Genomic DNA, 57,671 nt, shown 5'->3' on the forward strand with positions numbered 1-57,671 from the left:
CCGGCGGTTCATCGAAGGTGGAGCTGACCACCTCGGCCGCCACCGAACGCTGCATGTCGGTCACTTCTTCCGGGCGCTCGTCGATCAGCAGGATGATCAGTTTGACTTCCGGGTTGTTTTTGGAAATGCTGTTGGCCATCTTCTGCAGCAGCACCGTTTTGCCGGTGCGCGGCGGCGCGACGATCAGACCGCGCTGGCCTTTGCCGATCGGCGTGACCAGATCGACCACCCGGGTGGACAGGTCGGTGGAATCGTGTTCCAGCACCAGCCGCTGGGTCGGAAAGTACGGCGTCAGGTTGTTGAACGGGATGATCTCCTTCTTGCGCTCCGGCGCGTCGTCGTTGATCGTCTCCACTTTGAGCATGGCGAAGAAGCGCTCCTTCTCCCGCGGCGTCCGGATCTGGCCGCCGATGAAATCGCCGGTTTTCAGCGCGAAACGCTTGATCTGGGAGGGACTCAAATAAATATCTTCCGAGCAGGGCAGGTAGCTGTAGTTGGCCGACCGCAGGAAACCGAAGCCGTCCGGCAGAATTTCCAGATAGCCGCTGCCGTACATCTGGCCGCTTTTTTCGGCGTTGGCTTTGAGAATTTCGAAAACCAGTCGCGGCTTTTCCAGCGCGCCGATGCCTTCGATGCCCAGTTCTTCGGCCATCTTCGACAGCTCGACCATCGATTTTTCGTGCAGTTCGGCGATGTTCAGGCTCGGCGCAATCCGGTCGCGCTGCTGCTCCTTGTGGCGGTTGTGGCGGTTGTTGTCGCGCCGGTTGTTGATGTATTCTTCGTCGGGATCCGCCGGCAATCCTTCGATTTGCGGCGTTTCCCGCGGCCGCGCTTCCGGCGGGTAGCCGTACTCCTCCTGATAGGCCGGGCCGGGCTGGACGGAGTCTTCCCGGTAGCCGTCGGCGTCATAATAGCGGTTTTCTTCGTTGTAGCTGTTGTTGTAGCGGTATTCGTCCGGCTGGTTGCCGCCGTTATTGTTGCGGGACGGTTCGTCGCCGTTGCCGTTGCCGTTGTAACGGTTGCGCTGCTTGTTGAAGCGGTTCTTGTTGTTATTGTTGTTGTTGCGACGGTCTTTGTTGTTATTGTTGTTGCGGAAGCCGCCTTCCTGTTGGCGTTTGGCCGGCCGCTCGGCGGCGGGAAGATTTTCTCCGGTCGGCGGCGGTTGAACGGCGGCTTCCGCTTTGGCCGGCGGCGTTTCCGGCCTGGCCGGCTGCTGCGGCGGTTGAACCAGTAAGTCCGGTGCGGCCATCTGCGTTGCGGCGGGCGCCGCCGCTTCCGTTTCCTCGACTTTTTTCTTCGGCGGCCGGCCGCGACGTTTCTTTGGCGCTTCGGCGGCCGGTGAACTTTCCAGATTGAATTCTTTTTGTTCGTCCATGATTTTTCCTTACAGGTAGTTTTGATCAAAAATGATTATGAATCAATAATAAGCGGTTGTGATAAATTCAGGCCGTCAGCCGATCAGCAGACGGCATTGGCGGAGCAGTTCGTCGCGGGTTCCGTTGTTGATGATGCCGATGTCGGCCTTTTCCAGTTTGTCGTCCGCGGACAGTTGCGCCTGTTCCCGGCGGGCGGTTTCGTCCGGCGACCAGCCGCGTTCCGCCAGTCGCGCGTAACGGACCGCCGGCGTGCTCCACACTGCGACCGTGCAGTCGAACATCGCCTCCCAGCCGACCTCGAACAGCAAGGGAACTTCGAAAATCGCCGGGTAACCGCCCTGTTGCTCCGCGGCCAGCAGTTCCGCCAGCCGCTGTTTCAAATAAGGGTGCAGCAGACCGGTCAGAAATTCCAATTCCACGCTTTCCTCGAAGACGATACCGGCGATTCTCCGGCGTTCCGGCCGGCCGTCCTCACCCAAAATGCGCTTTCCCCAGCGTTCCAGCAGCGCATCGACGATGGCCGTTTCCAGATATGCCTCGTGGCAGATGCTGTCCGCGCTGTAAGCATGGTAGCCGTGCTCGGCAAAAATCTGCAATACCGTGCTTTTGCCGCAGCCGATGCCGCCGGTCAGGCCTATTCTCATTTTTTTGTCCTCATTGAAATCATATCGCTGAAAAAACTTGCCGGAATCGGCCGGATGGCCGCCCGGATGAAAAAAAGAAAACTCAACTGTGTTGATCGCACCCGTCCGGAATTTTTCTTTTTACATTTGGAAGTATTTTCAGCAAAATCATCGGTTTTCGGGATTGTTTTCCTGCCGATTGAGGTTATTTTTTCTCAAGCGACGAAATACAATCCATAATTTTTTACAAAAGTCAAAACAACAAACTGGAATTTAAAAGATCGGATATTCTTGAAAATCAATTGTCACTAACAGAATCATCAGGAAGCCGCTGTGGGTAAAATAGACCATGCGGTACTTTTTTGCAAATATAAATTCAAGAAAAAAATAACTTTTTTAAAAATCATGAGCCATAGTCTTCCCCGCATTGTTCGAACCGACACGGTTGCCGAAGGGCGTTTTCTGGCGCTCAAAAATATTCTGTTTCAGGACGAACGCGGCCGGGAGCGGCACTGGGAAGGGGTTGACCGGGTCAATTCCGCCGGCGCCGTGCTGATCGTCGCGGTTCTGAAGCCTTCCGAACGGCTGATTCTGGTCCGGCAGTTCCGGCCTCCGGCCGGCAGATACCTGATCGAGTTTCCGGCCGGTTTGATCGACCCGGGGGAAACTCCGGCCCGGACGGCGGAGCGGGAACTGTATGAGGAAACCGGTTATTGCGGCAAATTGCTTGCCGTCCTGCCGCCCGGCTACAATTCGCCGGGCATGTCCGGCGAAACGATCGTGACCGCGGTGATCGAGGTGGCCGACGCCGATTATCCCGAGCCGCCGGTGCCGCATCAGGAGGATTCGGAACAGATTGAAGTCATCCTGCCGCCGAAGGCCGGTCTGGCCGCTTTTCTCGAGCAGGCGGTGAAAGATGGTTGCGGCATCGATGCCAAATTGACGGCTTATGCGTTGAATTGCTGAACGGAGAACGAAAAATGTCTGCTGCTCTGGAAGAATTGAAGAAAATGTTGAATGAACAGGACCGCTTTTGCCGGTCGAACCGGATTCAGGTGGAATGTATTGAGCCGGGGTATGCCGAAGCGGTGCTGACGGTGACCGAGGCGAGCCTGAACGGGCTCGGCCATGTCCAGGGCGGCGCAATTTTTACGCTGGCCGATCTGGCGTTGGCCGCCGCCGCCAATTCGCACGGTTTCAAGGCGGTCACCCAGCATTCCGGCATCACCTACCTGCGGCCCGGGGCCGGGCCGCAACTGCGGGCGGTGGCGACCGAGGTGAACCGCGGCAGACGCACCGGGCTGTACAACATCGACGTGCTGAATCAACAGGGCAAACTGGTGGCCAGGGCGACCGCCAACGCGTTCATTTCCGAGGAGCGTTTCGCGTTCTTCTCCGATTGACCGGCCGGAGTCAGGCTTCCGGCCGGGCCGCCTTGTTCCGATTGACGATCAGTTCGACGGTTCTGGTCCGGCAGTTCCGCATCGCGGTGCGCAGGTAATTTTCGTCCGGATTTTCCGGCTGAAGCTGGCTGTTGCCGCGTTCCATGCGCCGCAGCACCCAGAACGCTAGGTAGGTGCAGATCCCGCCGATGGCCGTTCCCAGGTAATAGATCCAGACCAGTTGATCGTCATAGACCCGGAACACCAGCGCCCAGATCCAGACGAAGCCGATCAGCGTGCTGCCGATATTCTGCAACGCGAAAATCAACGGAATGCCGTGATGCGGGATGCCGAGCTTGAGCTCACCGCCGCGCTGGGCGATTTTCAGGTCGCGCCGGATGCCCCTGACAATCGCCAGCCACCAGAACATGCCCAGCGCCGCGACCGGCAGCACGGTGAACACGAATTTCCAGCCCAGCGACACCCGGCCGGCCGCAAAGAAATAAACCGTCAACCCGGCGTACTGGATGACGCCCCAGATGACCAGGACATTCCAGATTTTCAGCGCGAACCGCAGCCAGTACGGCGAAATGTAGGTCACTTGGGGATTGGGCATCGTTTCATATCGGTCCTTGCTCCACGGCGCCGGCGCCCGGTAGTGTTCCAGTCCGCCGAGCCGGAGCCATTCCCGGTAGATGTAAAAACCGATGACGCCGGAAAGAGCGGTGAAGACGCCGGCCCAGATGAAGATATAGCGGTAGGCGAAATCGGGATTGTCCGGATAGAAGCCTTTGATTTGGGTGATGAACAGCCCGGCCAGCACGCCGGTGACGGTGGCGCCGATGCTGCGCAGCATCGCCTGCGCCGAGCAGATCTGTCCGAAGCGGGAACCGGCGAACACCCGCATCTCTTTCGGGAAGCCGCTGCAATTGAAGAGGATGGTGCCGAAGCAGCCGATTTGCCCTGCCAGGTTCATCCAGAAGAAATAATTGTCCGGCGGGGTGACGAACAACCAGGTCCAGGCGCCGAACGCGCCGACGGCGTTGAAGATGACGAAATAGGCGTTGACCCGCATCGGATGCCAGCGGTCGGCCAGGTAGGCGGCGAAATAAGTCAGCAGCACCACCAGAATTTGCGCCACCGCATTGATGACGCCGAGTTCCGCCAGCGAAATGTTGAGCTCCCGGTTGAAGAAGATGGCGAAAGTCCAGATGGTGCCGCCGATCGCGCCGAGCGTGGTCTGCAGGTAGATCAGCCAGTAGAGTTTGACCGAGAAACTCTCCAGAAAAAATTCGATGACCAGTTTGGTCTGCTTGCCCAGGCTGCGGATTTCCTGGTTTGACAGCTCGCTCTCTTCGACCGGCGGATAATGGCCTTCTTTGACCCGCCAGCAGAGTAAGCCAAATCCGGTCAGGAAGGCGACGGCGGCCAGCAGGAAGATTTCCCGGGCGTGTGTTTCGGCGTATTCGAATAGAAAGTAATTGAATACGGTGGCGCCGGCCGCCTGGCTGATGGTGAACAAACCGGCGAAGCGGGTCAGAAACTGCGCCGGAATCACATCGTTGAAAAGATACCAGAAGACGGAACCGGTGAACATGTAGAAAAATTGGTAAAAAACCACCGTGCAGCCCAGTACCGCGATGGTCAGCGTCGTCGCCGAATAGTTCGAAAAAGCGGCGATGCCGTGCAGGAAGCTGCCGATTTCCGGGCCGAAGGCGAACAGCACCAGCCCGCCGACCATACACGGCAGCGTGTAGAGAATGTAGGGAATCCGGCGGCCGAACCGGCCGCGGTGACGGTCGCTGGAAGCGCTGACCCAGGGGCAGACCGTCATGTTCCAGATGCCGGGCAGCGTGGTGAGAATCAAGCCGATCAGCCAGTCCGGCGTTTCATACAGCTTCAATTGGATCGGCAGGACGTTGCTGGTGATATTGTTGACCAGGCTGTAACAGAAGCCGGCCAACAGCAGCCAGCCGGAGACGACGATCAGACTGAACAGCGTGTAGGTAAGCGTGCCGCAGCGGTAGACGGCCGCTTTCGGAGTGGGAGCAAGGGTATCTGCCATCATTCTTGACACCATTGGTTGATTGTTCCGAAAACAATGAAACGTCTAATTCCGATAAGTCGAAACACTCCTGCACGGGTGTGGGCATGGGGATTTCAACTTTATTAAGTTGAAAGTTTAGCATAATTGAGCGGGAAAGTCAACCATCAAGCCCGGTGCAAATCGAATTTTTCAACTAAAAAATCGGACGCGGTCGTTTTGGCGGTTTGCGGACACAATTGCGGCTCGATTCAGGTAAAAAAATAAACACCGCATTCAGTTTTACTCGAATGCGGTGTCCGGGGCTGAAAACCGGTTTCGGAAAAGCTTATCGTGACGGAATGAATTCCGCCGGACCGTTTTTTTCGAAAATCCGGCCGATTTCGAACAGCCGTCCTTCCGCCAGCGCCGGCGCGATGAACTGCATGCCGATCGGCAGGCCGGTTCCCGGCTCCAGGGCGCTCGGAATGCTGATGCCGCAATTGCCGGACAGATTCAGCGCAATCGTGAAAATATCCGACAGGTACATCTGCAACGGGTCCGATTTCTCGCCGAAACGGAACGCGGTCGTCGGCGTTACCGGCGTCAGCAGGATATCGCAACGCCGGAACGCTGCTTCAAAGTCGCGCCGGATCAGCGTGCGGACTTTCTGGGCCCGCAGATAATAGGCGTCGTAATAACCGCTGCTCAGCACGTAAGTGCCCAGCAGGATTCGCCGCTTGACCTCTTCGCCGAACCCCTGGCCGCGGCTCTTGAAATAGCTGTCGACCAGATCCTTCGATTCGACCCGCGCTCCGTAGCGGATGCCGTCGAAACGGGCCAGGTTGGCGCTGGCTTCCGCCGTGGCGATGATGTAATAAACCGCCACCGCGTATTTGGTATGCGGCAGGGAAACTTCAACCGGTTCCGCGCCGAGCTGTTTCAGACGCTCAATCGCTTCGTCGAGCGCCTGTTTGACGCTGCCGCTCAAACCGGCGGCTTGGCAGTATTCCCGGGGCAGACCGACTTTGACGCCGCGCAGATCCTTGGTTTCCGCCGCTTGCACCGCCGCCAGGAAGCCGCCGCAGTCGAGCGGCAGCGACGTGGAGTCCTTGGGATCGTGGCCGCCGATGACATCGAGCAGCCGCGCGGCGTCCTCCACCGACAGCGTCATCGGCCCGATCTGATCCAGCGACGAAGCGAACGCCACCAAACCGTAGCGGGAAACCCGGCCGTAAGTCGGTTTGACGCCGACGACGCCGCAAAAGGCCGCCGGCTGGCGGATCGAACCGCCGGTGTCGGAACCCAGCGCCGCCGGCACCAGCCGGGCGCCGACCGCGGCGGCGCTGCCGCCGCTGGAACCGCCCGGCACCCGGTCCAAAGCCCACGGATTGCAGGTCTTTTGAAAGGCGCTGTTCTCGCAGGAGGAGCCCATCGCGAATTCGTCCATATTCAACCGGCCGGCCGGAATGAAGCCTCGGGCTTTCAACCGGGCGACGACGGTGGAATCGTAAGGGGAAACGACCGGCTCCAGCAGTTTCGACGCGCAACTGCAGCTTTCGCCGGCGGTGACGATGCAGTCTTTGATGCCGATCGGAATGCCGTCGTATTCGCTCAGCGCCCGGCCGTCGGCCCGGCGCTGATCCGCCGCCTGTGCGGCGTCGAGAATCCGGTCGGCGTCGATTTTCAGGAACGCTTTGACCTGGCCGTCCTGGGCCTGAATGCGGTCCAGGTATCCCCGGCACAGCTCAACGGCGGAACAATGCTTCTCCGCCAGCAGCTTGGCGGCCCGACCGACGGTCAGACGGGTGAAATCGATGCTCATATATCAATTCATCCCTTCTCCGGGCAGCACCTGGGGTACCCGGATCAATTCATCGTTCAGCAGCGCCGGAGCATTTTTGAGCATGGCCTCGCGGTCGAACGGCTGTCCGGCGACATCTTCGCGCCCCACATTGGTCAATTCGACCGCATGGGCGGTCGGTTCGATGCCGTCGACGTCCAGCTCGCTCAACAGTTCGATATAATCGACGATCGCTTCCATGTCGTGCTGGAGACGTTCGCGCGCCTCCGGGGCGATTTCAAGCCGGGCCAGCGCTGCGACATAGCCGACGTCAATGGATTTGCCGGTATTGGTCATTTTGCCGTCCGGATTATTTGGATTGTTCCAACAGTAACGTCTTGGTCACCAGGTCGCAGACTTCGCTCGGTCCGAAATACTGGATCGGCCCCGGATAAACATAGCCGGTCTCCACCGCCCAGGCGTCGCGGTTGGCGGCGAAGAACTGGAACGGCTTGCCGTCGAGTTCGACCAGCGCCTTGCGAATTACCGGTTTGTCTTCACCGTGGCGGCGTTCGATGTTCATCATCATCGTGATCGGAATGCCGCCGGCGACCCATTCCGAAGCCGGGCGGGTCGTGTTGCGGACCGAGGACATATAACCGGTTTTGCCGGCGCCGATCAGGGCGGCGGCCGTGTAACCGAGGCTGTAGCAGTAGTCGGCATCGTAGTTGGACGGCGCCGCGCAGCGGCCTTCATAGCCGAAGAAATGAACCTGCGGGCTGAATTTGCCGTTGTATTTGCCGGCGGCGGCCAGTTCCTGCAACCGGGTGCGGACCATTTCGGCCAGCATCTTTTCGGTTTCGATCAGCGACACCTGGACGTTGCCGTGCGGGTCGCGGTCGAGGCAGAGCTGCAGCTGAATGCCGCGCGGCAGCGTATTGAACACCGCCGCTTCGGCAGCATTGAGCTTGCCCTGGACGAAGGCGATTTTGCTGTCGGCGTCATTGAGTTTGCCGAACGCTTCCGCTTCGCGGGCCAGCAGGTCGTTGAGTTCGGCGATCAGCGCTTTCACTTCCGGTACGAATTCGATCAATCCTTCCGGGATCAGGGCGACGCCGAAATTGTCGCCGTTGGCGGCGCGTTTGGCGATGACTGCCGCCATCTGGTCGACGATGGCGCCGAGCGTCATCTTTTTGGCGGCGACCTCTTCGGAGATGATCGCGATGTTCGGTTGGGTCTGCAGCGCGCACTCCAGCGCGATGTGGGAGGCGGAACGGCCCATCAATTTGATGAAATGCCAGTATTTCTTGGCGGAATTGGCGTCACGGCCGATGTTGCCGATCAGTTCACTGTAAACCCGGCAGGCGGTATCGAAGCCGAAAGAGGTTTCGATCTGGTCGTTCTTGAGGTCGCCGTCGATGGTTTTCGGGCAGCCGATGACATTGATCGGCAGGTGGTTCTTTTTGAAATATTCCGCCAGCAGACAGGCGTTGGTATTGGAATCGTCGCCGCCGATGATGACCAGCGCCTGGATGCCGAGCGCCTGGCAGTTGGCAAAACCCTGCTTGAACTGTTCTTCCTTTTCCAGCTTGGTCCGGCCGGAACCGATCATGTCGAAGCCGCCGGTATTGCGGTAATCGGCGATCAATTCCGAAGTCAGCTCCATATATTTGTTCTTGACCAGGCCGTCCGGACCGTTGAGGAAGCCGTACAGCTTGTTGGCCGGATTGAGCGATTTCAACCCATCGAACAAACCGGCGATGACGTTGTGTCCGCCGGGTGCCTGGCCGCCGGAAAGAATGACGCCGACATTCATCGCCGGATATGCCTGGCTGTCGCCGCTGCCGGCCTCGAAAGTCAGGACCGGGCTGCCGAAGGTGGCGCTGAACAGCTTCTGAATTTTTTCCGCGTCGGCTACCGCCGTGGTCGGAGCGCCTTCCGCAACTTTCACTTTGGCGCCGTTGACCAGCGCCGGCGGCAGCTTCGGCGCGTAAGCGGCACGGGCTTTCTGCAGCGGGGAAATTTTGCTCATCATCAAATCCTTTCCTGAATTTACCATACAATTGCTGTCTGAATGAAGTTGTCTTTTCAAATCAATAAAATAGTTGTTTTGCGGAGTTTTATCAAGTTTAAAACTGTTTTTTCCCGGAAAACGCCGAAAAAAAAGGGCGCCCGCGGCTTTGAAATTTGCAATTCGGCCGAAAAGCAAGTAAATTCTGTTATTTCACTATTCAAGTAGTTTGAATTGAGTCTTTCATAACCCAAACTTTTTCAAAGGAGTCGAAAAATGGCTGTGAGCTATAAAGATCTCGGTTTGGTCAACACGCGCGAGCTGTTCGCCAAAGCCGTGAAGGGCGGGTACGCGATCCCGGCCTACAACTTCAACAATATGGAGCAGCTCCAGGCGATTATCCAGGCCTGTACCGAAACCCAGTCGCCGCTGATTCTGCAGGTTTCCAAGGGCGCCCGCGAATACGCCAACCAGACGCTGCTGCGTTACATGGCGCAGGGGGCGGTCGCTTATGCCAAGGAATTGGCCGACGCCGCCGGCCAGAAGCCGATTCCGATCGTGCTGCATCTCGACCACGGCCCGGACTTCGAAACCTGCAAGAGCTGTATTGATTTCGGTTTCTCCTCGGTGATGATCGACGGTTCCCATCTGCCGTACGAAGAGAACGTCAAGTTGACCAGGCGCGTCGTCGAGTATGCTCATCAGCATGACGTCACCGTTGAAGGCGAACTCGGCGTGCTCGCCGGCGTCGAAGACGACGTCAAGGCGGAAAAACATACCTATACCCAGCCGGAAGAGGTCGAAGACTTCGTCAAGCGCACCGGCGTGGACAGTCTGGCGATCGCCATCGGCACCTCCCACGGCGCTTACAAATTCAAGCCGGGCGACGATCCGAAAATCCGTCTCGACATCCTCCATGAAATTGAAAAGCGCATTCCGGGTTTCCCGATCGTGCTGCATGGTTCTTCTTCGGTTCCGCAGGAGCTGGTCAAGATCATCAATGAAAACGGCGGCAAGCTGAAAGATGCGATCGGCATCGGCGAAGATCAGTTGCGCGAAGCGGCCAAATCGGCGGTCTGCAAGATCAACATCGATTCCGACGGCCGTCTGGCGATGACGGCGGCGATCCGCAAAGTCTTCAACGAGAAGCCGGAAGAGTTCGACCCCCGCAAATATCTCGGCCCGGCCCGTACGGCGCTGAAGGAACTTTACAAGCACAAAAACATTGCGGTGCTCGGTTCGGCCGGCCACGCGCAGGATTGATGATTCTGTAAAGTGAAGCGCCCGTCATTGGCGGGCGCTTTTTTTTTATTTACAGGTAAAATTCGGCCTGGCTGGAACTCTTGCCGAGTTTCCGCAACCGTTCCAGTTCCGGGCGCTTTTTATGCCGCTTCAAGTAAAAATAGAGTTTTTCCAGAATCCGGCCGGGATTGCCCGGCAGAACCGACATCAGCAGGCCGGCGGAAATCATCTGCCATCGTTTCTCCATCCCGCTTCTTGAGTTTGGGGCGTTCGGAAAGATTGCCCCGGTCCCGGACTGAGCTGGGGGCGGGGCATTTTCAACCGTTGTAATTATTTAGCGGCTTCGGTCGTTTCGATTTCCTTGATGATCAGCCAATGTTCGTCCGGGGCGGTCACCCGGATGCGGATGGCTTTGACCGGTTGGTCGATCCGGTTTGCCGCCGCTTCGCCGTCGACGAAGTCGGCGGCTTTGGTGAACGTCCTGCCGTCGGCGGACACTTCCAGCACCCCTTGGTGAAGGATGTCCCGGCCGTGGTCGCCGGTCGCGACCCGGATGTTGTCCAGTTTTTTGGGCGTGTGCAGGACCGCCGTCAAATATTGACCGTCCTGCTGCGGTTCGCCGCTCCAGAAATAGGTGGCTTCATCGTAATCCCAGGCCGCTTCCGGTCCGTGATCCATGCCGTAAGGCTGAGTCATATTGGTCTCGAAATGGATTTGCGGCCGGTAAAGTTTTTTGCTGCTGACCGGAAACAGCGCGCCGTGGTTGCCGGTCAGACGGGCCTGCAGCGTTTTGCCGTCCTGCCAGGGAATCAGTTGGCCGTCCCGGGCCTGCAGCGAGGTCCAGCCCGGTTCTTCATCGTTCAGCGTATAACGGATGGAGGCGCCGGGCAGTTCGGAGTGCAGGCGCACGCCCTCTTCGGCCGCTTCGAAAAAGACACGCGGCTGACGGGCCGGGAATTTCATCGCGCTGTAGCGTTCCAGCTGCGTGAGCATCCGGCGGGCGAAATCCGGCCAGTCGCGCACTTCCGCCGGACTCCAGACCGCTTCCGCCACTGCGGCGATCCGCGGGGCCAGCATATAGGCGGCATGGGCCGGCGTCGGCAGATTTTCCGCCCACAGGTTGCCTTGGCCGCCGAGCACGTAGTGCTGCTGTTCCGGCGTCAATTCCGGCGGCGTCGGCTGGAACTGATAAGTCTTCGACATCGGCAGCAGCGCGCCGCCGAACGGTTCGTTGCCGCTCTGGCGGTAGTCCAGGTAGACGTAACCGGTCGGCGACATCACCGTGTAGTGCCCGAGTTTGGCCGCTTCCACGCCGCCGTCCTGGCTGCGCCAGCTCATCACCACCGCTTTCGGCGGCAGGCCGCCTTCGAGAATTTCGTCCCAGCCGATCAGGGTGCGGCCTTTGGACTGCAGATAGTCGTTCATATGACGCGTCACGTAACTCTGCAGCGCTTCCCCGCTGGCCAGATTTTCCTGTTTCATCAGAGCCTGGCACTTCGGACAGTTCAGCCAGGCATCTTTCGGGCACTCGTCCCCGCCGATATGGACGTATCGGGAGGGAAAAATCTCCAGGACTTCATCGAAAACCTTTTCGAGAAACGGGAAGGTTTCCGGATTGCCGATGCAGTAGACGCCGCTCGACGGATTGCAGTTCAAATGCATCACCCGGGTCACCGCCGTCGAATGGCCGGGCAGGTCGATTTCCGGGACGATGGTGATATGGCGTTCCGCCGCATAAGCGACCAGCTCCCGGAGCTCCTGCTGGCTGTAGAAGCCGCCCGGCGCGCCGGAATAGGAGCCGCTGCTGCCTTCCTTGACCAGTTGCGGGAATGCCTTGATTTCCAGCCGCCAGGCCTGGTCATCGACCAGATGCAGTTGCAGAGTGTTGAGCTTGTGCGCCGCCATGAGGTCGATGAGCTGATAGAGATATTCCATCGGCATATAGTGACGGGCGACATCCGCCATGCTGCCGCGCCATGGATAACGCGGCCGGTCGTCGATGGTCAGTTTCGGCAGGGCGACGGTTTCCGGCAGGGCCGGCGGCACGGAGTAAAGGCTGCGGCTCAAATCGCGGTGTTCCCAATTGTCGTCGAAACGCGGGCCGTCAAAGGAGCCGTAGGCCAGCCGCGGCGGCAGCAACTGCAGCAGTGTCTGCAGACCGTAGAACAATCCGGCCTCGTCGCCGGCAGTCACGCAAACGAGGTTCGGCTCAATCGTCAGTTGATAGCTTTCCCTGTCCAGTTGGTCGGCATCGGGCGGCAGCTCGGCCAGGCGGAATAGAATGCCGTCGGCCGATTCGGCCTTTACAGCCGCCTCGACCGGCAATGTCCAGTCGGCGGTTTCCTTCAGCCGCTCGGCGAACAGACGGGCGCATTTTTCCGCTGCCGCTCCGCCGGTGTAGTAGACAGTACAGTGGCTGCTCAGGTAAAATGGCCGGGCCTCAGCGTCGATCGCCAATTGGGCCGGCTGCGGAATCAGCGCCGGCGGGACCGGAGAGACGTTGCGGGCTTCGGCGGCGGAGACGGTCAGGAAGGCCGCCAACAGCAACAGTGAGGAGAAACGGCGATGGAAATTCATAATTTCGCTTTCCTGGTTTGGTGGTTGCCAATGATCTCGATGCGGGACCGACGATTCAATTTGGAACTCAATGTTTATTATAGAATAAATTGTTGAAAAAGTCAACCCGTCGCCGATCGGAAAAAGCGAAATTGCCGGCCGGCAGCCGGCGACGCCAAGAAAATCGCAAAAAAAGTGTCTTTGGATTTTGACTAACGGCAGATTCGGCGTTAACTTATTTATCTAATTGGATTTAAATTGTTCATCGGCTGTTGAAAGAGGATTGCGCCGGCAAAGTGCGGTGGCGATCGCCCTGATTCATTGCGCCAGGCGGCGCAATTTTGTTTTTAAAACGGCCGTTGCGGAAATGATTTGAGGTAATGAGATGGCAAAATTTTCTCCGCCGCCGGGAACTGCGGATATCTTTCCGGCCGAGACCGTTCAATGGCTGGAACTGGAAAATACCGCCCGGAAAGTGTTCGCTTCCTATGGGTATGGCGAACTGCGGACGCCGGTTTTCGAATATACCGAAGTTTTCCAGCGCGGGCTCGGCAACGAGACCGAAGTGGTGCGCAAGGAGATGTATACTTTCGAGGACCGCGGCGGCCGCAGCCTGACCTTGCGGCCGGAAGGAACCGCCGGGGTGATGCGCGCTTTGCTGAACACCGATGTGCTCAATGGCACTGAGCAGCGGGTTTTTTATATGGGGCCGATGTTCCGCGGCGAACGTCCGGCCGCCGGCCGCCGCCGGCAGTTCCATCAAGTCGGCGTGGAAAATGTCGGGCGGGTGGCGCCGGAGTTGGATGCCGAAAACATCGCCATGCTGATGGATTATCTGGCGCGGATCAAAATCACCGGCGCTGAACTGCGGATCAATACGCGCGGCATCCAAAGCGATCGCGGCCCGGCCGGCGAGGCGCTGCGGCGGTATTTTTCACAGCATATCGATTCGATGTGCGAGGATTGCAGGCAGCGGCTCCACAACAATATCTGGCGGATTCTCGACTGCAAACAGGAAAATTGCCGCCGGATCATTGCCGGGGCGCCGAGTTATCTGGAATTTTTCAGCGCCGATTCGCGGCGCTATTTCGATACCGTCTGCCGGACGCTGGACGCATTGCAGGTCGCCTATGTGATCGATCCGTTGCTGGTGCGCGGTTTGGATTACTATGTGCATACCGTCTTTGAAATCGTCCATTCCGGTCTCGGCGCCCAGACGGCGATCGCCGGCGGCGGCCGCTATGAACTGTTGCTGCCGGAGCAGTCGCGGCCGATGGTCGGCGTCGGTTTTGCCGCCGGGATGGAACGGCTGCTGCTGGTGCGGGAAGCTCTGGCGGTGGCGCCGGCGGCACCGCCGGCCGCGGCGATCTACCTGGTCGGTCTTGGCGAAGCGCCGCGGCTGGCGAACATGAAATTGGCGGCGGAGCTGCGCCGGGCCGGTTTCACCGTACTGACCGAAGTGGAGAATAAATCGATGAAATCGCAGATGCGGACCGCCAACCGGCTCAACGCCGCCTTCGCGGTCATCCGCGGCGAAGACGAGCTGTCCCGCGGGGCGGTGATTTGCCGCGACCTGGCTTCTTCCGAACAGCGGGAACTGCCGGAAGCGGAAGTGGCGGCCTATCTGCGACAGGCAGCAAAATGACAATACAACGTTACCGTTTTGTGGAACAATGGAAGGAAACAATGGTATGATCAGTAAACGGAATTTGATTTTCATCGGCGCGCCGGGCGCCGGCAAAGGCACCTTTTCGGCGCTGCTGACCAGGGAGTATCCGCTGGCGCATATTTCCACCGGCGATATTTTGCGCGGGGAAATCAAACGCGATACCGAATTGGGCCGCCAGGCCGCCGGGCTGATGAAGGAAGGCAAGCTGGTGCCCGATCAGGTTGTCGCCGGCATGGTCCGCAACCGCCTGACTGAGAAGGATTGCGAATACGGTTTCATTCTCGACGGTTTCCCGCGGACGATCGGCCAGGCTGAACTGCTGGAAGAGGCGTTGAAATCGCTGGCGCGGAAATTGGATGCGGTAGTCTACTTCAAAGTGGATGACGACATTATCCTGCAGCGGCTGACCGCGCGGATTTCCTGCAAGAATTGCGGGGAAATCTACAACAAACTGTTCCTGCCGCCGAAACAGGACGGCGTGTGCGACAAGTGCGGCGGCGAACTGTTCCAGCGGCCGGATGACTCGCTGGAAACCGCCACGGAGCGTTTGAAGGTGTTCTATGCCAATACGCAGCCGCTGATCGATTATTATGCCGCCAAAGGTCTGTTGCTCACCATCACCGAGTTGGAAATGAACGCGGCGCTGGCCCAGCTCAAAGCGGGACTGGCCTGATTATGCCCCCGCGCAAGGATTACATCATCCATACTCCGGAGGAAATTGTCCGCATCCGCCGTGCGGCGGCGCTGACGGCCGGAGTGCGGGACGAATTGGCCAGGCTGACTCGTCCCGGGATGTCCACGTTGGAATTGGATGAACTGGCCGGTTCGCTGATCGCCCAAACCGGCGGCCGCAGCGCCTTTCTCGGCTATCACGGTTTTCCGGGGAATATCTGCATCTCCGTCAACGATGTCGTCGTTCACGGCATCGGCCGGGCAGACCTGATTTTGTCCGAGCAGGATATTGTCAGCATCGATATCGGCGTCGAAATCGACGGCGCCTGCGGGGATACCGCGCTTACCTTTGCTCTCAACGACAAACCGCCGGCCGATACGGTCCGGCTGTTGGAAAATACCCGTGCCGCTTTGATGAGCGGCATCAGGGCGGCAGTGTCCGGCAATTGCATCCGGGACATCAGCCGCGCGGTTGCCCAGGTGGCCAGACATGCCAGGCTCGGCGTGGTCGAAGATTACGTCGGCCACGGCTGCGGGATCAGGCTGCACGAACCGCCGGAAGTGCCGAATTTCGACAACGGCTACCGCGGCCCGCGGCTGGTGCCGGGGATGGTGCTGGCGATTGAGCCGATGTTCAACCTCGGTTCCCGCCGGGTCTACACCGAACCGGATCAGTGGACGGTGCGTACCGTCGACCGGAGTTTGTCGGCCCATTTCGAGCATCAGGTATTAATTACAGAACAAGAACCGGAGATTCTAACGTGGCCAAAGACGATGTAATCAGAGTGGATGGGGTGGTCAAGGAGCTGCTGCCCAATACCATGTTCAAAGTGGCGTTGCCCAGCGGACATGTGATCAATGCTCATATCAGTGGAAAAATGCGGTTGAATTTCATCCGCATCCTTCCGGGAGACAATGTAACTTTGGAGATGTCGCCTTACGACTTGACCAAGGGGCGCATTGTGTTTCGCAAGAAGTGACCGGCTCAAAATAACGTCTGCCGGGTCGAACCGGGTGGCGTTTCTGGATGGCACCGGCCTCTTCTTGAACGAAGAGGCCGGGTGCTGTTTTTTGAAAGACAATCCAAATAGAAAGTTTAAGGAAAACAGGAAGCGGAAAATGAAGATTCTCGTATTGAATGCGGGCAGTTCCTCGATGAAGTTCACATTGTTCAGCATGGAAAACGAACAGGTGCTTGCCAAGGGACAAGTGGAGCGGCTCGGTTCCGACAAGCCGAATATGATTTACAAGCGGTCTGACGGTTATGTCGAAGAGGGATTGATCAAGGAAAATACACCGGTCGGCGCACTGCGGAAGATTTGTGAGAAACTCATCGATCCGGAGCACGGCGTTTTGAAAAGTCTCTGTGAGATCGATGCGATCGGCCACCGCGTGCTGCACGGCGGCGAAAAGATTACCGCGCCGATCCGGATCGACGCGCAGGCCAAGGAGATCATCCGCGAATGTTTTCCGCTCGGACCGTTGCACAATCCGGCCAATCTCGCCGGCATCGAAGCGTGTGAAAAGGAGATGCCGGGCGTGCCGAACGTCGGCGTTTTCGATACGCAGTTCCATATGACCATGCCGCCGGAAGCCTATCTTTACGCGCTGCCCTATGAATACTACCGTAAATTCGGTATCCGCAAATACGGATTTCACGGCACCAGCCACCATTATGTGACGCTGGCGACCGCCAAATTCCTCGGCCGCTGCCCGGAAGAACTCAATTTGATCACCTGCCATCTCGGCAACGGCTGCAGCATGGCCGCCGTCCGGAAGGGCAAAGTGATCGATACGTCGATGGGCCTGACGCCGCTGGAAGGCCTGGTGATGGGCACCCGCTGCGGCGATCTCGACCCGGCCGCCGTCCTGCGGCTGCTCGAACTCGGCCACAGCCGGGAAGAGGTCGATCAGATTTTGAACAAGCAGAGCGGCTTGCTCGGAGTGGCCGGCATCGGTTCGTCCGACATGCGCGACATCATCGCTGCCGAACAGGCCGGCAATGAACAGGCGCTGCAGGCCAGGAAGATGTTCATCCGCCGGGTCGTCAAGTACATCGGCGCCTATTACGCTTTGCTGGACGGCGCCGACGCGCTGGTCTTTACCGGCGGCATCGGCGAATGGAGCGCCTATACCCGGGAACATGTGTTGTCGGCGCTCGGCTGCCTCGGCATCCGGTTCGATTCGGCCAAAAACAATGAAACGCTCGGCAAACGCGGCGTCATTTCGACTCCCGACAGCAAATTGACCGTGGTGGTGATGCCGACCGATGAGGAATTGATGATTGCCCGCAGCGTCGTGAAGACGCTCTATCCGGAGAAGTCGGCGGACTGCAATCGATAATAAATTTGGGGAGAATACCATAAAATGTCAGCAATTGATCTGTTTGTCGCCAAGGCCCAGCAGGCCGGCAAAGCCCTTGTATTGCCGGAAGGACACGATCCCAGGGTCGTCGCCGCCGCCAATATGATTCTGGAAAATCGGGTGGCTAAAAAAGTGATCGTCCTCGGCAGCGAGGAGGAAATTGCCAAGGCTTGCGCCGACGCGAAGCTTACCGGACGCAAGTTTGACGCGCTGGATTATTTGAACAGCGACCTTTTCGAGGGGTTCGCCCAGCAGTATTGCCAGATGCGCCAGAAAAAGGGCATGACGCTGGAACTGGCCCGCGAAGTGATGAAGGTGCGGATCTATTTCGGCGGCATGATGGCGCGCAGCGGCATGGTGGACGGCCTGATTGCCGGCAGTATCGCCTCGACGGCGGATATGCTGCGCGCGGCGTTTCACTGCATCGGCACGGCGCCGGGCATGAAGATCGCCAGCAGTTGTTTTATCATGGATCTGGCCAGGCCGACCGCTTCCGGCGATAGTGTGCTGTTGTTCGCCGATTGTGCGGTCAATCCGAATCCGACTGCCGAACAGTTGGTCGATATCGCGATGGCGACCAGCAATACCTATCGCGCCCTGATCGGCAAGACGCCGAAAGTGGCGTTCCTGTCGTTTTCGAGCTACGGCAGCGCCAAGCATGAAATTCTCGAAAAGGTGGTGGCGGCGACGGCGATGTTCAAAGCGAAAATCGATGTGGAAAATCTCGATATCATCGCCGACGGCGAACTGCAGGCCGATGCGGCGCTGGTGCCGTCGGTGGCGAAGAGCAAAGCGCCCGGCAGCGCGATTGCCGGCGATGCCAATGTGCTGATTTTCCCGGATCTGAATGCCGGCAATATCGCTTACAAGCTGGTGCAGCGTTTGGCCGGCGCCGGCGCCTATGGGCCGATTCTGCAGGGATTGGGGCGGCCGCTGAACGATCTGTCGCGCGGCTGCACGGCGGAAGACATCTACGGTGTGGCGGCGATTACCGTCTGCCAGGCGATCGGCCACTAAAAAAAAATTTTTGGCGATCATCGGCGCTCCGGTTCTGATAAATAAACTCAGAACCGGAGCGCCGTTGTTTTGCAAGCGAGGAGGAGAAAGGGCGGCGAGTGTAAAAACAGGGAAAAACAAGTTCGGAAATCCGCCGCCGATGTGGTCCGGCGATTATTTTCGTCGTTGTAAAAAACGGTTCAACGCGTTGATGAAATGAATGCGTTGCCGGTCCGAAAAGGGGGCCGGACCGCCGGTGACCTCACCGGCGACGCGGAGTTCGTCCAGGAGTCCGCGCATCGCCATCGCGTTTTTGATGTTCGCCGGCGTAAAGAATTCTCCCCGGGTATTCAGTACTGCCGCATTCCTGGCAATGGCGCGGTCCGCCAGTGGGATGTCGGCGGTAATCACCAGATCGCCGGGTTCAAGATGTTCGACAATCCAGTCATCCGCGCCGTCGAAGGCCTTTCCCGCGCCGATCGCTTGGAGGAATGCCGATTCCGGCAGTCGCGGCGCCTGGGCGGCAACGAAGACCGCCGTGATTTTTTCCCGCCCGGCCGCTTTGCAGAGCGCTTCCTTCAACGGACGCGGCATCGCGTCGCAATCAACCAGAATTTTCAAAGTGTCTCCTTCCCGCCGATATGGTTTTCACCGGCTCGGTCAACGAGCGGTACAGAGGGTAAAACGCCGGAAAAAAACGAACGAAAGATATGACTTTCACGGAGCTTTCACATACAAAAGAATGGTCGGGGTGAGAGGATTTGAACCTCCGGCCTCTGCGTCCCGAACGCAGCGCTCTAGCCAGGCTGAGCCACACCCCGAAAAAGAATGGTCGGGGTGAGAGGATTTGAACCTCCGGCCTCTGCGTCCCGAACGCAGCGCTCTAGCCAGGCTGAGCCACACCCCGAAAAACCATGCGCCCTTGGAGCAGGCGCATGTCTATTAAAATAACTCGGCTTTGAAAATTTTCAAACCGGCAATTAGTCTTTTTTGAGATTAATCACCACTTTCTTCAGCGAACCTTCTCCTTCGCTCTGAGTGGTGATTTCCGGGTCATCCTGCAGCGTGATATGGATGATCCGCCGGTCGTGCGCATTCATTTTCGGCAGGGTGACCGGCTGCCCCCAGCGCTTGACTTCCTTGGCGGCATCCTGCGCCTGGGAGATCAACTGTTCCTCCGGAACGCTGTTGCGGTCGCGGCGGTCGCGCCGTTCCCGGCGTTCCCTGGGTTCGCCGCGGCCTTCCGGCGCGCTGCCGTCGTCGTCACGGCGGTCTTTGCCGCCTTTGCGGGCATAACCGTCGATGTCCAGCATGATGCGCGGGCACTCTTCGTCGCCTTTGAACATGATACGGTTCAGCAGCAGTTGCAGACTTTCCAGCGTTTGACCCTTGCGGCCGATGATCCGACCGGCATCTTCCGAGGCCACTTTGATGGCCAGTTTCGAACCTTTTTCTTCCACGTTGAGCGTGGCGTCCAGCCCCAGGTAATCGAGCATGACCGCGAGGGTCTTCTGGGCTTTGGCTTTCTGATCTTCGATTTTACTGATGTCCGACATCTTTTTTGCTCCTTGACAATGCCCGAAGGCATATTCATTGGATGGGCGCCCCGCACGGGCGCCGGATTAAGGTTTTGTTACGCTTTGGCGGCAGCCGCCTTGTTGACCGAATGGCGCTGCCAATACAATTGAATGATACTGAAAATCTGGCTGACCGTCCAATACAACGTCAGGCCGCTGGGCAGATCGTAGAAGAAGAAAACCATCACCAGCGGCATGATCATCATCATCTTCTGTTGCGTCGGGTCCATGGCGCTCGGCGTGATGCGCTGCTGGAAGATCATCAGGCCGGTCATCATCAGAACCAGCGGGTTGATCGACAGATTCATGAAGCCCAGCGGCAGGACCGCCACCGTGTCCGGAGAAGCCAGATCCTTGGCCCAGAGGAAGGAAACCTGGCGCAGTTGCACCGCCGAGTTCAACGCCGAATACAAGGCCAGAAACACCGGAATCTGCAGCAGGATCGGCAGGCAGCCGCCGAGCGGATTGATCCCTTCCTCCTTGTACAGCGCCATCATCTTGGCGTTGAGAATCTGCGGCTCGTTTTTGTATTTTTCCCGCAATTCCTTGACTTTCGGCTGCACGGCGGCCATCTTTTTCATCGACGCGTTGGCCTTCTGGGTGATCGGCCAGAAGAGCAGCCGCACCAACAGCGTCAGGATGATGATGCTGCAGCCGTAAGAACCGCACAGACCTTTGAGGAAGATGAGGAAATAGAGCAGCCATTCGGCCAGAAAGCTGATCGGCCCCCAACTGGACAGGTGCATCAGCTTGGTGGTCGAGCCGTCGAACGATTTCAGTTGGGAAAGAATTTTCGGTCCGGCATAATACTTGAAATCGAAACTCTGCTGCTGGCCGGCTTCCAGCTTGACGTCGTAATAATCGGCGCCGACCATCGCCAGAAAATATTTCCGGCCGGCGTCGGTCACTTCCGCCCGCTTTTTCAACAAACCGTACGGCGTATTGCCGACCAGGATGGTCGTAAAATATTTGTTGCTCATGCTGGCCCAGCGGACGGCGGCATCCGGCATGACCGCGAAGTCTTCCGGATCGTCGTCGATGGCGATCGACTTGGTGGAATCCTTGACCGTCAGCACATCGATGGTATTGGTGTCGCTGCGGCTTTTGCGGTCGCCGGACAGAATGTGCCACGGCTGCAGATCGCCGCCACTGATAGAAAGCCGGCTGAAAACCAGCGGCCGGTCGGAGAGGTTGGTCAGGGAAAAACGGTAAACGATGGCGTAATCGCCGCTCAGAGTCCACTCCTGGGTCAGGATGAATTCGGAGCCGTCGGCCGTCGCCAGCTTGCGCTGGAGGTGATAGGTGCTGTCGTCGATTTTGCTGTTGTCGATGATCTCGACCAGTTGCCACGGCGTCGCGCCGAAAACCGACAACGCGCCGGGATGCAGCGGACTGGACATCCGGCCGTTCAGGTTGTTGTCCAGTACGATATGCTGTTCGTGGTCGGCAGTCAGATAATCCAGCAGCTCGATGGAACGGATCGCCCCGGCCGCCGGTGAAAATTCCACTTTGATCGAAGCGTTGCTGAGCGTCTGCGGCGGCAGCGCCGGCAGATTTTCCGGCACGACCGCCGGCGTTGCCGGCGACGGGGCCGCCGCTGGCGTGACCGGTTGCGGAGCGGACGGCGGGGAGGGCGGTACGGTCTGCTGCCGCGTTTCAACAGGCGGCGGCGCCATCCAGCCCATCCAGCGGCAGAACGGCGTCCATCCCAGGATGATCACTGCGCCGACGATCATTATCAATATCGTTTCACGATCAAACTTCACTGTATATTTTCCTTATGATTCGGTTCTTCAGGGTTGCCGGCCCGCTTTTTCGGCGGCACCGGATCGTAACCGCCGCGGCAAAACGGCTGGCAGCGCAACAGTCGCCAGAGGGTCAGCAGACTGCCGCGCCAGAACCCGTGCTGCTTCAGGGCTTCGGCGCCGTAATGGGAACACGTCGGCGTAAAACGGCAGCAACCGGGCAACCAGGGGGAAACGATTCGCTGGTAAAGATAGATCAATCCGAGCAGGTAGTTGGTCGGATTGCAGCATGCCTTCCATCGTGCCAGAGGCCCGCTTGCCGCAACAAATCTTGCAGTTCCCGCTGCACTTCCGGCTGTTTCCGGGCGATGATCCGCTTGCGCGGAATCATCACCAGACGCCCGGCGCAGACCGCCGGTTTCAACAGGCGGAAACTTTCCCACAGCAACCGGCGCGCCCGGTTGCGCACTACCGCCCGATGATTGAATTTCTTTCCGCATATTACGCCACAACGCAACGCTTCGTCCGGCGGCGGCGCCACCACCAGCACCAGGCAGGAGCCGACATATTTGACGCCGTTTTGCCGAACATAGTCGAAATCCGATTTGAAACGCAGTTTATCCGTTTTTTTCAGTAAATATTGCAAAACTCGGATTCCGTATTTATTTTCTTTGCCTTAACCGCCTGTTTTTTCAAAAAATGAAATCCAGCCGGAACTTCTTGCAGCAAGCGCCGGCTGGTCATATTTTCGAAAATCCGCTTCGCGGCCGGTTACGGCAGGCGACTGTTCGCTTCCAGGAAAATATGCCGTCAGGCGCTCAGAACCGCACGACCTTTTTGACGACGGCGCTTCAGCACCAGGCGGCCGCTTTTGGTTCTCATTCGGGCCATGAAGCCGATTCTGCGTTTTCTTCTTCGGTTGGACGGCTGAAACGTTCTTTTCATCTTTCAATCCTTCAATGGTTTAGAGTTTCTTCATTTCACACTTATCGTCCGCCGGCAGCCAAACAATTTCCGCCGGGAAGTCGTTCAATTAAAGAACTTGAGCCCATTAACTTAATTCAACATCGCCGATTATTCAAGCCGTCCGGGCACTTTTTTTGCGAGAATCGCGGTCCGGGGACGAAGAGAGAGGCTAAAAATTCGCCTTCCCGGCGCTTTTTTGTTGCCTTTCCGGATTGACAGCCGCCCGGCCGGCGGTATATTGCTGACGAAGCCGGCTTGTCCGGCCGGGCTGCGTCCGGGTTGGCTGGGACCGGATGCCGAGTTGCCGGGGAGCGCAGGAGGCGATTGCAACGCAGGAAAGGAAGGTGGCCTATGACCGATGAACAAGGTGAAGTCAAAGAAATTGCGGTGGAATACCGGATGAGCAGCACCTCCGACGGCCGCGGCTGGATCATTACGCCGGTACTGCATGCTTTGTCCTCGGTTCCGCGGCTGCTGATCGCTTCGCTGGAAATCGACGGGCATGAATTGGTGCCGAGTTGCCGGATCGATTTGAAGGAGGGCGATAACCGGGTGGAATTGCCGGTGATGCGGGTGCTCAGTCCGCCCGGCTGTGAACTGGAAAACGGCCGGATTTACCAATTTGTCCTGAAAATTCATTCGCGTTTCGGCGTCGAACTGATTCTCGAACAGCATTTGCCGTTGGGCTGATTTGTAAAACCTTTGGAAAACTGTATATTGAATCCGCAACGGAAGGAATGATATGACAGGCTATGAAGTAACTTCTCTGGTGGAGTTGTGTCGGGCGGCCGGCGAGATTGCTTATCGCTATTACGACGACCCGCCGCAGGAATTGAAGCAGGACCTTTCGGTGGTCACCGCGGCGGACCGGGCGATCGAACAATTTCTGGCAGCGGAATTCGACCGGCCGGAAAATGGCAGTTATCTGATCGGGGAAGAAACGGTCGGCTTGCGCGATGAAGCGTATCTGGCGGCGGCTTTGGAGGCGGAATACTGCTGGATTGTCGATCCGATCGACGGCACGGCGCCTTATGCGACCCATTTCCCGGCCTGGGGGATTTCGATCGGCCTGATGCGGCGCGGCGTGCTGAGCGACGGCGCGATTTATCTGCCGGAGCAGGACCGGCTGCTGATTACCGAAAATGAGCTGGTCTGGGAATATCGCGGGATCAGGGCCGGGCAGCCGGAGCGCCGGCCGTTCGAGTTCGTCACCCCGCCGCTGGAATCCGGCCGGCCGGTCGGAATTCCGCAGCGCTACGCCAAACACGGTGAAATTTCGTTCAGCAACCAGGTTTACGTCTGGTCCTGCTGTGTGGCCTCCTTTTACTACTTGTTCCAGGGCAAGTTGCTGGGATATTTGGTGTTTGCCAAACTCTGGGACATCGCCGCCGCGATGGCGATGCTGGCGCGCAGCAACTGGTGCATCCGCTCGACGGCCGGCCGGCCGTATGCCCTGGATTGGCGGCGCGGCGACTTCCGGCTGCAGCCGGGTGATGCGCACCGTTGGGAATTGACCAGTCCGCTGGCGATCGGGGCGACGGAGGAGATCGTTTCCTATCTTTTGGCAAATGTGAATTTGCCGGAAAAACAATAAGTTTTGGATCAGTGATTTATGGCAAAGCGAAAAGGAGCATCCCAAAGCGCCGCCGGCGGAGTATTTCTGGTCAGCCTGGGCTGTCCGAAGAATTTTGTTGATACCGAGGTGATGGCCGGCGGTCTGGTGAGCAGCGGTATCCGGTTGACTTTCGATCAGGAGGAGGCGGATACCGTCTTGATCAATACCTGTGCGTTTATCCCGGAAGCGCGGGACGAAACGGTCGATGCGATCATGGAGGCGATCGATTGGAAAGCGGCTGGAAGCGGCCGCCGGGTCGTCGTCACCGGCTGCCTGATTCAATGGGACAAGGATCAGGAGTTCCGCAGTGAGTTTCCGGAGGTCGATCTGTGGTGCGGTGTGGACGAGGTGCCGCATCTGGCCGAACGGCTGCGGGAGTTGCGGCGGTCGCCGGCCGGGGCGTTGCCGGAAGTGTTCAGTTGTGCCGAACCGGCTTACCTGTACGACGAAACGACGCCGCGGCTGCAGTTGACTTTGCCGCACCTGGCCTATCTGAAAATTGCCGACGGCTGCGACAACCGCTGCAGTTATTGCAGCATCCCGAATATTCGCGGCAGTCTGCGCAGCCGTTCGATCGGCTCGGCGGTGGCGGAGGCGGAAAATTTGCGGCGGAATGGCGTCAGGGAACTGATCGTCATCGCCCAGGATGTCACCGCTTTCGGCCATGACCGGCAGGATGGGACGACGTTGGCCGGACTGCTCCGGGAATTGGACCGGCTGCCGGGAAAATTCTGGATCCGTCTGCTGTACACCCATCCGGCCCATTTCACCGATGAATTGATCGAAGTGCTGGCGTCGTCGAACCATGTGTTGCCCTACCTGGATATCCCGCTGCAGCATATCGACGATGGAATTTTGCGCCGGATGGGGCGCAAAGTGACGCGGGGGCAGGTGGAAATGCTGCTGTCGCGTCTGCGGCAGGCGATTCCGGAGCTGACCTTGCGGACGACGTTCATCACCGGTTTTCCGGGCGAAGGCGACCGGGAATATGAAGCGTTGAAGGAGTTCGTCGGCCGGATGAAGTTCGAACGGCTCGGTGTATTCGCCTATTCGCCGGAACCGAATACGCCGGCGGCAGATTTTCCGGAGCAGGTCGATCTGGAAGTTGCCGAACAGCGGGCGGCGGAGCTGCTGGATTTGCAGCAGGCGTTGTCGCAGCGGTACAATGAGGCTTGGGTCGGCCGGGAACTGGAAGTGCTGGTCGATGCGGTGGAAGGGTGCCGGGCGACGGCGCGGAGCCGGATGGATGCGCCGGAAATCGACAATATCGTAACCGTGAAGGCTTCGCGGGAGTTGCGGCCGGGCGGCTTTTACAAGGTCAGGATTACCGGTGGCGACGAATTCGATCTGACGGCGGAATTATAAGCGGTGGAAAGGAGAGAGACAATGAAACGGAATCTGCCGAATATCCTGACGGTGGCGCGTATCGTTCTGATTTTCATCTTTTTGATTTTGGCGGCCAATGCCGGGGATGTCGACAGTACGACGCTGTCGACCCGGGATCTGGTGATTCGGATCATTGCCGGCTGCCTGGCGATTATCGCCGGGGCGACTGATTTTCTCGACGGTTATCTGGCGCGCCGCTGGAAGGTGGTGACCGATTTCGGCGCCCTGATGGATCCGCTGGCCGATAAAATTTTCGTGACGGCGACGATGCTGATCGTCGTGGAATTCCGGTTGATGCCGGCCTGGATTGCGGTGGTGGTGATCTCCCGGGAGTTCATGGTGACCGGCTTGCGGATGCTGGCGGTGAAAAAGGGGGTGGTGATCAGTGCCGACCGCTGGGGAAAGTTGAAGACGGCGATGCAGATGGTCATGCTGTTCCTGGCCGGGATTTCCTGGGTCAATCTCTATGATCTGCGGGTCGATGTGGTGTGGGGAATCCGGCTGTGGTATGTCTGGCTGGTATTTTTGTGGGCGATCGCGTTGATTACCGTCGGTTCCGGCCTCGGATATTTCATCAAATACCGGGCGCTGATCCGGCCGGACGAGCCGGTGGAAAACAATTGAAAAAATCGAATCCCGATTTGCCAAACGGTGAATCGGGATTATATTAAACCCATTCTATATGCCGGAGAGGTGGCCGAGTGGTCGAAGGCGCAGCATTGGAAATGCTGTGTACGGGAAACTGTACCGTGGGTTCGAATCCCACCCTCTCCGCCATTTTGTTTTATCCAACTGAGAGTAAGTGGTTGCGGCAGCTTGTGGTGAGACTGTCGTCGCTGGGATAACTGTTGCAGAAACCTTGTTGCCAGGAAGGATGCCGGGCGATTTCAGCCGCCACAATTCTTCGCGTCCGGCGTTGGCTCGGAAAGGACCGGAAAAATCGATTATTTCGCCGTCTTTTGCAGCTTTGCCACTTTGGGCGTTTTCGTCGGTTTGGGCCGGCGGGGCGGCGGTTGCGGCGGCGCTGGTTGCCGGATGCCTCTCAGCGGCCAGTAACGGCGGGCCAGCCGCGGCAGTTCGATGGTCGATTGGGGTTCTACTTCGGGCAGCCTGACCGCGTTGCGCGGAATCGCGCCGGATTTGAACAGCGCCAGTTTGGCCGCCGCCGGACCGATCAATTCATACAGAATGGAGGACGCCAGAACGATGGTGAGCATGGTGTTGCCGACTTCCGGCGATAGGATTCGCTGCCCCATGAAAGCCAGGCCGATCGCCACGCCGGCTTGCGGAATCAGTGCCAGCCCCAGGTAATTTTTGATTTCCCGGCTGCTGCCGACCGCGGCACAGCCGAAATAAGCGCCCAGGTATTTGCCGGCGATCCGGATCAGGAAATAGGATACCCCGATCAGGCCGACCGACCCGAGGATCCGCAGGTCGAAGCTCATACCGGAAACGATGAAGAAAATCGACATCACCGGCGGCGTGAAGCGGTTGATCTGCTTGAACAGCGTCTTATCCCGCGTCAGGTTGATGTACGTGGCGCCGAAAACCATGCAGGCGAGCAGTGGGGAAATTTCGAAAACATCGCACAAGCCTGAAATGCCGAGCAGCATGGCCAGCGCCAGGATCAGCCGGTTTTCCCGGCTGCGCTGCGGGGTGAGCAATTTGCTCAGGATGAGCCCGCAGAGAAAACCGATGCCGAGGGCGGCGAGGTTGTAGACGATTGGCAGCAGGATTCCGGCCAGCGATACTTCGCCCCGCGTATTCTCCAGCGCCATCACCGCGCTGAAAGCGAGCAGGCAGATGACGTCGTCCAACGCCACCACCTGCAGCAGCGTATTGACGAATTCCCCCTTGGCGCGGTACTGGTTGATGGTCATCATGGTGCTGGCCGGGGCGGTGGCGGTGGCGATCGCCCCCAGCAGCATCGAAAACAGCCAATCCAGGTTCAGCACCCAGTGCATGAACAGCATGATCAGAATGCCGGCCAGCAGCGCTTCCGCCGCGGTCACGACGACAATTTTGGCCCCCGTCTGCTTCATCACCTCTTTTTTGAAGAATTTGGCGACGCCGAACGCGATGAAAGCCAGCGCAATGTCGGAGACAAACCCCATGTCATGGATCACATGGCGCGGCACCGCATTCAGCACGCAGGGTCCCAGCAGAATCCCGGCCAGAATGTAGCCGGTGACGTTGGGGAGTTTGGCCAGCTTGGTCAGGCGGGTCACCAGAAAACCGGAAAACAGAATCAGCGACAACGCGACTAGAATCACCGTGGCGTTGTTGAAGTGATCGTAAAATGAACTGATGGCTATCGTCGGCATTCGTGGTTCCTGTTGAAAAATTCAATGTTTCGGGAAGAATCGTTTTACCGGTTCCTCCAGCGCCTTGCCCAGTTTGCCGGCCGCCTTGCGGGTCAGCTTGCGTTTGCCGTTTTCATAATCGCTGATTGCCGCTTGCGCAATGCCGGATTTCCTGGCGAGTTCGGATTGAGTCAATTCGTGTTTCAGACGAATGGCGGCCAGCCTTTCGCCGGGCGTTTCCGGCGGTAGCGGCATGGCTTCGCCGCCGCTGACGACTTCGAGGTCAAAATGTTTTTTCAGGCAATCGAAAACCTCGCTGCCGCCTTCGCCGTTCAGCGCGATTTCCGTATATGGCGACTTGATTACAAGCAGCATACAGACGTCCCCTGTGGTTAAAATATATCGTATAATATCACAAAATATATTACTTTCAAGCTGGAAATTTATTTAATTTCGACTGTTTGACGGTTAAGCCGTCGTTTGGCGGGAAGCGTTGAACTCGAAAGTATTGGGGCACGGAGATTTTGAGCACACACCATGAATACGGTCAATTCAGATTTGCAAAACAACCGGAAAATGATATGATAATGAAGGGGATAATTTGGTCGCTTTTCAATGGTCCGAAAATCATTTTTCGACGGGAAAATGGTAATTTTAACTTTCCGGGAGGAGAAGTGTAATGAAAAAGTTTCTTTGGGCGGCGGTCTGGGTGGCGGCGGTCTGGGGCGGCGATCCGCTGACGATGCAGGCGGAAACGGTTGAGCCGGTCGCTTCATTTCAGGGAATGCAGGTGACCGGCATCGCCGTCGCCGACGATGGAAGGATGTTTGTCAATTTTCCAAGATGGCGGGAAGGGGTACCGTATTCGGTCATGGAAATCGGCAGGGACGGGGCCCGGAAGCCTTATCCCGACCCGGCGACCAACGCCTGGGAGATCGGCGATGAAGTCGTGCCGGATCGTTTCATCTGCGTGCAGTCGGTGGTCGCCCACGGTGGCCGGCTGTATGTGCTCGACACCAAAAATCCGCTGATGAAAGGCATTGTCGCGCCGCCGACGATTTATGTTTACGACCTGAATACGGATGCCTTGGTCAGGACCTACCCGTTGACGGAAGCGGTTCACTTGAATTCCTATGTCAACGATTTGCGCGTCGACGACAAAAACGACAAAATTTATCTGACCGATTCCGGCGCGCCGGGGCTGATCGTCCTGGATCTTGTTTCAGGCGGGAATTACCGGCTGCTCGATCATCATCCGTTCACGACCGCTGAAGTGGATCAACTGACGATCGGCGGGGTGAAATACGCCGGCAGGGTGCATGCCGACGGCATTGCGCTGGACCGCGAACACGACATCCTTTATTTTCATCCGCTTTCCGGCTATACGCTGTACGGCATTCCGACCGGACAGCTGATCGAGCGCCGGATTGATGAGAAAAATATTTTCAAGCTGAAAACGCCCGCGCCCGACGGCATGATCATGGCGGAAAACGGCGACCTTATTATGGGGGACCTGGAAAAGAATGCGATTGTTTACCTGACGCCGGACCGGAAGGAATTGCGGACTCTGGCGGCCGATGGCGGTATTTGCTGGCCGGATACCTTCGCGATCTATGACGGCTTTCTGTATTTTACCAACTCGCGCATTCATGAAGCGCAGGGGGATATTTCGCGGATGGTATTTTCCGTCGACCGGGTTGCACTGCCGGATAACCAGAAAATTTTTGAGAAGGAGGGAGCGTTATGAAAGTACTGTTGCTGAATGGAAGCCCGCACCGGGATGGTTGTGTATTCACCGCGCTGAGCGAGGTCGCCGAGGCGTTGCGGAGCAATGGCGTGGAATCGGAATTCTTTCAGATCGGCAACCGGGCGGTCCAGGGCTGTATCGGCTGTCTGCACTGTGCCGACGGCAACGACGGCTGCGTATTCAAGGAGCCGCTTTATACCGAGCTGGTGGCGCAATGCCGGGGCTGTGACGGCATTGTGATCGGGGCGCCGGTTTATTATGCCGGACCGCCGGGAAGCCTCTGTGCGCTCCTCGACCGGTTGTTCTTTTCGGCGGGAAAATATTTGAAATATAAGCCGGGCGCCTGTGTGGTCAACTGCCGGCGCGGCGGAGCGAGCGCCGCTTTCGACCGGCTGAACAAATATTTTACGATCAATCAGATGCCGGTGGCGTCATCGCAGTATTGGAACTCGACGCACGGTTTTACGCCCGACGAAGTCCGCCGTGATCTGGAAGGGCTGCAGACGATGCGGACGCTCGGCAACAACCTGGCTTATCTGTTGAAGAGTGTTGCGAAGGCGGAGGTGGTACGTCCGGAACCGGAAGAACCGGTCTATACCAATTTTATCGGAACGACTCAATAGTACGGCATTTCTTGCAACCGTAAAGTGACGCCTTGCTCCATCTGGGAGGAATAAGTCAGTTTCGACCGGTAAATATTTGCTTTCCTGCGGCAGATGGTTTCGCCGCTCTTGCCGTTGATTGGAAGCGTCGATGCGTTGGAGTCTGAAAACGCCCGCCGGCGGCTGTGATCCGGTGTGGGGGTAGCCTTGATGCCGTTCAGGCGTAATGGTTCCGATGTCATTGCGGCTCAGGCTGAAAAATCAACGAAAGTCAGGTTGACTTCCGCTTCCGGAAGGCAACCTGACTTTCTGAAGTTATCGGTCCAGTTTCCGGTAGAAATAGAGTGCCATTGAACGCGGCTCTGACAGCTCCACCGGAAATTCCGCCAATTCATTGCCGGAAACGGTGACCTTTTCTCCCCGGAAGCACTCCAGCTCGTAGTGCTTTTCCGGATTGATATTCCGTAAATCAAGCGTGCGCCGGGTTTCGTCACCGTCCGGCCGGCGGAAAACAGCGAAGAATCCCGAACCCTTTTCCGGCGCATGGCATTGATAGGCGTAAAAATTCCGGCGCGACTCCGGCGCCGGAGTCAGCAAGTGGAAATCGAAGTAAAAATATGCCATCATCCGCTTCGCCGTCTCCAGAACTTCCCGGTACCACTTGAAGTCGAACCCGTCGTTCACTTCGCCCATGCCGGCGTTCACTCCCGAAGCTACTCCGGAAAAAACGCCGTAATCGTCGCCTGAAATCACCGTCGTGCCGCCGGCATGCAGCGGCACCCATTCGGAAAGGTAGGGAATCTCATTGTGGTTGGCTTCACTGCAGTCGTACATGGGCCGTCCCAGCATATCGGAACGGAAGAGGCAGATACTGCGTGAGTTGGTTTCAAAATCAATGCGGCGGCCGCCCGAGGCGCAATTGTCAATCAGCATGTCGGGGAAACGCTCGCGCAATGTATCCCAGAAACGGTACAAGCCGGCAATGTATTTCATCTCGGTTACCCCCACCCGGTCGGGCGCGTCGTTGTCGGCCCAGAAGGGGATGGTGTTGAAGTTGAAGTCCTGACGATAATAGTCGATTCCCTCTTCACGCACCAGCCGTTCCACTTCGCCGATCGCCCAGTCACAAGCGGCCTCGTTTCCCAGATTCAGCAGGAGATTGCCGTCATCGGCCGGCGTGGTCAGCAGCCACTCCGGATGTTCCGCCGCCACCGGGGTTCCCGGCATCACCCGTTCGATTTCCACCCACAGCAGAAATTTCATTCCGGCCCGGCGGATCGCCTCGGCCACGGGAAGGAAACCGCCGGGATGGGGAACCCGGTTCACCCGCCAATTGCCCACCGTGCAAGCCCAATCGCTCGCACCATACTCCGTTGGAGAAACCGGCCGGTCAACGCCGAACCAGCCGGCATCCACCCAGAAAGTGTCGAAAGGCAATTCGTAGCGTTCCTTCTGATCGATTATCTGCATCATTCCATCGGAGGACTGCCCTCCCCAGGCGAAACGCGGCAACGGCGTTTGCATCACACTGCCGTCGGCCCGGCGGGGCGAATGATACTTTAGCAGAAAACGCCGCAATTGATTCTGGCCGTCCTCTACACTCATGCCCTGGCGGTGATGAATGAATATCGACGGCTGGCGCAGACACTCGCCGGGAAGCACCCGGAAGTGGGTCTTCGGCATCCCGGCTTCGATCAGGAGCTGGTCGTCGCCGTGCCGCAAATCGGCATACCATGCGCCGCTCCAGCCGATGCCGAAATTGAGACCTTCCGTTTCCGTGACATCCACGCCGAAAAAAGGCAGCCAAGCCGCCGAACTGCGTCCCTCGTCGGTATCCAGCCGCCAATGATTTTCCGGATAACGCGGCCGCAGCCACACCGTTCCCCGGGTGAAATCGCTCTGCGCGTTCTTGCTGCCCACTGTCCGGCGCAATGCCACGTCACGCTGTGGAAACCTGCAATCGAATGCGTATGGATGGGACAGATAACCTGTTGAGCGGTCTTCCAGAGCCAGGCGCAGCGAGAGCGACCGGAAATCGTCGATTATCCGGCTGGGCTGCGCTCCCGGGTTCAATACCTCCGGCAACCATTCGATCACCGGGAAATCACGATAGACCGTCACCGTAGTGCGCACGGTCAAAGTCCCATCGGCATCGGTTTCTTCCATTTGCCAGCGTGTCAGTTCGGACGTTTCCGCCAACTGCCGGACTTCGCGCCGCGCCGTCGTCATCTCGCCGCCACCGTCATAAACGAAAGCCGCCGCCGGCCGAAACTCGAAAGCGGCGAAATCTGGAGCGGCCAGCTTCCGGCCGTCCGCCAGCGTTACCGCCGGATCGCACCAATTAAAATTGGCCATCGGCGGAATTCCGGGGAAGTCCGCCGGCAACGCAGTATCGAGCGACCGCAGCCTGATCGCGGTTGCACCGTTCAAATCCGCTTGCAGAAGGAAGGGCGCCTGGTCGCCCCGCAGCTCCGGCGACCGGGCCAGCTCCCGCCCGGCGTCGTCTTCGACGATGAAGCGAGCCAGCGAATGAAACGGCAAACCGGCCTGAACTCCGACCCAGGCCTTGAAACGCTTTCCCGGCGACGGAAGATGCAGGACCAAAAGACTCTGGGCATGATCGCCCCAGCCGGCCCCATAACTCCGCTCGCCGATCTTCAAAGGCGCTCCGCCCACGGAACAGCCGCACCGCACTACACTTCCCCAGCCGATCCGCCGGGTTTCGATCGCCGCTCCCTTTGCCGGCTTCAGAATCGAATTCGCCGTCGCCTCGATAAAGTTTTCCAACTGCATGAATACCCCCATTGAATTGCTGCGTTCGGAAATTCACTATCCACATCTCATATGCTGGATGCCGCCGTCTTTATTTTAACCGTTCCCGGATTTTCTCGATATAAGAATCGGCCAGATTCGTTTCATAAGTCTTACTCAATACTTCTTTCATGGCTTCGGCGGCGGTTTCCTGCGCCGCCGGACTCTTCTGCGCCAGTTCGAGGATACGCCAATCCTGGATGCCCCGGAACCAGGCAAGCTGACGGACGCTGGCCTGCGGGCCGCGGCTTCCTTCATAGATGACCGAGTAATCGCTGCGGTCATTGTCGAAATCATCCCACATGGAGGCGTTTGCTCCATAGCCGACATCATCGTAACTCCAGTACCCGGCACCGATCCCGCCGCGCTGCAGCGCCCGCCACAGCATCAGCCGGTACGACGCATACGGCGAATAGGTACGGTTGCTGACCGCATAGAACAACAGTTCCTGCGGTTTGCGGCCGCCTTCGCGAATCGTTTTCATCTGTTCGGGGATGGCGCCAAAAGAAGGCGACCACAAATTGACATACGGATTCATCATATCCAGAACCTGAAGTGGAATTCCGTCATAGAAGGTACAGAATATTTTCTGCTTCGGAGCATGTTTGGCTATAAGTCTGGCCAGCGGCAGAATATTTTTTGCCCGCGCCATATCGGGCTCATCGGTGATATACCACCCATAATTCGATTCGTCGATGCCTTGAGCGGCAAGATATTCGCGAATTTGTGTCAATACCTGCAGAAAATTCCGTTCCACGATTTCCCCGCTGACTTTTCCATACCCGTAACCATTCAGTGTATCAGGCGCAGGGACCACCATATAGATTTGATCTTTGACTCCGAACACCCCGATCAGCCGGTCCATTTCACGAAAATCCGGCGCTCCGATCAGATTCCCCGACTCATCAGTTTCAAGGGACAGTCCCGATGGGCAGATCAAATGTACGTTCGAACCATTCCGCTTCTGATCCAGCAGCACGGCGTGGCGATAAGCGTCACTTTGTCCATAACCGCTCACTGACATGTAATTGTAGTAGTGAAAATTCAAGGAGTATGGCTTGCCGTCGCGCGGCAATTCGACCGGCATGATCTGCAGCTCCACGGGCACCGTTTTCGCCCATGCTCTTTCGACCGTCGGTTTGATCTGCAGGCTGAAAGTCCAGTTTCCGGGTTCCAATGCGGCGGTATCGATGGTCAGATAGATGATCTCATTTTCCCCTTGACGGCAATCAATTATGTCGTGAATGTCCACGTCGGCCAAAGCGTCGCGCTGAGTGGAGCCGGTACGCAACGCGGTCTCGACAAGCCGCCGGACGGCAACGGCATCCTCCGGCCGGACCTGCCGGTTTTCGTCCGTGGCGGCGACGATTTTCGAAAGCTCGACCCGGAAGCGTACTGCCTTGTCCCAGGCATTGCCAATCCCGACCGCCAGTGTAACGACTTCACCGTGCAATGCCGTCAGCTCGAAATTCCGATGCGAGGCTTCCGGCAGCGGCAGAAATGTCGATTGGGGAACTTGCCATGGGTTGGCAGGCCAGACATAAAATTTTCTTTGGGATAATTTTCCCGGATCGCCCGCCGGGTTTCCTGGGCGAGCTTTGCCAGAAATCCATTGTAGTCGTCGGCATTGCGGATGTTTTCGGACTGCGTCGCGAGTTCCCGGTACATCTCCCTGACTTTCGGCTGCCGGGCGTTGTTCAGCGGGGACTCCGACAGTTCCGCCCGCGCGCCATCCTGAAAACTCCCGACGACCAGCACCGGAAATTCATCGCGTTGGTGAAAACTGCCGCCCAGCGGCATCAGCGACTGGTAATGATCTTTGCCGTTGGCCGCTACCCGACACACATTCATGGCGATCCGGTCACCGCTTTTCAACCCGTCCCATAATCCGATCGATTCCAGTGGAATCTTGATTTCCGCTGTGTAGCCGGCATCGCTTTCCACCATGGCGAACGGCCATGGAAACGCATAATCCGCCGGATTGCTGATCCCGATTTCCGATTGCGACTTGCCAAACGGATCAATGCTGAAATGGTAATATAATTTTTCTTTTACCTTGGGGGCGATAAATATTTCTATTGTTTCGTAATCATAATGGAATATGTCATCTTCTGCCGGAGGAGTCAATTCTTCGGGCACAGTCACTTTGCAGGCGACATAAATGGATTTGCCGTCGGTGAACATGAATGCTTCGGTCGCGGGATCGGCCGGGCGGGCGGCATCGTTAGCGCTGAGTTTATCAAAACGGGCATCTTGGTATAGCACCTCATCCAATCTGCCGTCCACCTCCAGTCGGCCGGACAGCAGCGGCAATTCGGCGACTTCCGCCGCGCCGGCCATCATGCCGAAGACCATCGATAATCCCCATGCCAATTGCTTCAACCGATTCATGACAATAATCTCCTTGGTTCTCGCTCGATCCGATTCGCTGGTAAAGGCATGGCGCCAAACAGCGTCTTCCCGGAATTTGCGCAGCAGTCCCCGCCGCGTCCGCGTGTATTTTTCCTTACGTTTCTTTCAATTGCCATCATTTGCTGTCATTGCCCATCCAGGTACGCCAATCCACCGCCATTGCCCGGGTAAGATCCGTAACGCTTCCGTCTGCCAGCGAAACGTTGGCCCGGTTGTTATGCCGAAGCATCAGCGGATACCAGTCGCGATCGAAAGTATTGTAGGTAATTGCCGCGTCGCTGTCCGCCACATCCGCGTCCCAGTTGATCGTCGAACCGTCGCCGTACATCACCGGATTGCCGATGACGGCGGCACGTTTTTTCATGTTCGCCTCTCCCGCGTAACCGAAAGCATCGATATTCAAACCGTAAGAAAACCAGCCATAATCGATCTTGTGATAACTCACCGACGGGCAAACCAGCACCGCTTCCGGCAGATACGCTTCCTTGATAAAAACCTGGGGCCATTGGCCGTGTTCCCAGTCGGAAAGATAGACGGGGAAAATCCAATCTTCCCAGTCGTCGGAATAGAGAATCGATCCCAGAGCCACCTGCTTTAAATTCGACTTGCATTTGGTGCTCATCGCCGCAGCCTTGGCTTTGCCCAGGGCCGGCAGCAGCATGCTGGCAAGAATGGCTATAATAGCAATAACGACCAGCAGTTCAATCAATGTAAACTTTTTCATACCATCTCCTTTGGTTTGGCCCGTCGGGCTTGTTTTTTTCGTATCATGTCATCTCCCGGATAACGGCCTGGTACTGGCCCGGCAAACCAGTTTCGGCCGCAGAAACAGGGAGAATACATCCTCTTCCGGAGTTCCGTCCAGTTTTCGATTTAAAAGATAGACGGCTTGCGCGGCGAATTGATCTAGGTTGAAGTCGATCGCGGTCAGCGGCACCAAATATTCCGTTTCCGGCAGAAGGTTGTTGCAGCCGACCACCGAAACCTCTTCGGGGATTCGGAGGTTCCGCCCCAGAAGCGCTTGAATCGCCCCCTGGGCAAGCTGGTCGGTGGCGCAGAGCAGCGCATCGAACTCCGACTCATCCACCAGGCGCAAGACCCGTTCATAACCGTGCAGACTCGAATAGCCGGCGGCCAGAGCTTGCCCGGGCGAGAATTCCAACCCCAGCTCGTGAAGCGCCAGTCGAAATCCCAGATAGCGCATACTTGTTTCCAGATGCTCCTGCGCCAGCGGAGAATTCCAGTGGAAATTGCCCAGATAAATGATTTTGCGGCACCCCGTCGCGTACAAGTGGCGCATGGCCATCATCATGCCGGAAATCATATCGGTTGCCACATAGGTGTCCTCACGAGGAAATTCATTGCCCAGAACTACATAAGGAACTCCAATCCGACGCAGTTCCCCGGCCTCGGCCCCGTAACCGCACAAAATCAACGCATCCATGCTTCTCAGGTCGGATTCCATCGTGGCCAATTCGAAATGATCTCCGCCGGTCACGAACAAAGTCGGCGAATATCCCCGTTGCCGCAATTCCGGACTCATCCGAATTGCCATGGTGTGGAAAAACTGCGAATAATCGGCCTCCGGCACCAGCAGGCCGACTTTGCGAATCCGCAGGGCTTCTCCGATGAAAGTGCCGGAACCGTGCCGGCGTTTCAAAAAACCGCTGTCTTCCAATAAGCTGACCGCCCGGCGCACGGTCGTAACGGACACCTGATATTCCTTGGACAGTTGCTTTTCGGTCGGAATTCGTTCACCCGGCAGCCGCCCCCGAATATATTGATCGAAAATCTGTTGACGGGTCTGCTGAGTACAATCGGTTTTTGAATTATTCATATCTTTTGGTTCATGTCATATTATAAATTATATCAAAGTCATCAATCTCTTTGGATAGTATAGGATATTTTCAAACAAAAGTCAACCCCCCGGCAAAAAAAATCCGGTAAAAAATTCAGAAAATTCAGATGCTTTTTAAGCCATGACAATACCGGAGAAATTTTTTGATCGGCCGCGAACCCCCCTGGGGGCCGGAATGATATTGCCGGTGAAGCGGCTTTTAACCGTCGCAGCCGGGTCAGGAATTGCTTGGCAGGGAGCGCATCGACAGCGCCGCCGGCTTCGTTCAGAGCGTGTTCCGGAGGTTTGAATGCCTGATAATGAAGGTGAAGGGATTTGAGTCTGCCGCGGGGCGCGGCCGAATGGTTTTTCCGAAACGCGCCCCAGGGCCGGTGAATTTCCTGACGGATACAAACAAATCGTCAGGCTTCATCTGGTTATTTCGCCGGTTTGCCGGCCGCCCTCCTGCTGTTTTTCTTCACGGTTTCCCGGGTTTTCTGAAAAACGGCGAACATCGGCGGAATGAAGGCGACGCCGATCAGCGTCGCCGTCAGCATGCCCCAGAAGGTCGTGGTGCCGATCACCCGGCGGCTTTCGGCGCCGGCACCGGAAGCGAACAATAGCGGCATGACGCCGATGATGAAGCTCCAGGCGGTCATCAGCACGGCGCGGTAACGGTAATTGGCGCCGTTGATGGCGGACCGGGCGATCGATTTGCCGACGTTGCGTTCCTGCATCGAGAATTCGACCATCAGAATGGTGCTTTTGGCACACAACCCGATCAGCATGATCAACCCGAGCTGCGCGTAGATGTCCAGCAGCATGCCGTTGAAATACAGCGCGGCGATGCCGCCCAGCGAGGCAAAGGCGACGGAGAGGATCACCGGCATCGGAATCGTCCAGGATTCGTATTGGGCGACCAGGAAGAGGTAGCCGAAAATCACCGCCAGCGTCATCAGCAGCACGATCCGGCCGTCGTTGTTCTTTTCCTGATAGCTCATATCGGTCCAACTGACGGCGTATTCCTTGCCGAAGTTGTTGGAGGTCAACTCTTCGAGGTCGTCCATGATGCGGGTGCTGGACGCGCCCGGCATCGGGATGACGGTGACGCCGGCCGACAGGTTCTGGTTGAAGCGTTCCAGCTTCTGCGCGCCCAGTGTGACTTTCGCTTCGGCGATCGCGGTCAGCGGAACCATTTGGCCGTAATCGTTCTGGATCATCAGCTCTTCAAGGTCATTCAATGTGGAGCGGTCCTGGCCGTCGAGCTGGAGCTTGACCTTGAAAGAATAACCGTACAGATTGAAGTCGTTGACATAGAGCGACGCCAGATTGCTCTGCAGCGCGGTGAAAATGCGGCTGATCGGCACGCCGAGCGCCTCCGCCTTGTCCCGGTCGATGTCGAGATGGAGCTGCGGCGTCCGGGCGTTGAACGAACTGAAGGCGTACTGGATGTCGGGCATCTGTTGTTTGTCGTTGAGCATATCGAGCAGCTTGCCGAGCTGCTGTTCGAATTCCTGCGGGGTATCGTTGCCGGAGGTGCGGAGCGCGAAGGTGACGCCGCCGGTGACGCCCAGCCCCATGATGGCCGGCGGCTGGAAGGCGCGCACCTGGGCTTGCGGAATTTGTTCGCCGATCGCCATGATCCGGTCGCGCAGCGCCTGAATCGACAGCTCCGGCGTTTTGCGCAGATCCCAGTCATCGAGGGTGACGATGGCGAAACCGAGGTTTTCGCTGGCGCCGCTCATCAGCGAATAGCCGGCGACGGTGACGATATCTTTGACGCCCTTGAGCTGCAGACATTTTTCATTGAACAACGCCATCGCCTTGTCGGTACGCTCCAGGGAAGCGCCGGGCGGCAATTCCAGTTCGCAGAACAAACTGCCTTTGTCCTCGTCCGGCAGGAAGCCGCCACGCAGGCCCTTGAGCAAAAAGACGTTGGCCGCCAGGACGGCGAGGACGAGGATGACCGTCAGGTAAAACCGCCGGATCATGAATCTGGAAAATCCGATATAACCTTTTTTGGTCGCGTCCAGGGAAGCGTCGAACCAGCGGAACAGGATGAATTTCCGGCGTTCGGCCGCCGCGGCCGGTTTCAGGATGAGCGCGCAAAGCGCCGGGCTGAGGGTCAGGGCGTTGAACGCCGAGATGCACAGCGCGACGCACATCGTCACCGCGAACTGCAGATAAATCGTGCCGACGATGCCGCCGTAAAAACCGATCGGCGCATAGATGGCTGCGGAGACCAGCGTGGCGGCGATGACCGGGCTGGTGATCTGTTTCATACTTTTGGCGGTGGCTTCCGGCGGCGGGAGCTTCTCCTCTTCGATGATCCGCATGGTGTTTTCGACGACGACGATCGCATTGTCGACCAGGCTGCCGATGACGAGGATCAGACCGAATAGGGTCAGCACGTTGATGGAATATCCCAGCAGCGCCATGACGAAGAAGGTGCCGAGCAATGAGACCGGGATGGCCACCGCTGGAACCACGGTGGCACGCCAATCCTGCAGAAAGAGGTAAGTGATGGCGATGACCAGCAGCAGCGTGATGACCAGCGTCGTCGCGATTTCCCGGACATTGACCAGAATGTAATTGCTCGGGTCGTAGGCGTGGACGGCTTCGACGCCCTCCGGAAAACGTTTTTTCAGTTCGTCGAGCAGTTGGTTGGCGTTTCTGACCAGTTCGACGGCGTTGGCGCCGTCCTGGCGGTAGATGGCCATGGCGACGCTGGGCTGCCCGTTGAAGTAGCCTTCATCCGTGTAGCGTTCGGCGCCGAGTTCGAGCCGGGCGATGTCGCCGAGCCGGATCTGTTCGCCTTCCGGTGCGGCGGCGACGACGATGTCGGCGAATTCCTCCGGCGTTTTCAGCCGGCCGGTGACGTCGAGCTTGAGTTGCAGATAAGGATTGGATTTTTCGCCGCCCAGCGTACCGGCGGCGGCCGGAATGTTCTGCGAATTGAGTTTGGCGATGATGACTTCCGGCGTGAGGTTCAGCGCGGACATCTTGAGCGGATCCAGCCAGATGCGCATGCTGTAGTTGCGTTCGCCGAGGATTTCCACCGAACCGAGGCCGGGCAGCCGGGCGAAGATATCCTTGACGTTCATTCGTACATAATTGGCCAGTTCCAAATGCGAAAGCGTCGTGCCGTCGGTCTGAAACGAATAGACGCCGGCCATATCGGTGGACTGTTTTTTGGTGACGATGCCGATCTGTTTGACGGTGTCCGGCAGTTGGGCTTCGGCGCGCTGGACGGCGTTCTGGACGTTGACCTGGGCGATATCGGAGCTGATGCCGGGCCTGAAGGTCAGCGTCAGCGTGTAGTTGCCGTTGTTGTCGCTTTCGGATTTGAAATAGAGCAGGTCCTCGATGCCGTTGATCTGTTCCTCGATGACGCTGGCGACCGTCTCGGCGATCACCTGCGAGGTGGCGCCGGGGTACATGGCGGTGACTTTCACCGTCGGCGGAGCGATTTCCGGATATTCGGCGATCGGCAGCCGGAAGAGACAGATTGTGCCGACCAGCACGGTGACGATCGAGATGACGAAGGCGAATTTCGGGCGTTTGATGAAAATTTCGGCAAACATGATTTCCTCACTTCACCGCTTCCGGCGCGACCGGGGTGACAACCATGCCCGGTTTCACCTTGTGAGTGCCGTCGATGATGACTTGCTCCGAGCCGTCGAGCCCTTCCAGAATGATTTGCAGCCCTTCGGCGACCGAACCGGCCTTGACGGGACGCTGAACCACTTTCCGCTCGTCGTCGAGAATATAGACGCAATAACCCTCTCCGGTCACAATCAAGGCGGACGGCACGATGGCGAAAAATGCTTTTTCCGCTTTGGCGGAAACCAGCGCGGTGACGAAACTGCCCGGAATCAGTTGGCGATCCCGGTTTTCGAAGGTCGCCCACAGCGTGATGGTATTGCTGGTCGAATTGACCTTGTTGTCGATCAGGGTAATGCTGGCGGTTTCGTCGTAGATGGTGTTGTCGGCGAGCTGAATGCGGACGACCGCTTTGTCCCGGATTCCCTCCATGCCGCCGAAATCGCGCCGGAAAACCCGCTCGCTCAAACTGAAGCGGACGTAAATCGGCGCAATCATTTCAATGTCGGTCAACTTGCCGCCCTGCGGGGTGATCAAATTGCCCTCGGTAAAGACGCTTTTGCCGATGCGGCCGGTGATCGGTGCATAAATTCTGGTGTAGGACAGCGTATTTTCCGCATCGGTCAGACTGGCGGCGAGCTGTTTGAGATTGGCCTGTGCCGAATCGATTTCCAGCACCGCTTTGTCGTGCGAGGAAACTGCCACCGCGTTGCTTTCCAACAGCGTACTGTTGCGTTTGAATTCGGCGTCCGCATAACGCAGCGAAGCCTCCAGCAGTTCTTGCTGGGCTTTCAGCCCATCCACGGCCGCGCGGTAGGTGGTGTCTTCCAGCTCGTAAAGCAGGTCGCCCTCCTGAACCATCGTTCCTTCGGTGAAGTTGATCTTCAGCAAAGTGCCGGTAATGCGCGGCATGAGGTCGACGTGTTTGATCGCTTCCACCGAGCCGACGTAACGTCTGGGCGCCGCTTCCGCGACCGTTTTAACGGAATCGACGATCACCAGCGGTGGCGCGTTGTCCGTTTCGGCGGCGTGCGTCAATCCGGCACCCCACAAAAATACGGCAGCAATTCCCGATAGCAACAGTCGTGACGTCATGTTTCCTCCCTGTCCGTGACAGATATTGTTTGATTGCAGTAAGAATAATGGTCAATTATATTGGTTCTATTGCGAACTATTTTAATATATGTTTAAACTTTGGAAAGACAAATCGATTTTTGATTTTTTTGTTTGAAAAGTATTGTAAACGCGGTGAGGTTTACTATATTAATTCCAGCGATAAAGGTTTTGCTGCGGACGGTTTTTGGTTCGGAGAGACATGAGAACATTTGGGGGCAAGTGACCAGAAGATGAAAGACGTGGCCGCCATGCGGGAACTGACGGTGGATATTTATACCATCAGCCGGTGTACGCACAACTATTATGCGCGCGAATTGCGGAAACTTCACATCACGATGGGGCAGTTCCCGTTTATCATGGGCATCGTCGAGAACGACGGCATTTCGCAGGAAAAGTTGTCGGCGGAGATCATGATCAGCAAGAGCACCACCGCCGCCATCGTCCAGCAACTGCTGAATGCCGGCCTGGTCACCCGCGAAATCGATCCGCTCGACCGGCGCAACTTCAAACTCCACGCCACCGGCAAAGCGCTGCAACTGGTGCCGAAGATTGAAGAAAGCATCGACCGCTGTCACGAGATGATCACCGGGGAGCTGACTGAAATCGAGCGGGATATTTTTGCCAGACTGGTAAAAAAAGTTCGAAACAGAACTGAAATTATCCTGGGACACAAGCGTTCCGGCAAAAACGTTTCCGGTACCCGGAAAGACGAAGGGTGAGATCGCTTTCTAACGTTTGCATAAGCGGTTCGGCACCGTTGACCGCCCGCAACGGCGAATCGTTCAAAACCTGAGATTTCCTGAACCGCCACCAGCAGAAATGCCCCGACTCCGCACGCCGGCATCTGACTTCGATCACCTACCGCATTTGCCCCGGAAACGCCGCCGGCCGCGCGGCCTGACTTCATATATCGGTAAAGCATTTTTGACGATTGCTCATATTATCATCATATTACCGATTGGAAAAATTCAGGGAAAGAGTTCGGGCGTTCCCGGCATTCCATTGACAAAAATTTTCTTTTCTCCTATACTATTACCAGATCGGAGAAATACCATGAATCGAAAACTGCTCTACGAAAACATCGTCGACGACATTCGCGCCCGGATGCGCAGCGGGGAATTGGCCGCGGCCGATCCCCTGCCGCCGGTGCAACAGCTCTGCCGTCACTATCAGGTCAGCCATATCACCGTGCTGCGCAGCCTGAAGGAGTTGAACGCGGCCGGGGTCATCCACCGCCACGGCCGGGGGTATCGTGTCGCTCCGGTCCTGAAGCTGGAGGAGGAGTTCGCCTTGAGCTCCCGGGCCACCACCATCGGACTCTTTTTGCGCTCCTACTGGAATGCCCCGGACAACTACTTCAATCAGATCAACCAGGCCATCGAGAACGAACTCTTCGCCTCGCGCATGGATACGCTGCGTTCCCACTTCAGCAATGTGTTCAACTACTGCCAGCCCGACTCTTCCGGCGAATACGCCGAAGCCGATGAGATCCTGCGCCAGATGCTGGCCATCGCCCGGCGCTGCTGCGGTCTCCTGGTCGATGAACGGGTTTCGGACCGGATACTGGCCGGATTCCTGCAGCACTCCGACGTGCCGGTGGTGGTGGTCAACCGCGCTTCCGAGCTGCCGGTCGGTTCCATCGCCATACCCAACTTCTCCGGCGTCAAGCTGCTGCTGGACGCCGTCCTGACCCGGGGCTATACCGACATATTCTTCTGCGGCACCGCCGCCCGGCGTTTTTACAACGACTATCAGCGGTTCCGGGCTCTGGAAGAATTGACGGCGCAGGAGGAGTACGCCGGGCGCTTCCGGATGCACTGGCATACCGACTGGGAGGTTCCTTTTGAAGTTTATTACCAGAAACTGTATAGCGCACTGACCCGGCTCTCTCCGCCGCGCAAGCCGCTGATCTTGGCTCCCAGCGACCTTCTGGCGCTGGAACTTTACAAACGGCTTTCCACCCGGGACTGCGAAGTTGGCCGGGACTACGGACTTTGCGGCTTCTACGGGAGCCCCGTGACTCTTCCCGGCGGCCGGATCATCACTTCGGTCCGGGTCAACACCGACGCCGTCGGCAGCAGCGCAGTGAAGCTGCTGCTCAAATTCGTCCACAACCCGTGGTGCGAACGCAAAGAAGGAAAGGAGGTCGGAGCCGAACTGGTCTACGGCGATACCGCCTGACCGGTGCCGGCACAAAAAAAACGGATTCATCGTCCCATCCCGTCAATTCCCGAAACCATCAACCCGGAAAGGATCCCGAACCATGAAAACCAAAAAAATCACACTGATAGAACTCTTGGTGGTGATTGCAATCATCGCCATCCTGGCCAGCATGTTGCTTCCCGCCCTAGCCAAGGCGCGGACCGCGGCGCAACTGACCAAATGCGTCGGCAACCTCAAGCAGCTCGGACTGTCGTTCACATTGTACGCCAATGACAATCTGGATCAATTGCCGCCTTATTTCGACGCGAACGGAATCGCCTGGAGCGATTCCACCGAGCGGGGAGTTCTGACCGCCTATCTCTTCCCGGCCGGAACCGACATCAACATTCATATCGGAGCGGTCAAAGTGCGCGACGGCAAACGCCATCCCATGGGTTGCGCCGCGTTGAACGTGTCGGTCAATCCGGCCGCCGATGCGGGCGACAGCCGATACGGCTACGGCTACAATCTGGGAGCCTGGGCTCCGGTATCCCTCTCCGGCTGCCGCTATCCCTCTCTGTTGCTGCTGATCGGAGAAACCGACCATCCCTGGGGCTCGTTCGTCAATTACACCGCCGACGCTCCGCCGGCCTATCCCCATAACCGCCGGGGCGCCTTTACCTTCACCGACGGCCATACTTCGACCTATGGTACCGGGCAATTACCCAATGAAGCCCGGGGAGACAACGGCGTCGACTGTTATGTAAGCAACCTTTACAATCCGAATCCAAGCGTGTTCTTTCAATATTGAAGCATAATTCTCGACTGGGAAAAGCACTTTCCGGCCCAACCCGGCTCCGACCGGAGAAAGTCATCTGCCATGAAACGTTTTTTCATCCTGTTTCTTCTCTCCTTCCGCAGCATCGTTTTCGCCGACTTGATCGCCACCGGTGAATCTCCCTCGCCGCTGGAAGAAACCGCCGCTTTCGAGTTGCAGAACTTCATGCAGTCAGTCACCGGACGCGAATTCACAGTGGTCCGGGAGAGCGAACTGGCCGGGCGCATCCCGGAAATCTACCTGGGACAGACCGGTTTCGCCCGGGACCACCGGATCGACGGCCTTGCAGCACAGGACGAGGAATGGATTTTGCGTACCTGCGAAGAGAGCCTCGTCATTACCGGCGGTCGTCCGGCGGGCACCCTCTACGGAGTCTACGCCTTTCTGGAAAAACTCGGCGTCGCCTTTCTGACCGAGGACGAGACCGTGATTCCGCGGTGCCCGGACTGGCGGCCGGAACTGATCGACGGGCGCGGCGAACCCGCTTTTCGTGGCCGGGAGATCTATGATGAACGTCCCTATCACTTCATCCGGCAGGAGGCCGCGCCGGAAGTGCGCCGGCGCTACTGGCTTTTCAAGTTGCGCAGCCGCATCAACGGCGCATCGGCTTTCGGGGAAGAGATACTGTACCGCGCCCGGTTCCTGCAACGTACCGACCGCACTCCCTTCTGCCACAACTTCTATCGCTACGTGCCGCCCGAAACATACTTCGCGGAACACCCCGAATACTTCACCCTCGGTCCCGACGGCAAACGCACCACCGCCGCTTATGTCGGCCAGCTCTGCCTGAGCCATCCCGACCTGGTTCCCATCGCTCTGGAGTCACTGCGGGAATTCATCCGGCGCGACCGGGCCGAGCTGCCGCCGGAGCAATGGCCGACCTTTTACGACATCTCCCAGAACGACGGCGGCAACACCATGTGCGGCTGTGAAAACTGCCGCAAAATCGTGGAAGAGGAGGACGGCGAGTCCGGTCTGCTGCTGCGCTTCATCAATCCGATCGCCTCCGCCATCCGCCGCGACTATCCCGAGCTGACCATCCGCACCTTCGCCTACAGCTTTACCGCCGGACCGCCGCGCCTGACCCGGCCCGAATCCAACGTCTTGCTGCAGTATTGCGCCGGAGGCAGTTGTTACCGGCCTATGGCCGAAGCCGATTTCCGGGAGTTGGCCGAATGGAACCGGCAGGGCGCGACTTTTGCGCTCTGGGATTACTGGAACATGGGGATGTTCTTCAATCCGCCACGTCCGGAAACCATGGTCGACGCCATTGCTCCCGATCTGCGGCGTTTTCGGGATAACCGGGTCACGGCGCTTTTTCTGGAGGCCGAGAAAAATCCGGTCACGCCGCAGAATTTCATCGAGTTGCAGTATTATCTGGCGTCGCGCCTGATGGTCGATCCGGATCTGGACGACCGGAAGCTGATCGCGGAGTACATGACCCATTACTACGGTCCGGCCGCTCCGCTCATGACCCGTTATCTGGACCGGCTGCGGGAGGGAGTCGCGCAGGATCTCACTCCCGGCCCCGCCTGGGAACGCCGCTGGCGCTACCTCGACGGTCAATTCATGCTGGACAACTATCGCTTGCTCCTGGAAGCGGAGGCGGCGGCGCAGTCGCCCCGCTTCCAGGCCCGGGTGCGGGCGGAAACCATCCCTCTTTTCTGGCAGATCGTCTACTGGCGGCAGGAGACTGAAGCCGACTTCCGGGAGCACGGTATCTCCGTTGACGCCGTCCGCGACCAGTTGAAAAACAACATTCTGGAATACCTGGACCGGACCGATTGCGTCAATCCCGGTTATTTCCGGGAACGCTTCGCCGGCCAGTTCGAGATCCTCGAAGCCAATCTGACCGCCCCCGAGCCTTTTCGCGCCATCGAGCCCAAGTATGTCTTCGGCTATCCGCAGCAGAACGATCCCGGCCCGGAGTTTCAATGTTCCGTCACTGCCGATCCGGATTCTATTCCCGGAAAAACCCTGCTGTCGCGCCATCCCAACCAGGTTCCCGGCGACGGCAATCTTTTCGGCACCTATGATTTTGCGGTCAAAGACGGCAAAAATCTGCTGGTCGCGCCCGAAGACGAAGCCTACCACTGGTATCGCATTCCTGAAATTACGCTGGGCAGCAATTGCCTCTTTTTCGCCCATCGCTGGCATCTGCAGATCAACCTCTCCCAGGCCTACGCCATCCCCAACGCGGAAAACAGCGAGGATAACTGCTGGGACCTCTGGTTTCACGCCCGTTTTACCGGTCCCGCCTGGATTCCCGGTTCCGCCGCGGCCAATACCATTGCAGTGGATATGGTGATCCTCACCCGCCCCGGAACCGCCGAATCGATCAGGCGGAAGCTGAAGTAAAACGGTTTCCGGCCGGAGCCGGGGATTCACCTGCAGCGGCGGGATGTGTGTGCGGCAAAAAGTCTCAACGCTGTCGATTGCGGCAGCGAATCGTTGAAGATTTGGGCCCTTTCCGATGGCGGAACTTGAAAACGGCCGCCATTCCCAACAAACCGATTTCCCCCAGTGCTAAAATTGCGGCACCGTTTCATCGGGGTAAAAATCCGCCCAGGGGTGTTCCCAAAGAAATGGTGAACTCACATCTTTTTGGATCGATATGGTATGGGGCCGGGGTGGGGGGAAGCCAAAATAGTTTCTGTTTTTGCGGAATCCGTTTTGCGGCGGCTTGATAAATGTCCTCTTGATGGATATGGTATGGGGGAGGCGGCCTCGATGAGCGGTCGTCTTGGGGGAGAACCATTTAATTCAGTGAAGGAGAATCATGAAACGATTGATGGCGTGTGTTGTAATGTGGGGTCTGGGGATGGCGGTATTGTCCGCCGGGGTGATTCCCTTGAACAAATGGAAGGTGATCGGGCCGATTCCGGAAGCCGCTTATGTGGAAGCCGAGGCGGATCGTTTTCTGGCTGAGCCGCTGGAGGAGGTTTGCGGGGTGAAGGCGGCCGACTATGTCAATCCGCGCAATCCGGAAGGGGATGGCCTGTATTTTCTCGACTTCTTCGGTGAAGTTCCCCACGGCAAGGCGATGGCTTACGCCGCGGTGGAGGTGGAAGCCGAAGCCGGGTACTATGTTTTTACGTTGAACACCGATTTCTCGGCCGAGATATTCGTGAACGGCGAATCCCGTTGCAAAGCGTTCGGCGACTCGTGGGGGAACGTTTTCTTCGCGAAATTCCATGAGGGCGCCAACCGCATTGCGGTGAAGAGCTATCATGAAGAGGGCTATTGGGCGGTGGTGCTTGCCGTGGTTGAGGGGCCGCTGGATGAGGAGGAATACCGGCAGGCGCTGGCGGAAAATACGCTGCGGCAGCGCATTGTGGATTTTTCCTATAACAGTCTGACCATCGGCGGCTATTTTGTCGGAACGGTCGGGACAAAGCCGGAATTGACCTGGGACAATCCGGCCAATGCGACGGAGATGTTCGGGAAAAATCCCCAGCAGATTACCTGGTTCGACGAAACGATGCAGGCGACCGAAGATTTCCGCGACAGCGGCTTGTATTACGCGCTGCTGGAAACGGAAACGGCGGACGGCAAGCCTTACAAGGCGCTTTTCAGTTATTATCTGTTGCCGGAGGGCTGGAAAGAGGATCCGGAAATTGTCGAATTTGCCGGGAATTTCCAGTGGCAGGAGCCGTTCGACGGCTTCCAGACGACCTGGACGGCCATTCCGCAGCGGCTGAAGCTTTTCCGGGACAGCGCCGGGACGGATTTGGGCCTTGCGTCAAAACCCGGCGTGGCTCCGGCGGTGGTGGCCTGGCGCCAGCGTGCTTTTCCGGTGGAAACGGTTCGGCTTGCTCCGCCGATCGAATTGACAAAAGCCGCTCCTGCGTTGCGCTATGGCAGCGAGGAGGAGGCCGGCTTTCTGCCCGGCAGCCGGGAAAAATTCGATGCGCTTTGCCGGGAGCTGTATGAAAAAACCCGGAAAGCCTTTTACACCGTCATCGCCCGCAACGGCGTGATCGTCTATGCCAGGGGGTACGGCGAACTGGCCGGGAAGCCGATCAATATCGCTACGCCGTGTTCGATGGCCAGCATGTCCAAACTTTTTACCGGGTTGTTGTTTGCCCGTTTTCTGGACCAGGGCCTGATGGAGCTGGATGAAGACATGTCGCGTTTCATGCCGGCGTTGGCCGGCACGCCGGAATGGAAACTGACGCCGCGCCGCTGCTTCAACCATACCAGCAATTTTACCGGACACGGCAATTTCGGCGGCATCCGCAACCCGCTGGGCGAATACGGCATCGCCTGTTGGCTGCCGGTGGTCAAACCCGGTTCCGCCTGGAGTTACAACGGAGTCGGCCCCAATTTGATGGGCATGTATATGATGAATGCCACTGCGTTGCCGATCGACCGGCTTTTCGCCGAGAATTATTACCGTCAACTGGGAATCACCTCGATGAGCGGCGACGATCAGGGCGGCGGTTATCTGGCCAGTGCGGACGACCTGGCGAAACTTGCGCAACTGCTGCTGAATCGGGGCAGCTACGGCAAATGGCAATTTTTCGAGCCGAAAACCTATGAATTGCTGATGCCGCGCAATCTGGCGGAAGACAATCCGGGAACTTCGATCGAAGGGTATTACGGAGTGGGCATCCAGCCGTTCTGGCCGCCGGCGGCGGGGGAAGACGACATCGCCTATTACGGGCACGGCGCCGCGAGCGGCACGGTGTTCAGTTTCGATCCGAAATACCAGACGATGGTGATCCAGGCCCGCGATGAAAATTCGGAAGCCAACGACGAATACCGCAAAAAGCTGGAACAGCTGGTCTGGGATTCGGTGGCCAGGTAGGTTTCCGTTTCGCATGATTTTTACTTTCGGGCATCGATCCGGAATGGCGGCTCACCCGCGGTGAAAACCTTGCCGTCCGGTTGTAAACTGGCCGGTGCGGCATTATCTTATCTTCCGACGGAACAACCGGTGGAGGCTGAATGTGAAAAAGGCGAAAAGTGAGCTGCGCGGCATTCCCGGCGTCGGCGAGAACATCGAACAGGATTTGCTCAATCTGGGCTATTCGACGCTGGAGTCGCTGAAAGGGCAGGATCCAGAGGAAATGTACCGGCGGGATTGCCGGCTGAAAGGTTTTCAGGAGGACAAATGCCAGTTGTACGTTTACCGGCTGGCGGTTTACTTCGCCGAGCACGCGCAGCCGGAGCCGGATAAGTTGAAGTGGTGGAACTGGAAAGAGGCGCCGCCGGAACGTTGAGAACGATTGCGGGAAAGGGGCGGGATTGCGATGCTTGAAGTCATCGGGGTCGTCGGCGTCCGGATTTTTTCCAATACGTATGCCAATGTGCTGCAGAAACGGCTGATCGGCCGGGCCGGGATTCCGGCGCTGCCGATTAATTTCGCAGTCTACCTGCTGCTGGGTTTGGCGATGTCGCCGGCGATCTTTCTGGGCGATTGGCACTGGAGCCGGGAACTGTTCGGCTATGCCTGCGCGGTCGGGATTTGCGGGGCCGCCGGCAACGGTTTTCTGGTGGCGGCGCTCCGCTCGGGTGAACTCTCGGTACTGGGGCCGATCAATGCCTGGAAGCCGGTGGTCGGCATGATTTTCGGTTTGCTGCTGCTGCACGAATTGCCGACGGCCGCCGGTTTGACCGGGCTGGCGCTGATCATCGTCGGCAGTTATTTCGTACTCGGCGCCGATGAACGGGGATTCCGGCTCCGGACGTTGTTGCGGCGCGATATCGTCCTGCGTTTTCTGGCGCTGCTTTTTTCCGGAATCGAGGCGGTATTTCTGAAGAAAACGGTGCTGCTTTCCAGCGTCGTCGGCAGTTTCCTGATCTGGTGCTGGTTCGGCGCGTTTTTCTCATTGGCCGGCTTGCTGCTGGTGCGGCCGGAAACCGGAACCGCGGTGCGGCTGCGGGCCGGTTTCCGGGAATTGCTGGCGCTGGCATTGATGTTCGGGATAATGCAGTATTCCACCAATCTGGCCTTCAAGCTGCTGCCGGTCGGGCCGGCATTGGCGCTCTTTCAGCTGTCCGGCGCGCTGAATCTCTGGTTCGGCTGGAAACTCTTTCAGGAGAGACATATGGGCATGAAGATCGCCGGGACGGCGATTGTGCTGCTCGGCGCCGCGCTGATTATCCTGGGCGGATGAACTGGCCAATCCGTAATGCCGTCGCCCAGGCCGGTAAGTCACGCCGATCGGGGCGCAGCCGGACCCGGCGGTCGACGCCAATAAGCTGACCGCCGGCGGATCCATCGGTTTTTCCGGCCTTATCGCGGCCGGAAATTCGGAACGGCCAGCAGCTTACCGCCGCAATTGGCCGATTCGGCCGCCAGAATGGCCGGCGCGGCAGTTTCGACCGCGTCGTAGACATCCATCGGCAGCGGCCGGTTTTCGACGATCGCCCGCAGAAAGGTGTCCACCGGTTTGAAATCGGCGCCGCCGTGGCCGGTGGCCATCTCTTCGGGGGTGGCGCCGAGCGGGGTGGTCGACAACTCCACCGGCCGGTAGTCGCTCTGGCCGGGATCCCATTGCCGGAAACTGTCGCCGGTATGACGCGGCGTGGTCACGGATCGTTTGCTGCCGCGCAATTCATACCAGTGGGCGAAGCAGGCGCCGCGCGAGGGACTCGGCAGCGAAAAACCGGCGCCGACCAGCAGCACGGTGTCCTTGGCGGTGTGCATCAGCGCATATTCGATGTCGCGGGAAGCCAGTTCGCCGGCATAACTCTGCGGCCGCGTTCCCATGCAACTGACCGAGACGACCCGGTCGTCGAGGATTTTCAGCAGCGGACTCAGGGTATGCGGCAGATAGAGAATCGCGTCCGGCCACAGCCGACTGCGCCAGGAGGGCGCAACCCGCCGGCCGGGCGGCCGGGCGTTCCGGCGGATCGTTTCGCCGGTATCGAGATCCAGCCAGTTGTCCCAGACCGGTTCGTAGTGGACGTATTCGCCTTGCGCCAGGCAGACGTGGCCCAGTTCGCCGGCCCGGTTCATGCGGGCATATTCTTCGACGAAGCCCCAGTAGCGGGCCTGTTCCATCAACTGGTACTTTCGGCCGGTCCGTTCTACCGTCTCGACCAGACGTTCACACTCCGCCAGGGTGAAGGCCGCCGGAACTTCGGTGCAGACATGCCAGCCATTTTCCATCGCCCGGCAGGCGAGGTCGATTTGTTCGAACGGATTGCCGGAGAAGAACAAGGCATCCGCCGGCGCTTGCCGCAGCATGTCATCCGGGGTGTCGTGGATGACGGCGTCCGGCAGGTGCAGTTCCCGTTGCGCCGCTTCGGCGATGTGACGGTAATGGTCCGACAGGGCGACGATTTCACACTGCGGATGGTGTTGGAACAGGGCGGCGACCGCTTTGCCGCGGGGGCCGCAGCCGGCCCAGGCGAGTCTGACTTTTTTGGGCATGATTTTTTCCTTCAATGGGTGATGGCTGAGGATTCGATGATCAAAGTGGCGCGGTCGCGGCCGGCCGGCAGCTCCAGGGCCAGATAATCGGCCTTCCAGCGTCTGACCGGTCTGGCTTCGAGCCCGCCGTCGGTCCTGACGCTTCGCAAGCCGGCCTGGACCGGGATGAGCACGGTTACGGCGCCGGCGAGGTTGGACAGATGCCAATTGCCGTCGCCGGTCCGCTCCATGACGATTTGCCGCCGGCGGTCCTGAAAATCGCACCAGTCGTCGCCGTTGTAGACCGGCACCCGGTTTGCGGCCAGTTGCCGCAGGCAGTCGTCCATCAGCGGCTTGCTGTAACGAGTGTAACTGATCGGATGGGAGGAGAAGGACATCGCGGTGTAATGTTCGTCCAGGCTCGCCTGCAGCATCCGGCCGAAATCGGCGGCCAACGGCCTGTGGTCGGCGTGGATGAGTTCTTCCAGCGTCGCGTCGTCGAAAGTCATCGCCGGCTGCTGGTAACAGTCGTGGATGGTTCCGGCGTCGTCGATGAATTTCATCGGCCGGCCGGAACCGCACAGATAGCGGTTCAGCAGTTCGACCGGAATGGAAAGATAGGCGTGCAGCATCCGGAAGCCGGCAGTCTGAAAGAGCGGAACCCAGTCCTGGTATCCCTGCCAGGGGGCGCAGTGGCACTGCAGCGAGGGACTGCAACGGCCGTAACGACGCTTGAAATCGGCGGTTTCGGCGGCGATGACGGCCGGAAAGGCGAAATACCACTCCTCCTCGCCGCTGCGGTGCGGATTGAGATGCGGGGCGAAGGTGTGGCCGCGGCGGCGCAGTTCGGCCACTTGCGCTTCGGTCAACTGGGTGTCGGCCATCAAATTGAACGTAATGCCGCCGCCGTGGGCTTCGACTGCCCGGCCCAGCGCATCGAAATCCTCCCAGCTCGAATCATCGTCGTCGCTGGAAAATACCGCGGCGGAACACTGGTCGGCCCGTTCGTAATACCACAGCCGCGGCAGCGGCAGCGGTGACAGTTCGGTCAGCAAATTGGCGAGAAATTGCGCCTGCAGATCGGCTTGCGGCCGATGGGCCAGCCGCCGGTCGAGAACGTCAACGAACAAATCGGCGCTGTGGGACCACCAGAACCAGCGGCCCAGCGTCGCATAGCCGGCCAGCGCCGGATCACCGAACCGCAGCCGGACGATGGTCTGCGGCAGGTCGTAGAAGAAAACCGCGATCCGTCCGGCGCCGCGCCGCAGGGAGACGACTGCCGGTTCCGGCAGCGGCTGGCGCTCCCGGTCGACGGCCGCGGCCAGAATGCTGCCGTCCGGTGCCGGCGGCCGCGCGTGGCAATTCAGGATGCCGTGGGTCTGCAGCGGCGTGCCGCCGCCGTGGCTGTCGTCGGGCAACTGCAGATAAAAATCGCGCCGAATCTGCCGCAGCGGCTGGAGGCCGAGCGCCAGGCTCAAGCGGTCGGACGGCTGAAAGACGACCAGACCGGCGCCTAGCTCGACCGCCGCCAGCAAAGCGGCGATCTCCGCCTGCCTGAGATAACAGCGGGTCAGAACGATGAGGCTCTGACCGTCGAAGTGCGGCAGCGGCTCCGTGTCGAGGTCGACGGTCCGGAAGGAGTTGAATCCTTCCGCGGCCAGGATCTCGCGGGTGGCGTTGCCGAACGTGTTGACCGTTTGCCCCGAATGGATCAGAAGATAATGTGCATTCATGACTTTCCATCGTTGGGTTGAGATGGCTGCGCCGGAATGGCGGCAGTTCCATTTGTTTTTTCGTCGCAATGACTTCCTTCATAGTATAGCCGGAATCGGCGCGGAAATGAATGAATGTTTTTACTGAAAAGATGAATAAAATTACTGAAATGGAGGTGAAAGCCAAGCGCGGTCCGCAACTTCGACCGTTTATGCAACCGGTGGTGTTCCGGATTTCCCGAACTTGATTTGCTTCCCGGCCGTTTCATATGTATTATAACGTAAGCGGAATGAATATTTTTACTGATGATATGAGCAAGAGCGTCCAGAATACTTTTTACTATCCGGAGATGGCTGACCGCCGGGGCCGGGAGATGCCGCCTTTGAACCTTTTTTTCGAGTTCGCCGACGGTGCCCGGTCGCTGGTGGTTTGCGAACAGACTTCCGGCTGGCGGAGCATGCCGTTCAACCTGATCGGTTTTCAGATGGCGGGACGGCCGGAGGAGCCCGCTTACCGGGTCGAAGTGTCCGGCGAGCGGGACCGGCTGGTACCGGGCGGCGAACTTTTTCTGATACCGGGCGGCACGTTTCACCGCATCACCAACATCGCCGGCCGGCCCTTTTTCTGCGCCTGGCTGCATTTCCGGCTGACGGTGCTGCAATCGCTGGAAATTGCGGATTTGTATCAATTGCCGCCGAAGATCGGCGAGCCGGCCGCCGAACGGCTGCGGCGCATTTTGCTGACGCTGGTCGATACGCCGTCGCCGGGGGATTTGCACGAGGCGGTGCAGTTGCAGCTGCTCGGCGGCGAACTGGCCCGGGAGTTGTTGACGCTGGCCGAGCCGAAGGAGATTTCCGCTTTGTGGCACAGCAACATGTACCGGATGCTGCCGGTGTTCAAGCGGCTTGCCAACGTGGAGAATGGCCGGCCGGCTACCGCCGAACTGGCTGCCGCCGCCAATTTGTCCGCGTCCCGGTTCCTTGCCATTTTCCGTTCGTTGACCGGTACGTCGCCCGGACGGTATTTCGAACAGGGACGCATCCGGCGTTCCTGCATCCTGCTGCGGTCGTCCCGGTTGACGATCAACGAGATTGCCGACCGGCTCGGATATGCCGATGCTTTTCATTTCAGCCGGCATTTCAAAGCGGCGATGGGCGTGAGTCCGTCAGCTTACCGGGCGAAAAACTGGCATTTCTGAGCTGGTTTGTTTTTTTCCGCCTGTCCTGCTGTTCGGCGCTGATTGCGAAGCGATAGAATGGATAACGATTCTCGCCGGCACGCACGTCCAGCGTCCGGATTTTCCGGTCGTGATCGGGATTTTTGAATCGTCCGATGCCGGTCTGCCGAAACTGATTCCATCGTTTTCAAATTGATCGCCGTTCTCCTCTTTGACATGGCCGTCGAGCTTCAGTCAGTTCGCCTTTGGGGTGTGAATCGGGCCGAAGCCATGGGAGTAATCGGTGCCGTGGGGGCAGGGGACCGCATCGGCGCCGTTGGCGACGTCGCCGGACATGGTTGGTGCTGCGGATGAGTTGCGAACCTGCCGGTCCGCGCGGTCGGACTTCCGGAATTACCGTCCGGCAAAGGCGAACAAGCGGCCGGCCAGATCGGCGATATAAATCCGTTGTCCATCGGTCGCCGGGGCCGTCAACACCGGCGAGCCCAGCGGAAATTGCCGGATCACGGACCCGTCAGCCAGATTGATGAGGTAAAATATCCCGTCGTTCGCGCCGAAAACGCCTTGATCGCCGATCGCCAGCAAGCCGCCGTCGATGGTGCGGGCGTGGCGATGGTAAGCCGCCGTGTCCAGCAGGCCGACCTGTTGGGCCTCGAACCGCCAGCGTTGCTTCCCGGTTGTCTTGTCGAAAGCGCAAAGTCCCCGGTCGGTAGTGCCGGCCAGAATCAGCTCCGGCGTAATCACCAGTGGCGCGGCGCTGCGCAAATCCTCGCCGGTGGCAATGCGGCGCGCCTCTTTACCGCTGGAGGGGTCCACCGCCACGATGTCGTTTTCGGATTTGAACCAGATCAGGCCGTCGGCGTAAACCGGCGTGGCGGTCAATATCCGGTCCCGGCCTTCATCATATTTCCACCGCAGTTTGCCGTTCCGGCGGTCGTGCGCAAAAAGACCCGCCCAGTTCGAGCAGCCGATCACCACGTCGCCGGCGACGGTCGGCGCTCCGGTGAATGACTGCGGCGCCGGCCAAGCTTCGTTGCGCCAGATGACGCTGCCGTTCCGGGCGTCGACGGCCCGGAACGACGGGCCGCTGCCGGCATAGATGACGCCGTCGGCACAGACCACGCCGCTGTTAGTCGGATTCAACTGCCACGGCGGGATTTCCCGCCAGACTTCTTTGCCGTCTGCCGCCCGGTAGGCGTACAGTGTCCCGCGGGTGTCGTTCAGATAGATTTTGCCGTCGCCATAGGCCAGCGCGCCTTTGACTGAAGTGCCGATCCTGTTACTCCAGAGTAAGTGACCGGATACCGCGTCATAAGCGTAAAGCCGGGCTTCGGTACCGTTGGAATCGTCGTGGCTGGCGATGAAGACCCGGCCTTCGGCGACCACCGGCGAGCAGCGGGCGAACTCTTCGCCGCTGGCGGCAAACCACTGCAATTGCAGTGTCTGGCAGCGATGGCCGCCGGGCAGGTAACCGTTATGGCCGCAGTCGCCCAGCAGATTGTGCCATTCCCGATTGCCGGCTGGAGCGGCGGTCACGCCGGGCAGCAACGGCGCCCGGCGTTCTTCGACGGTTCCGTCCGAAAATTCTCCGCGCACCGTCACCGTCGCGGCGGCGTCCGGCCGAGCCGGCAGCGCCGGCAGCGCAGCTTGATAGCTCCAGGAATTTACTGGCTTCAAGTCCGTTTCGATACTTTCGCCATCCTCCGTTTGAATGGCCGCGGTCATTTTGACGACCGTTCCGCCCGAATGGTAGGCGGTGGCCAGAATGGCCAACTCATCCGGTTCGCCGGGCCGGACCAGGCCGGGAACGGTGAGTTGCAGATGATGCGACAGACCGCTCCAGACCAGTTGCCCGGTCATCTCGCCGGTCGGCGCGATGGCGATTAAACGAACGCAGTTCGGATCGTATTCGATGCCGCCCTTGTTCGGCGCGTTGGTGCAGAACGCCCGCAGCGGGCTGTTCGAATAATTCCGCGCCATATTGTGGTGGGCGTGGCCGTAGATCGCTCCGGTCAAATGGT

General features: G+C 58.3%; 51 protein-coding genes and 3 tRNA genes (2 of these 54 only partly in view). 25 read left to right on the forward strand and 29 right to left on the reverse strand.

Annotated elements, in window-relative coordinates; translation table 11 throughout:
• Together rho and coaE are read right to left on the reverse strand one after the other, a co-directional pair.
• Positions 1-1,375 carry the 5' portion of a transcription termination factor Rho gene (gene rho, locus HWX74_RS20670; protein WP_176013311.1) on the reverse strand. 548 nt of this gene lie to the left of the window's left edge, so only the first 1,375 of its 1,923 coding nucleotides appear in the window; its start codon is at positions 1,373-1,375; its stop codon lies beyond the left edge, outside the window.
• Between the two features lie 75 nt (positions 1,376-1,450).
• The gene (coaE, locus tag HWX74_RS09505; RefSeq protein ID WP_176013312.1) at positions 1,451-2,020 is read right to left on the reverse strand and encodes a dephospho-CoA kinase; all 570 of its coding nucleotides are present in this window, start codon (positions 2,018-2,020) and stop codon (positions 1,451-1,453) included.
• A gap of 66 nt (positions 2,021-2,086) precedes the next feature.
• Here coaE and HWX74_RS09510 point away from each other — a divergent pair, with 66 nt between their 5' ends.
• From HWX74_RS09510 to HWX74_RS09520, 3 genes are all read left to right on the forward strand, one after another.
• A complete protein-coding gene (locus HWX74_RS09510; RefSeq protein WP_176013313.1) occupies positions 2,087-2,239 on the forward strand; it encodes a hypothetical protein in 153 nt (50 codons plus the stop codon).
• Positions 2,240-2,404: 165 nt separating this feature from the next.
• Entirely contained in the window at positions 2,405-2,965 is a 561-nt protein-coding gene (locus tag HWX74_RS09515) for an NUDIX hydrolase (protein WP_176013314.1), read from the forward strand.
• A 14-nt stretch (positions 2,966-2,979) separates the two neighbouring features.
• A complete protein-coding gene (locus HWX74_RS09520) occupies positions 2,980-3,402 on the forward strand; it encodes a PaaI family thioesterase (RefSeq protein WP_217704915.1) in 423 nt (140 codons plus the stop codon).
• 10 nt (positions 3,403-3,412) lie between these two features.
• On the opposite strand, the gene HWX74_RS09525 is transcribed toward HWX74_RS09520, so the two are convergent.
• The 4 genes from HWX74_RS09525 to HWX74_RS09540 all read right to left on the reverse strand — a co-directional run bounded on the left by HWX74_RS09525 (position 3,413) and on the right by HWX74_RS09540 (position 9,219).
• A complete protein-coding gene (locus tag HWX74_RS09525; RefSeq protein WP_176013315.1) occupies positions 3,413-5,449 on the reverse strand; it encodes an MFS transporter in 2,037 nt (678 codons plus the stop codon).
• Positions 5,450-5,753: 304 nt separating this feature from the next.
• On the reverse strand, positions 5,754-7,229 hold the full coding sequence (gene gatA / locus HWX74_RS09530) for an Asp-tRNA(Asn)/Glu-tRNA(Gln) amidotransferase subunit GatA (protein ID WP_176013316.1): 1,476 nt from the start codon (positions 7,227-7,229) through the stop codon (positions 5,754-5,756).
• Positions 7,230-7,232: 3 nt separating this feature from the next.
• Entirely contained in the window at positions 7,233-7,544 is a 312-nt protein-coding gene (gatC, locus tag HWX74_RS09535; protein WP_176013317.1) for an Asp-tRNA(Asn)/Glu-tRNA(Gln) amidotransferase subunit GatC, read from the reverse strand.
• Between the two features lie 13 nt (positions 7,545-7,557).
• Positions 7,558-9,219, reverse strand: a complete 1,662-nt coding sequence (locus HWX74_RS09540; RefSeq protein ID WP_176014581.1) for a diphosphate--fructose-6-phosphate 1-phosphotransferase — start codon at positions 9,217-9,219, stop codon at positions 7,558-7,560.
• A 255-nt stretch (positions 9,220-9,474) separates the two neighbouring features.
• On the opposite strand from HWX74_RS09540, the gene HWX74_RS09545 reads away from it, so the two are divergent.
• Entirely contained in the window at positions 9,475-10,461 is a 987-nt protein-coding gene (locus HWX74_RS09545) for a class II fructose-bisphosphate aldolase (protein WP_176013318.1), read from the forward strand.
• 49 nt (positions 10,462-10,510) lie between these two features.
• On the opposite strand, the gene HWX74_RS09550 is transcribed toward HWX74_RS09545, so the two are convergent.
• Together HWX74_RS09550 and HWX74_RS09555 are read right to left on the reverse strand one after the other, a co-directional pair.
• Positions 10,511-10,687 (reverse strand): hypothetical protein, encoded by a 177-nt coding sequence (locus HWX74_RS09550; protein WP_176013319.1) that lies wholly within the window; start codon positions 10,685-10,687, stop codon positions 10,511-10,513.
• 83 nt (positions 10,688-10,770) lie between these two features.
• Entirely contained in the window at positions 10,771-13,017 is a 2,247-nt protein-coding gene (locus HWX74_RS09555) for a family 20 glycosylhydrolase (RefSeq protein WP_176013320.1), read from the reverse strand.
• 364 nt (positions 13,018-13,381) lie between these two features.
• Between HWX74_RS09555 and hisS the strand changes: the two genes are divergently transcribed.
• The 6 genes from hisS (at position 13,382) to pta (ending at position 18,718) form a co-directional block, all read left to right on the forward strand.
• Positions 13,382-14,641, forward strand: coding sequence for a histidine--tRNA ligase (gene hisS, locus HWX74_RS09560; RefSeq protein ID WP_176013321.1), 1,260 nt, complete (start codon positions 13,382-13,384; stop codon positions 14,639-14,641).
• A 46-nt stretch (positions 14,642-14,687) separates the two neighbouring features.
• Positions 14,688-15,338, forward strand: coding sequence for an adenylate kinase (locus HWX74_RS09565; RefSeq protein ID WP_176013322.1), 651 nt, complete (start codon positions 14,688-14,690; stop codon positions 15,336-15,338).
• Between the two features lie 2 nt (positions 15,339-15,340).
• A complete protein-coding gene (map, locus tag HWX74_RS09570; RefSeq protein ID WP_176013323.1) occupies positions 15,341-16,117 on the forward strand; it encodes a type I methionyl aminopeptidase in 777 nt (258 codons plus the stop codon).
• Entirely contained in the window at positions 16,099-16,317 is a 219-nt protein-coding gene (infA, locus tag HWX74_RS09575; protein WP_176013324.1) for a translation initiation factor IF-1, read from the forward strand. Before map ends, infA begins: the two co-directional genes overlap by 19 nt.
• Before the next feature lie 139 nt (positions 16,318-16,456).
• Positions 16,457-17,680 carry an acetate/propionate family kinase gene (locus HWX74_RS09580; RefSeq protein WP_176013325.1) on the forward strand — a complete coding sequence of 408 codons (1,224 nt, stop codon included), beginning with the start codon at positions 16,457-16,459 and terminating at the stop codon, positions 17,678-17,680.
• 24 nt (positions 17,681-17,704) lie between these two features.
• Positions 17,705-18,718 (forward strand): phosphate acetyltransferase, encoded by a 1,014-nt coding sequence (gene pta, locus HWX74_RS09585; RefSeq protein WP_176013326.1) that lies wholly within the window; start codon positions 17,705-17,707, stop codon positions 18,716-18,718.
• 153 nt (positions 18,719-18,871) lie between these two features.
• On the opposite strand, the gene HWX74_RS09590 is transcribed toward pta, so the two are convergent.
• The 8 genes from HWX74_RS09590 to rpmH form a co-directional block, all read right to left on the reverse strand.
• Positions 18,872-19,318, reverse strand: coding sequence for a YaiI/YqxD family protein (locus tag HWX74_RS09590; protein ID WP_176013327.1), 447 nt, complete (start codon positions 19,316-19,318; stop codon positions 18,872-18,874).
• A gap of 122 nt (positions 19,319-19,440) precedes the next feature.
• Positions 19,441-19,518 (reverse strand) — tRNA-Pro (locus tag HWX74_RS09595).
• Between the two features lie 8 nt (positions 19,519-19,526).
• A tRNA-Pro gene (locus HWX74_RS09600) sits at positions 19,527-19,604 on the reverse strand.
• Positions 19,605-19,677: 73 nt separating this feature from the next.
• Complete coding sequence (locus tag HWX74_RS09605; RefSeq protein ID WP_176013328.1) at positions 19,678-20,253, reverse strand: R3H domain-containing nucleic acid-binding protein; 576 nt, start codon at positions 20,251-20,253, stop codon at positions 19,678-19,680.
• 77 nt (positions 20,254-20,330) lie between these two features.
• Positions 20,331-22,040, reverse strand: a complete 1,710-nt coding sequence (yidC, locus tag HWX74_RS09610; RefSeq protein ID WP_176013329.1) for a membrane protein insertase YidC — start codon at positions 22,038-22,040, stop codon at positions 20,331-20,333.
• The gene (yidD, locus tag HWX74_RS09615; RefSeq protein ID WP_176014582.1) at positions 22,037-22,288 is read right to left on the reverse strand and encodes a membrane protein insertion efficiency factor YidD; all 252 of its coding nucleotides are present in this window, start codon (positions 22,286-22,288) and stop codon (positions 22,037-22,039) included. The genes yidC and yidD overlap by 4 nt, the downstream gene beginning before the upstream one ends.
• A complete protein-coding gene (rnpA, locus tag HWX74_RS09620; RefSeq protein ID WP_176013330.1) occupies positions 22,276-22,665 on the reverse strand; it encodes a ribonuclease P protein component in 390 nt (129 codons plus the stop codon). The genes yidD and rnpA overlap by 13 nt, the downstream gene beginning before the upstream one ends.
• A gap of 164 nt (positions 22,666-22,829) precedes the next feature.
• Positions 22,830-22,964: a 50S ribosomal protein L34 gene (gene rpmH / locus HWX74_RS09625; protein WP_176013331.1), complete on the reverse strand. Its 135-nt coding sequence runs from the start codon at positions 22,962-22,964 to the stop codon at positions 22,830-22,832.
• 372 nt (positions 22,965-23,336) lie between these two features.
• Here rpmH and HWX74_RS09630 point away from each other — a divergent pair, with 372 nt between their 5' ends.
• The 5 genes from HWX74_RS09630 to HWX74_RS09650 all read left to right on the forward strand — a co-directional run bounded on the left by HWX74_RS09630 (position 23,337) and on the right by HWX74_RS09650 (position 26,763).
• On the forward strand, positions 23,337-23,675 hold the full coding sequence (locus tag HWX74_RS09630; RefSeq protein WP_176013332.1) for a hypothetical protein: 339 nt from the start codon (positions 23,337-23,339) through the stop codon (positions 23,673-23,675).
• Between the two features lie 52 nt (positions 23,676-23,727).
• Positions 23,728-24,579, forward strand: a complete 852-nt coding sequence (locus HWX74_RS09635) for an inositol monophosphatase family protein (protein WP_176013333.1) — start codon at positions 23,728-23,730, stop codon at positions 24,577-24,579.
• 18 nt (positions 24,580-24,597) lie between these two features.
• On the forward strand, positions 24,598-25,965 hold the full coding sequence (gene rimO / locus HWX74_RS09640; protein ID WP_176013334.1) for a 30S ribosomal protein S12 methylthiotransferase RimO: 1,368 nt from the start codon (positions 24,598-24,600) through the stop codon (positions 25,963-25,965).
• Between the two features lie 21 nt (positions 25,966-25,986).
• Positions 25,987-26,610 (forward strand): CDP-diacylglycerol--glycerol-3-phosphate 3-phosphatidyltransferase, encoded by a 624-nt coding sequence (pgsA, locus tag HWX74_RS09645; protein ID WP_176013335.1) that lies wholly within the window; start codon positions 25,987-25,989, stop codon positions 26,608-26,610.
• A gap of 63 nt (positions 26,611-26,673) precedes the next feature.
• Positions 26,674-26,763 (forward strand) — tRNA-Ser (locus HWX74_RS09650).
• A 167-nt stretch (positions 26,764-26,930) separates the two neighbouring features.
• Here the strand turns inward: HWX74_RS09650 and HWX74_RS09655 are convergent.
• Positions 26,931-28,310, reverse strand: a complete 1,380-nt coding sequence (locus HWX74_RS09655) for a cation:proton antiporter (protein ID WP_176013336.1) — start codon at positions 28,308-28,310, stop codon at positions 26,931-26,933.
• Between the two features lie 21 nt (positions 28,311-28,331).
• Entirely contained in the window at positions 28,332-28,664 is a 333-nt protein-coding gene (locus HWX74_RS09660; RefSeq protein WP_176013337.1) for a helix-turn-helix domain-containing protein, read from the reverse strand.
• Positions 28,665-28,968: 304 nt separating this feature from the next.
• On the opposite strand from HWX74_RS09660, the gene HWX74_RS09665 reads away from it, so the two are divergent.
• Together HWX74_RS09665 and HWX74_RS09670 are read left to right on the forward strand one after the other, a co-directional pair.
• Positions 28,969-30,036, forward strand: a complete 1,068-nt coding sequence (locus tag HWX74_RS09665) for an L-dopachrome tautomerase-related protein (RefSeq protein WP_176013338.1) — start codon at positions 28,969-28,971, stop codon at positions 30,034-30,036.
• Positions 30,033-30,659 (forward strand): flavodoxin family protein, encoded by a 627-nt coding sequence (locus HWX74_RS09670; RefSeq protein ID WP_176013339.1) that lies wholly within the window; start codon positions 30,033-30,035, stop codon positions 30,657-30,659. Before HWX74_RS09665 ends, HWX74_RS09670 begins: the two co-directional genes overlap by 4 nt.
• Here the strand turns inward: HWX74_RS09670 and HWX74_RS20010 are convergent.
• The 8 genes from HWX74_RS20010 to HWX74_RS09705 form a co-directional block, all read right to left on the reverse strand.
• Positions 30,653-30,880 (reverse strand): hypothetical protein, encoded by a 228-nt coding sequence (locus tag HWX74_RS20010; RefSeq protein ID WP_217704917.1) that lies wholly within the window; start codon positions 30,878-30,880, stop codon positions 30,653-30,655. The genes HWX74_RS09670 and HWX74_RS20010 overlap by 7 nt on opposite strands.
• A gap of 73 nt (positions 30,881-30,953) precedes the next feature.
• Complete coding sequence (locus HWX74_RS09675) at positions 30,954-33,431, reverse strand: alpha-galactosidase (protein WP_176013340.1); 2,478 nt, start codon at positions 33,429-33,431, stop codon at positions 30,954-30,956.
• A 70-nt stretch (positions 33,432-33,501) separates the two neighbouring features.
• Entirely contained in the window at positions 33,502-34,902 is a 1,401-nt protein-coding gene (locus tag HWX74_RS09680) for a hypothetical protein (protein ID WP_176013341.1), read from the reverse strand.
• 5 nt (positions 34,903-34,907) lie between these two features.
• On the reverse strand, positions 34,908-35,840 hold the full coding sequence (locus HWX74_RS09685; protein WP_176013342.1) for a sugar-binding protein: 933 nt from the start codon (positions 35,838-35,840) through the stop codon (positions 34,908-34,910).
• 136 nt (positions 35,841-35,976) lie between these two features.
• Complete coding sequence (locus HWX74_RS09690) at positions 35,977-36,585, reverse strand: prepilin-type N-terminal cleavage/methylation domain-containing protein (RefSeq protein WP_176013343.1); 609 nt, start codon at positions 36,583-36,585, stop codon at positions 35,977-35,979.
• Positions 36,586-36,633: 48 nt separating this feature from the next.
• Entirely contained in the window at positions 36,634-37,698 is a 1,065-nt protein-coding gene (locus tag HWX74_RS09695; protein ID WP_176013344.1) for a GntR family transcriptional regulator, read from the reverse strand.
• A 437-nt stretch (positions 37,699-38,135) separates the two neighbouring features.
• On the reverse strand, positions 38,136-41,282 hold the full coding sequence (locus tag HWX74_RS09700; protein WP_176013345.1) for an efflux RND transporter permease subunit: 3,147 nt from the start codon (positions 41,280-41,282) through the stop codon (positions 38,136-38,138).
• A 7-nt stretch (positions 41,283-41,289) separates the two neighbouring features.
• Complete coding sequence (locus tag HWX74_RS09705; protein WP_176013346.1) at positions 41,290-42,396, reverse strand: efflux RND transporter periplasmic adaptor subunit; 1,107 nt, start codon at positions 42,394-42,396, stop codon at positions 41,290-41,292.
• Positions 42,397-42,647: 251 nt separating this feature from the next.
• Here HWX74_RS09705 and HWX74_RS09710 point away from each other — a divergent pair, with 251 nt between their 5' ends.
• The 7 genes from HWX74_RS09710 to HWX74_RS09740 all read left to right on the forward strand — a co-directional run bounded on the left by HWX74_RS09710 (position 42,648) and on the right by HWX74_RS09740 (position 51,519).
• A complete protein-coding gene (locus HWX74_RS09710; protein ID WP_176013347.1) occupies positions 42,648-43,136 on the forward strand; it encodes a MarR family winged helix-turn-helix transcriptional regulator in 489 nt (162 codons plus the stop codon).
• Positions 43,137-43,470: 334 nt separating this feature from the next.
• Positions 43,471-44,598, forward strand: a complete 1,128-nt coding sequence (locus HWX74_RS09715; protein WP_176013348.1) for a GntR family transcriptional regulator — start codon at positions 43,471-43,473, stop codon at positions 44,596-44,598.
• Between the two features lie 82 nt (positions 44,599-44,680).
• On the forward strand, positions 44,681-45,370 hold the full coding sequence (locus HWX74_RS20015; RefSeq protein ID WP_217704918.1) for a type II secretion system protein: 690 nt from the start codon (positions 44,681-44,683) through the stop codon (positions 45,368-45,370).
• Positions 45,371-45,439: 69 nt separating this feature from the next.
• Complete coding sequence (locus HWX74_RS09725; protein ID WP_176013349.1) at positions 45,440-47,755, forward strand: DUF4838 domain-containing protein; 2,316 nt, start codon at positions 45,440-45,442, stop codon at positions 47,753-47,755.
• 421 nt (positions 47,756-48,176) lie between these two features.
• A complete protein-coding gene (locus tag HWX74_RS09730) occupies positions 48,177-50,207 on the forward strand; it encodes a serine hydrolase (RefSeq protein ID WP_176013350.1) in 2,031 nt (676 codons plus the stop codon).
• Between the two features lie 142 nt (positions 50,208-50,349).
• Complete coding sequence (locus HWX74_RS09735; RefSeq protein WP_176013351.1) at positions 50,350-50,622, forward strand: helix-hairpin-helix domain-containing protein; 273 nt, start codon at positions 50,350-50,352, stop codon at positions 50,620-50,622.
• Positions 50,623-50,652: 30 nt separating this feature from the next.
• Positions 50,653-51,519 (forward strand): DMT family transporter, encoded by an 867-nt coding sequence (locus HWX74_RS09740; protein ID WP_176013352.1) that lies wholly within the window; start codon positions 50,653-50,655, stop codon positions 51,517-51,519.
• A gap of 119 nt (positions 51,520-51,638) precedes the next feature.
• Here HWX74_RS09740 and HWX74_RS09745 read toward each other — a convergent pair whose 3' ends face one another.
• Positions 51,639-52,781, reverse strand: coding sequence for a Gfo/Idh/MocA family protein (locus HWX74_RS09745; RefSeq protein ID WP_176013353.1), 1,143 nt, complete (start codon positions 52,779-52,781; stop codon positions 51,639-51,641).
• Between the two features lie 11 nt (positions 52,782-52,792).
• The gene (locus HWX74_RS09750) at positions 52,793-54,493 is read right to left on the reverse strand and encodes a hypothetical protein (RefSeq protein WP_176013354.1); all 1,701 of its coding nucleotides are present in this window, start codon (positions 54,491-54,493) and stop codon (positions 52,793-52,795) included.
• Between the two features lie 269 nt (positions 54,494-54,762).
• Between HWX74_RS09750 and HWX74_RS09755 the strand changes: the two genes are divergently transcribed.
• Positions 54,763-55,671 (forward strand): helix-turn-helix domain-containing protein, encoded by a 909-nt coding sequence (locus HWX74_RS09755; protein ID WP_176013355.1) that lies wholly within the window; start codon positions 54,763-54,765, stop codon positions 55,669-55,671.
• Positions 55,672-56,043: 372 nt separating this feature from the next.
• On the opposite strand, the gene HWX74_RS09760 is transcribed toward HWX74_RS09755, so the two are convergent.
• A protein-coding gene (locus HWX74_RS09760; protein ID WP_176013356.1) for a PQQ-binding-like beta-propeller repeat protein crosses the window boundary here: on the reverse strand, positions 56,044-57,671 show its 3' portion. 814 nt of this gene lie beyond the right edge of the window; 1,628 of the gene's 2,442 nt are visible here — the last part of the coding sequence; the start codon falls outside the window, past its right edge; it ends in the stop codon at positions 56,044-56,046.

The sequence above is a fragment of the Victivallis sp. Marseille-Q1083 genome (genome assembly GCF_903645315.1).
Taxonomy (GTDB): domain Bacteria; phylum Verrucomicrobiota; class Lentisphaeria; order Victivallales; family Victivallaceae; genus UMGS1518.

Bases quoted from the DNA above. Each gene is read 5' to 3' on its own strand.
- HWX74_RS09675 (WP_176013340.1), bottom strand. From the start codon at position 33,431: ATGCAGTTGGAAAACTTTATCGAGGCGACGGCGAATTCGATTCTGAAG.
- HWX74_RS09665 (WP_176013338.1), top strand. From the start codon at position 28,969: ATGAAAAAGTTTCTTTGGGCGGCGGTCTGGGTGGCGGCGGTCTGGGGC.
- HWX74_RS09635 (WP_176013333.1), top strand. From the start codon at position 23,728: ATGACAGGCTATGAAGTAACTTCTCTGGTGGAGTTGTGTCGGGCGGCC.
- HWX74_RS09605 (WP_176013328.1), bottom strand. From the start codon at position 20,253: ATGTCGGACATCAGTAAAATCGAAGATCAGAAAGCCAAAGCCCAGAAG.
- HWX74_RS09710 (WP_176013347.1), top strand. From the start codon at position 42,648: ATGAAAGACGTGGCCGCCATGCGGGAACTGACGGTGGATATTTATACC.
- HWX74_RS09695 (WP_176013344.1), bottom strand. From the start codon at position 37,698: ATGAATAATTCAAAAACCGATTGTACTCAGCAGACCCGTCAACAGATT.
- pta (WP_176013326.1), top strand. From the start codon at position 17,705: ATGTCAGCAATTGATCTGTTTGTCGCCAAGGCCCAGCAGGCCGGCAAA.
- HWX74_RS09520 (WP_217704915.1), top strand. From the start codon at position 2,980: ATGTCTGCTGCTCTGGAAGAATTGAAGAAAATGTTGAATGAACAGGAC.
- HWX74_RS09660 (WP_176013337.1), bottom strand. From the start codon at position 28,664: ATGCTGCTTGTAATCAAGTCGCCATATACGGAAATCGCGCTGAACGGC.
- hisS (WP_176013321.1), top strand. From the start codon at position 13,382: ATGGCAAAATTTTCTCCGCCGCCGGGAACTGCGGATATCTTTCCGGCC.
- rimO (WP_176013334.1), top strand. From the start codon at position 24,598: ATGGCAAAGCGAAAAGGAGCATCCCAAAGCGCCGCCGGCGGAGTATTT.
- HWX74_RS09545 (WP_176013318.1), top strand. From the start codon at position 9,475: ATGGCTGTGAGCTATAAAGATCTCGGTTTGGTCAACACGCGCGAGCTG.
- HWX74_RS09540 (WP_176014581.1), bottom strand. From the start codon at position 9,219: ATGAGCAAAATTTCCCCGCTGCAGAAAGCCCGTGCCGCTTACGCGCCG.
- HWX74_RS09515 (WP_176013314.1), top strand. From the start codon at position 2,405: ATGAGCCATAGTCTTCCCCGCATTGTTCGAACCGACACGGTTGCCGAA.
- rpmH (WP_176013331.1), bottom strand. From the start codon at position 22,964: ATGAAAAGAACGTTTCAGCCGTCCAACCGAAGAAGAAAACGCAGAATC.
- HWX74_RS09740 (WP_176013352.1), top strand. From the start codon at position 50,653: ATGCTTGAAGTCATCGGGGTCGTCGGCGTCCGGATTTTTTCCAATACG.
- HWX74_RS09755 (WP_176013355.1), top strand. From the start codon at position 54,763: ATGAATATTTTTACTGATGATATGAGCAAGAGCGTCCAGAATACTTTT.
- HWX74_RS09700 (WP_176013345.1), bottom strand. From the start codon at position 41,282: ATGTTTGCCGAAATTTTCATCAAACGCCCGAAATTCGCCTTCGTCATC.
- HWX74_RS09715 (WP_176013348.1), top strand. From the start codon at position 43,471: ATGAATCGAAAACTGCTCTACGAAAACATCGTCGACGACATTCGCGCC.
- HWX74_RS09725 (WP_176013349.1), top strand. From the start codon at position 45,440: ATGAAACGTTTTTTCATCCTGTTTCTTCTCTCCTTCCGCAGCATCGTT.
- HWX74_RS09525 (WP_176013315.1), bottom strand. From the start codon at position 5,449: ATGATGGCAGATACCCTTGCTCCCACTCCGAAAGCGGCCGTCTACCGC.
- map (WP_176013323.1), top strand. From the start codon at position 15,341: ATGCCCCCGCGCAAGGATTACATCATCCATACTCCGGAGGAAATTGTC.
- HWX74_RS09555 (WP_176013320.1), bottom strand. From the start codon at position 13,017: ATGAATTTCCATCGCCGTTTCTCCTCACTGTTGCTGTTGGCGGCCTTC.
- HWX74_RS09705 (WP_176013346.1), bottom strand. From the start codon at position 42,396: ATGACGTCACGACTGTTGCTATCGGGAATTGCTGCCGTATTTTTGTGG.
- gatA (WP_176013316.1), bottom strand. From the start codon at position 7,229: ATGAGCATCGATTTCACCCGTCTGACCGTCGGTCGGGCCGCCAAGCTG.
- coaE (WP_176013312.1), bottom strand. From the start codon at position 2,020: ATGAGAATAGGCCTGACCGGCGGCATCGGCTGCGGCAAAAGCACGGTA.
- HWX74_RS09510 (WP_176013313.1), top strand. From the start codon at position 2,087: ATGAAAAAAAGAAAACTCAACTGTGTTGATCGCACCCGTCCGGAATTT.
- HWX74_RS20015 (WP_217704918.1), top strand. From the start codon at position 44,681: ATGAAAACCAAAAAAATCACACTGATAGAACTCTTGGTGGTGATTGCA.
- HWX74_RS09580 (WP_176013325.1), top strand. From the start codon at position 16,457: ATGAAGATTCTCGTATTGAATGCGGGCAGTTCCTCGATGAAGTTCACA.
- pgsA (WP_176013335.1), top strand. From the start codon at position 25,987: ATGAAACGGAATCTGCCGAATATCCTGACGGTGGCGCGTATCGTTCTG.
- HWX74_RS09630 (WP_176013332.1), top strand. From the start codon at position 23,337: ATGACCGATGAACAAGGTGAAGTCAAAGAAATTGCGGTGGAATACCGG.
- HWX74_RS20010 (WP_217704917.1), bottom strand. From the start codon at position 30,880: ATGACATCGGAACCATTACGCCTGAACGGCATCAAGGCTACCCCCACA.
- HWX74_RS09730 (WP_176013350.1), top strand. From the start codon at position 48,177: ATGAAACGATTGATGGCGTGTGTTGTAATGTGGGGTCTGGGGATGGCG.
- HWX74_RS09690 (WP_176013343.1), bottom strand. From the start codon at position 36,585: ATGAAAAAGTTTACATTGATTGAACTGCTGGTCGTTATTGCTATTATA.
- HWX74_RS09670 (WP_176013339.1), top strand. From the start codon at position 30,033: ATGAAAGTACTGTTGCTGAATGGAAGCCCGCACCGGGATGGTTGTGTA.
- HWX74_RS09745 (WP_176013353.1), bottom strand. From the start codon at position 52,781: ATGCCCAAAAAAGTCAGACTCGCCTGGGCCGGCTGCGGCCCCCGCGGC.
- HWX74_RS09550 (WP_176013319.1), bottom strand. From the start codon at position 10,687: ATGGAGAAACGATGGCAGATGATTTCCGCCGGCCTGCTGATGTCGGTT.
- HWX74_RS09750 (WP_176013354.1), bottom strand. From the start codon at position 54,493: ATGAATGCACATTATCTTCTGATCCATTCGGGGCAAACGGTCAACACG.
- HWX74_RS09655 (WP_176013336.1), bottom strand. From the start codon at position 28,310: ATGCCGACGATAGCCATCAGTTCATTTTACGATCACTTCAACAACGCC.
- HWX74_RS09565 (WP_176013322.1), top strand. From the start codon at position 14,688: ATGATCAGTAAACGGAATTTGATTTTCATCGGCGCGCCGGGCGCCGGC.
- HWX74_RS09685 (WP_176013342.1), bottom strand. From the start codon at position 35,840: ATGAATCGGTTGAAGCAATTGGCATGGGGATTATCGATGGTCTTCGGC.
- gatC (WP_176013317.1), bottom strand. From the start codon at position 7,544: ATGACCAATACCGGCAAATCCATTGACGTCGGCTATGTCGCAGCGCTG.